Origin of the sequence: Nocardia sp. NPDC056952 (genome assembly GCF_042674185.1) — a bacterium.
In the GTDB taxonomy this organism is placed as follows: Bacteria; Actinomycetota; Actinomycetes; order Mycobacteriales; family Mycobacteriaceae; genus Nocardia.
In genome coordinates this window covers 1-57,671 of sequence record NZ_JBHURA010000016.1, presented here as the reverse complement: position 1 = coordinate 57,671, position 57,671 = coordinate 1, and the positions used below count along the sequence as shown (strand labels likewise).

Genomic DNA, 57,671 nt, shown 5'->3' with positions numbered 1-57,671 from the left:
GGGTGGGGTCAGACGGTCCAGATCACCCCAGATCGCGAGGACCGGCTGGGTGATCCGCTCCAGCACCGGGATCGGGTCGTAATCGGCTTGCGCGACCTGACCGGCGGCGACCAGCTGACGAATACCGTTGCGGGCCAGCACATCGACCATCGAACCGCGCACGCCCGCCGCGCCGAACCGAGTCTCGTTCGCCCAGTTCTGCTGCGCGGCGGGTGCGGCCGAATTCGCGCCGATCGTGATCAAGAACGCCGCGTCGGCGGATCGCGACGCGGCGAGGGGCGCGACCCATCCGCCTTCCGACAGACCCCACAGTCCTACTCGCGCCGGGTCGACCTCGGGCCGATTCCGCAGTGCGGCAACGCCTGCCAGCGCGTCGTCGGCCAGGAGGGAGTAGTCACGGTGCGACGGCGTGTAATCCTCGGTGCGCTTGTCGTAGCGCAATGCGACGATGCCCGCGCGGGCGAACGCCTCGGCGACATGGTCGTAGTGCTCGCCGCTGCCGTCGCCCGATCCGTGGACGAGCACAACGCCCGGCCTGCCGGACGCCCCCGTCGGGGCATGCACGGTGCCAGCGGTGGTCGTGCCGTCCGAGCGGGTGACGGTGATGTCGACGGTGGTGGTGTTCTGCGCGTGCGCCGCCGGGAATCCGGCGACGACGGTGATCATGAAGGTGAGCAGGATGATTCGCCGGAAGATCGAGAGCACGCCAAGTCCTAGTCTGCGGTGTTCGTGCGAGGTGCGGGAAAGGCGAGGAAGCGCGTCAGCACACGACGGGCGCCCGGGCGATCCTGCGGGTGAGACTGCTGAAAACGCTTGAGCAGGGTCATGTAGTCCTCGAAGAATTCTTCGAGTTCGGCCGGCGTCGCGTAGATCGCGCCACGCGAGAAGGGCATCATGTCGGCCCACTCACCCAGCTCGGCACGCTCGGCCTGGAAGCGCTGGAACATCTCGATGTCTTCGGCGATGTGCTGCGCGACAAGACCTTCCATCAGCTCGCGGAGCTCCGGTGACTGCTCGCGGTCCATCCGGTAGCGCAGGTCCTTCGGCGGCGAACGCCACCACCGCTCCTTGCCCTTGGCCAGTTCGGGCGCCTCTTCGATGAAGCCGTGTTCGGCGAGCTGGCGCAGGTGGTAACTGGTCGCGCCGGTGTTCTCGCCCAGCCGAGCGCCCAACGCTGTCGCGGTGGCCGGTCCGTTCTCGGCGAGCGCGCGCAGGATGCGCTGACGCAGGGGATGCGCGAGCGCTCGCAGCGCCGCGGGGTCGGTGATCTCTCTGGGCGGTACCTCGTCGGCCATAGTTACAAAGTACTCTTTGCACAAATATGTGTGCAAAGAACTTTATGCAACATGGGGTCGCGGCCCGTGGCACTATCGACAGCACGCTCATCTCTGGAAACGGAGGGTCCGTGTACGTCTACACCAATCTGTCCGCGGCACTGCGCGACAAGACCTCACCGCTGCGCGAATACCTGCACGAACGGTTTCCCCACACCAGGGGCGTGCAGGCCCAGTACCGGCGAGAAGCCGGACCGCTACTTGTCGACACCGGCGGCGCGAACCCGGCCACGCTCGGCGCCGCGTTCGACTTCGAGATCAGGTTCCTGCTGGTACCCGAACACGCGCCGGTCCTGCCACTACTCGGATTCTTCGGCCATCCGCGAGAGTCGGCCGTCATCGAGTCGGTGATCGAGACAGCTCAGGCCGCGGTCGCCCCGACCGCCACCGACGTCGACCGACTCAGCCGAGCCTGCTGGGCCCTTGCCCTGTGCACCGACGTCTACCGGCGGGGCCTGCTCCGCGAGTCAGCCCTGGACAACCTGCTCAGAACCGGCCGCTTCACCCCCGAGCACCTCCTCGCCCTCGCACCCCCCGACGCCATCCGCCAACTCTGGGAACTCCGCGGCCTCGCCGAAGAACACCTCCTCCCCCACCTGCACCCCCCGACCTTCCCCGGCCCCACCTTCGACGCCTCGGTCCTGTGCAACGCCGACGCCGACCTCATCAGCGCAGGCCTGCTCCTCGACCTCAAAACCCACCTCGGCCCGAAGAACCAGCGCACCGGCATCCGCGCCGACTCCCTGACCTCCAACGACCTCTACCAGGTCATCGCCTACGCCCTCTTCGACCACACCAACACCTACGCCCTCACCCACCTCGGCCTCTACTCGGCCCGCTACGCCCACCTGTCCACCTGGCCCCTCCCCGACCTCCTCACCACCCTCGCAGGCACCCCCATCGACATCACCCACGAGCGCGCAACAGTCTGGAACCTCCTCGGCGGCCACTAGATACAGCAAAAGACTTTCCCCGGTATCCCGGAAATCCTGCTCGGTGAGGTCATGGCTCACGGCGCTCGCAGGCGCGAGCAGCCGACACGCATACTGGCCGATTTCTCCGTGCTGCCGCACGGCCACCTCCGCAATGTCGAAGACACTGCCGCCTTCGATGTCATCCTGGCGTTCCGCCACCAACACTCGGGCCACCCGCCGCAACGTCGCCGGCTGCTGACCTGAGCAAGTTCTCCTGGGCCGGTCAACGACGCCCGGCTCGGGAGAAACGCGAGGCAACGCCCGCTGTCCTGTCGCTACAACGCCGGAACTTCGCTTGTGCGATCTTTCGGAATGCCGGCCACGCGGAGATGCGCGTCGATTCGGTCCGCGGTTCATCCGGACCCGCGAGCAGGTGGGTGACATCGACCTCGGCACCCTCGAAGGCCGCCGCCGGCGCCGTCAGCATGAGGTTCGGCCGCGCGATGATCTTCTCGGCCACATTCTCGAACAGCGCGCGATATGCGATGTCGTCGCGACCGTCGACGAACTGCCATATCGGTGTGCCGTGTTCGTCGAACATCAGCCCGATCAGGTAGGGACCGTCGGGCGACAATGGGGGCAACGCGTGCGTGGCGAGCCGCAGCGAGCCCGCGAGCACCATCAGACGGCGTCCCAGTTCGTCGGTCTCGACCGGAGGGAACACGAACAGGCATTTCGCGAGCGCTCCCTCGCGGCAAGCGGCGCGGAACTCCCAGGCCAGTCCGGGCGAACGGCCCACGATGAACACGACGAGCGCGGAGTGCCGCGAATGCGATCGGACCGCCTGCTTCCACGTATCGTCATCGCCGGGAAAGTACGCGCGCGCGGCACCCAACGTCGGCAGGTCCTCGCCCGGCTGGCCGATCGCGACGACCGGTCCGATCCGCCACAGGCTCCACGCGAGCAGCTCCTCGAAGCGCTCGAACGCTTGTCCGGCAACCACTTCGACCGGACTGTGCCGGGCTGACCGATGCATCCGCATCCGCAGCCCGTCGTCCTGGAACGACCGCAGTAGCAGCACCTGACGTCGCTTGTCGGCCGCGAGTGCCTCGTCGGCATGCAGCGCGGCCATCCGGCGCGCATGAACGAACGGCCGCGTAGCCTTTCGCAGCACTACCACGCCGACTACAGCGAGGACCAGCGCGCCAAGGAACTGTTCGCTGGTCGACCCGCTGAGCACCCACACCGCGACCCCGCTCATGATGAAGAAGAAGCCGCCGAACACGAAGAAGATCGAGCCACCGATTCCGATCGCGGCCGGGAGCAGCGGTTCACGGCCGAACGCCGGCTGTACCCGGTTCCGCGCGCGGATCGCGATGTCGATCACCGCGACCGCGGCGACGAGAACCGGGGCTACGGCGGCATCGACGAGGAAGTGAAACCTGGTCGAGGCTTCGATGAACATCGACAGAGCCACCAGCGCCGTCGCGCACGCGACGACGATGGCCACACGTACTCGGCTGGATCGGCGAATGCGCCGGACCTGCGCGGTGAGGTCATGGACCACGACGCTCGCAGGCGCGGGCAGCCGACGCGCGCCGCCGCCGACCAGGTACTCGACGCTGCCGCGGTCACGCAGGTTCGCCCCGACCCCGCCCACCAAAGCGGCAACCGGCACCAGCACGACCGGGATCGTGAGAAGCAGCAGACGTAGATCCGACACGTCCACACCGCCCGGCTCCGCGATATCCGCCAGCTCGGGCAACACCTCGAGCTGTGTCACCAGCAGGTGCCGGACGAGGGGCTCGGCGGCGCTCCTGTCGAGGTGCCCGTCCGTCGGTTCGCGCGCATAGGCGATGACTTGGATCCGCCCCTTCGCAGCCGAGGCCCACATCGCTGCCCATTCGGTCTCCGGTGCCCCCGATTGCCGCACGAACACCCGGGCGCCCTCCGGATATCCCTCGCCCACTTCCACATTGCCCCGGCTGCGCATGGCGGCTGCCCAATAGTTGGTCGTGAACTCGATGAGGCGGACCTCCACCTCGACGCCGTCCGGCGAGACGAATCTCCGTATCCATCCGGCGACGAGATTCGCACCGGCGCGTTCTTCGGGGATCATCCGAGCACCGAGAGCGGTGTGCACATCATAGGCTTCGTCGTCGGTCACCTCGAGGCGTATCCCGTTGCCGGACAACCGCTCCGGTGTCACCGCCAGCAGGCGCAGATCCGCCGGGCCGTCCTGCGCCGACACCTGCCCGAACCACACCGGCGCGAACAGCGCCAGCAGCACGAACCCCACAGACAGCCGAGATATCCACCGTCGAAAAGACATTTCCTCGATCCTGTCGAATTCGTGCGGCTCACCGCAGATTGATTCAGTCCAGCCTGCGTTGCACGAGCTCACCCGCCGCACTCCTGAGCGCGGGCAGATCAACACCCAACGCCACCAGCGCGGCCGTCGCCTCGTGATCGGCGGCGAGGAGCTCTACGAGCAGGTGCTCTGCCGCCACTTCGTCGGCGTCGAGCCGTTCGATGGCCCGGGTGACGGCGCGGCGCGAGTCCGCACTCAGGTTCTCCAGCGCCAGCGGGTCAACAGTTCGGGATGCGACCGGTGTCAGCACCGAGTCCCGCACGTCCAGCCCGACGAACTCCGCGATCGAACCGTGCTCCGGGGGCAGCATGGTCCCCCGGACGATCTTCTGGCTCATCAGGATCGTCGCCCCGAACGACACCCAGTCCCGCCGATCGGAGACGTAGAAGCACGGTTGCCCTTCGTCGTCGACGCCGATCGCGGTCACCGTCCGCAGTAGCACGCCGAGCCAGGACCCGGTCTCCTTCTCCTGCTCCACCTCGTCGAAGTCGATCCCGAGTTGGCTCAGCACGCGGTGCAGACGATTCCAGGCCTGCGACTCGTCGACCGGAGGCAGGAGGACGGTCGCCTTCTGCGCGAGCCCCCACTTGCGCAGATGCGTGAGCTCCCATTTCAATCCGTCGGTAACACCGGCGACCAGCATGATGCTGTCGACCCGTTTCGCGGTTTCCTCGACCGCCGACTGCCATTCATCGTCGGCGACGTAGGTGCGCACGGCCCCGAGCTCGGGCAGCGACTCACCGGGTTTGCCGATCGCGACCAGCGGCGACTCGCTCGCCACGAGGGTCGCCATGAGCTCCTCGAACCTGACGGTCAGGCCATCGAACACGCCGAGGATTCCCACCGTCGGGTTCGGCCCGCGGAACCTCATCGCGTCATCGTTGAACGAGCGGAGGAACAGGGTGTCGTCGTAGGTGATATTGCGACCGAACCGCGAGGGTGCGGCCGAGGCCAGCGTGCGTTTGGCGAAACCGGTCGCAAGCCCCGCCGCCATGAGCAGCGCGAGACCCGACAGCAGCTGTAAAGCCCACCGCCACAGGCTGGTACCGGCGTCGGCGAGCCGCGCGGCCCACCAGATCGTCGCAACGCCCGCGAACAGCAGCCCCCAACCGAACGCCGCGTAGACGCCACCCCGAACGGCGGCACCGGCTTTGCCAGATCGTGTGCCACGCACGACCTGCTCGACCACGAGATGGGGACTCAGCTGCGGCAACAGCATCGCCCACAGCACCAGCGAACTCAGCCACCACGATGTCGCCTCGCTCAGCAGGAACACTGCCACCACGACCAGCAGCACGGGCACGACCGCCGACTGGACTACCGCCAGTCGGCGGAGCTTGCCCATGGACAGTTGGTCGACCGGCCAGATCCGAACGCCCGCGGCCTCGGCATGGGCGAACGCGACATAGTGCTGTATACCCCACTTGTGCGTCCAGCGTCGCAGCCTGAAATCCGGCGAGCGCAGATACGACACCGCGTGGACCAGTACCGCGAGCAGGGCGAGCGTCACGACAACCAGCAATGTGTCACCTTCACATCGATCCCCGAGCCGGCCTTCTCAGGATCGAATTGTAGATCGCCGCCTCTTGCGCCGACCCCGATACACTGATACTCGTCGAGCATGAAGATCTCGGAATCGTTTGCGCTGCTAGGGATCTCAACTGCCGGGGACACCGACAGCAAGTACGACCGGCACCTTCCCCGGCTGCGCCGAGACGGTTCCATCGCCTTCGGCGACGTCGACGGGAGCCGCATCGAATCGGTGCGGGTCCGCGAAGTCGCGCAATGGGTGAGCACTTTCGAGGACAACGACGACCTCACCCACGCCCTGCTCTCCGCGGGCAAGCGGGATCTGCGCGCGATCTGCGCTAAGTCGACGATGTACGTCACCGACGCCCGAGTCGTATTCGTCCAGGACAAGGTGAAGAAACCCGATGAACGCGTCGTCGGCCACATCCGGTACCCGTGGATCGACGCGATCCTGTGGCGGCCGCGGCTCGGCCGTTCCAAGCGACCGATGCTCCAGATCTGGATGCACGAGGACTTCCCGGTCACGCATCTCGGCTCCTGGCACCACTACATCGAACTCGAATTCGACGACTCTGTAGACCCGGCCGCGATCGCCCTCGACCTCGCGCGGCGCGTGAGCGCGCACAACCTCGCACACGGTGCTCCCGCCTGGATCCACGACCAGCTACGCGAACAATCTCAGATCACGCAGCTGCCCGAACCGGACGACACCGGCGAGGGCCTGTGGGCGTGTCCGGCGAGCGTCGGATGCCTCCAGGGTGCCGATTACATCGGCGACTCGCCGCATCCGGCGGAATGGATCGGCCGTGGCGCGCAACCACCCGAGGCCGAGCCGGTGGCCGAGCCGCAGCCGCGCGCGCCCTCCACGATCATTCTCAAACGCATGCTCGCCCGCGGGAAGTCGATCGCGCGGGAGCGGGGTCACGACGTGATCGGAACCGATGATCTGCTCCTCGCGTTGCTGATCGATGCCGAGACACCCGTCGGTCAGCTCATGGAACGACACGGCGCCGACTACGAGTCGGTGAAACGCCAACTCGACGCGGGCCCAACACGATACGAGCCGCACGCCGGTCAACCCCGCTGGCCGGACCGCGCACGGATCAGGGTGGGCAAACGGAAGCTGGGCGTCGCCAACGCGATCGGGCTGATCAACACGCTGCGCGACATCGGCCGCAAGGAAGACGCCGATGATCACGAGGGCGCCCTGGAAGACGGGCAACGACTCGTCGCACTGGCCGAAAAGGCCCGTATCTCGACCCTGCGCGCCTTCGCGCAGGGCCAGCTCGGCGATTCGTACTTGGCACTCGGGCGGCTCGACGAGGCGCACCACGCCTTCGCGGCCGCGGCGGCACTACGCTCCGCACCAACGGTCACCGTGGGGGCGTTCATGCCGAAACTGGATCCCGTCGAAGTCGTCGACGATGCGCTCTACGGCCTGTGGGCGGTGACCGACAAGCGGAACAACAAGGACACGACGGCCGAGATCGCCGCGCTGGAACACCTCCGCGAGTTCCGCACGAGGTTCGGGTCCGACGACGAGACCACGGCGTGGACAGCCGCTCAGCTCGCGCGCGTCCACGGTCGAAACAAGGACCTCGCCGCCGCGGCCAAGTGGGGTGAAACCGCACGCGAAGAGTACGGGCGCGCGGGCAATATCGAGTCCGCTGCCGACGCGGCCGGGGTCGTCGCGCGAGCCCGCAACGATGCGGGGGAACCCGAGCACGCGCTCTCCGCCGCGGAGCAAGCGGTCGAGGGCGCGGTTCGCGTTGGCAACAAGGAGCTCGAAGTGTTCGCGCGCTTCCAGCGAGCGCGGGCGAACAGAGCGCTGGGGAACAACGCGGTCGCCTGGGACGAGTTGCTCGTCCTCCTACCGGACGAGCGCCTGCGCAACGCATCGATGGCGATCGCGATCGTCATTCAGATGGCGGAGATCGACGTCGTTACGACCGCTGCTCATGCGATCGAGCTCGCGGACACGGACACGGTGTTCTATGGTCCGCGATCCGCCGAGATCACCCTGGCCGCCGCGCGCTCGCTCCTCACCGACGATATCGACGAAGCCCGGCGGCTCCTGATTCACTCGGTCCGGCTCGCCGCCGGTGTGCTGAGTCATCCCGACACGGTCGATGGGAACGTCGACCGTGGCTTCACCACGCTCGGCGCTGCGCTCACCGCGTCCGATGACCCGCAGTTCACCCAGCAGACACTGCGGATGCTCGTCGACTCGCTCCGGTCTCTCGACCCGGCGCGCCTGTTCGGGCTCTACTGCCTCGAGTTCCTGAAGGCACTCGACGAAGCGGAACGGTTCGACGTACTGGCCGCGCTGGCCAGACCGATCGTCGACCGGCTCGCTGCCATCGTCGCCGGCGAACCGCATCCGACCGTCCGCGACATGGTGGCTCTCGTGCGTCGGCAATGGAAGCTGAGCCGCGGACTGAAGTTCTCCGGTCAGCGGGAAGCGGCACTGCGCGTGCACGAAGACCTGCTCGGCTGGGTACGAAAGGCAGCCGACATTTCATCGTCCGAGCGGTCACGCCTCGGGCTTCACCTCGCCGGCTACGGTCTCGACCTCATGGAGGCGGGCCGGTACGCCGAAGCAGACAAACACTACGTCGAAGCCATCGACCTACTGCGGTCGCTGACGTCCGAGGGCGAGGATTGCGCGTGGATCCTCGCCGAGGCGATACGATCCCACGCCCGCCTCGCCGCCCTGACCGAAGACCGTGTCACGCAGCGATCGAGGCTGCGGGAAGCACTGGCCGTGCTCGACAACGCCGGGACCGAAGACTGGGTCGATCAGGCGCGAGCGAAGATCCAGGCCGATCTCGCCGACGAGAACCAGCGTGACGCACCACAGTGAATTCGACCGACAGGTCTCTCGCCGTGGGTAACACACCGAAACGAGAGAAACCCTCCCCGGCGAACCGGAAAGGGCCTCTGATCTGGAGCCGCCTGGGGGAATCGAACCCCCGACCTTTTCATTACGAGTGAAGCGCTCTACCGACTGAGCTAAGGCGGCGTGCCATTTCGGCGACGCGAGTCTATCGCGGGAAGGGGTAGAACGCGAAAACGGGTGGTCAGGTGGTGCGGGCGGTGATGAGGGTGGCGGTCATGGCGGCGATGGCGAAACGAGGTTTCACGTTGAGGTCGAGGGCTTCGCGGCAGGCCAGGACGGCGTCGATGCTGCGGAGCAGGCCTTCGGGGCGGACGTTGGTGGCGAGGTCGGTGATCTCGTCGGCCATGTCGGGGTGGGTGAGGGTGATGGGGGTGCCGCGGCCGGCGAATCGCATGGCCAGGGCGTCGCGGTACATGCCGGCGATGTCGATGAGGGCGCGATCGAGTGCGTCGCGGCCGGTGCGGGTGGCACGGGACTTCTGGCGGCGTTCGAGGTCTTTGAGGACGCCCGCCGAACCGCGGGTGGCGGAGGCGGAACCCTTGCCGGTGCCGCCCGCGCCGAGAGCGGTGGCGAGTTCGTCGCGTTCGCGGTCGTCGCGATCGGCGCTCATCAGTTTGGCTTCGTCGCCGGCTGACTTCACCAGTTCGTCGGCGGCGGCGTAGGCGGCGCCGGGGCGCTCGGTCGCGGTGACCAGAGCGAGGGCGCGCTTGCGTCGTTGGCGGGAGTCCTCGTCGGTGGCGAGGCGGCGGGCTCGACCGACGTGGCCGCCGCTGACCGAAGCCGCCCAGTCGGCGGTCTTCGCGTCGAGTTGGTCGCGCTCGCGCAGAACCTGGGCGATCGCGGGAACGGTCGGCGTCACGAGGTGGACGTGCCTGCAACGCGAGCGCAGGGTGACGGAGATGTCCTCGGGGTCGACGGTGGGAGCGCACAGCAGGAAGACAGTGCGGTCCGGCGGTTCCTCGACCACCTTGAGCAGGGCGTTGGCGGCTCCCTCGGTGAGGCGGTCGGCATCTTCGACAACCACGACCTGCCAACGACCGGTGCTCGGGCGACGTGCCGCGATCTGCACGATCGCCCGCATCTCCTTGGTGCTGATGCTCAGCCCCTCGGGGATGATGCGCCGCACGTCGCCATGGGTACCGGCCATCGTGGTGGTGCAGGCATGGCACCGCCCGCACCCGACGGTATCGGGATCGGTGCACTGCAGCGCCGCCGCGAAACACAGCGCCGCGACGGACCTCCCCGAACCGGGCGGCCCGGTGAACAACCACGAATGCGTCATCGCCCCGGTGACCACACCGGCCCGCGCCGCCTTCGCGGCAGCGGCCAGCTCGGTCTCGACCACGTCCTGGCCGACCAGTCGATCGAAGACACCTGCCACGCGCTACACCCTAGCCGCGGGGTCCGACAGGATTCACCGAGGCCGGGCGGGACGCGGGCGAGCGATCAAGCCTCGTCTGTCCCCGCGGATTTCGCGGCAGCCTTCTTGGCCGGAGCCTTCTTCGCTGCCGTCTTCTTCGCGGTGGTCTTCTTCGCCGCGGTCTTGGTCGCCGTCTTCGTCGCCGTCGACTTCGCCGCCGCCTTCTTCGCGGGCGCCTTCTTGGCCGCCTTCTTCGCGGTGGTCTTCTTCGCCGCCTTCTTCACCGGCCCACGCGCCCGGCGATCGGCCAGCAGTTCGGACGCGCGTTCGTCGGTGATCGACTCGACCTCGTCGCCCTTGCGCAGGCTCGCGTTGGTCTCGCCGTCGGTGACGTACGGGCCGAAGCGACCGTCCTTGATCACCATCGGCTTGTCGGTGGCCGAGTCCTTGCCCAGCTCACGCAGCGGCGCCGCGGCCGCGGCCTGACGCCCGCGACGCTTGGGCTCGGCGTAGAGCTTCAGCGCCTCCTCGAGGGTGACCGAGAACAACTGATCCTCGGTCGCCAGCGAACGGGAATCCGTGCCCTTCTTCAGGTACGGGCCGTAGCGGCCGTTCTGCGCGGTGATCTCCTCGCCCGAGGTGGGATCGTTGCCGACCACGCGGGGCAGCGAGAGCAACATCAGCGCGTCGTCGAGGGTGATCTCGGCCAGGTCCATCGACTTGAACAGCGAACCGGTGCGCGGCTTGACCTCCGCGGCCTTCTTGGTCTTCTTCGCGGGCGCCGCGTCCGGTTCGGGTGCGGGCGGTTCCGGCAGCACCTCGGTGACGTACGGGCCGAAACGTCCTTCCTTGGCGACGATTTCGTTCCCCGACACCGGGTCGACGCCGAGCGAGCGACCCTCCTGCGGCGTCGAGAACAGCTTCTCGGCGACCTCGGGCGTCAGCTCGTCGGGCGGCAGATCATCGGGCAGGTTCGCCCGCTGCGAGATCCGATCCCCTTCGGGGTCATCGGGATTGATGATCATCCGCTCCAGGTACGGACCGAAGCGGCCGACGCGGACCACGACATCACGGCCCTCTTCGTCGACGAACATCTTGATCGAGTTCACTTCGCGCGCGTCGATGTCGTCGAGCTGCACGGAAACCATCTTCTTGAGGCCACCGGACCGCGCGACCGAACCCTCGGCACCGGATTCGCCACCGAAGTAGAAGCTGGACAACCAGTTTCCGCGTTGCTCGCGTCCACCGGCGATGGCGTCGAGGTCGTCCTCCATCGCGGCGGTGAAGTCGAAGTCGACGAGTCGACCGAAGTAGGCCTCGAGCAGGCCGACCACCGCGAACGCCACCCACGCCGGGGCCAACGCGCTACCGCGCTTGTAGACGTACCCGCGATCGAGGATCGTCTTGATGATCGAGGAGTAGGTAGACGGGCGGCCGATGCCGAGGTCTTCCAACGTCTTGATCAGCGAGGCTTCGGTGTAGCGCGCGGGCGGGTTGGTGCTGTGTCCGTCGGGAGTGAGCTCGACGGCCGTGACGCTCTGGCCCTCTTCCAGTGCGGGCAAACGGGATTCGGCGTCGTCGGACTGACCGCCCGCCTCCTCGTCCACGCTCTCGACATAGGCCTTGAGGAACCCGGCGAAGGTGATGGTGCGACCCGAGGACGAGAACACACACTCCTCGCCGGTCCGCGCCGTGCCGGTGATGCGCAGGGTCAGCGTGGTGCCGCGCGCGTCGACCATCTGCGAGGCGACCGTGCGCTGCCAGATCATCTCGTAGAGCTTGAACTCGTCGTTGTCGACCTTCGAGGCCAGCTGACCGGGCGTCATGAAGGTGTCACCCGAGGGACGGATCGCCTCGTGTGCCTCCTGCGCGTTCTTGACCTTGCGGGTGTACTGGCGTGGCGACGGCGAGACGTACTCCGCGCCGTAGAGCTGGGTCGCCTGCGAGCGCGCCGCCGCGATCGCCGACTCCGACAGCGTCGTGGAGTCGGTACGCATATAGGTGATGTAGCCGTTTTCGTACAACCGCTGCGCGACCCGCATCGTGCGCTCGGAGGTGAACCGCAGCTTGCGGCCCGCTTCCTGCTGCAACGTGGAAGTCATGAACGGCGGGTACGGCTTGCGCGTGTACGGCTTGGCCTCGGCCGAGCTGACCTCGAGCGCGGCGCCGTCGAGCGCCTCGGCCAGCCTGCGGGCATAGGCCTCGTCGAGCACGACGACACCGGTGGCCGACTTGAGCTGACCGTCGGAACCGAAATCGCGACCGGAGGCGACACGGTCGCCGGAGACCTGCACCAGGCGAGCGCCGAACGTGCGCGGGTTGGTCGAATCGGACTTCTCGTCAGGACCCGCGTCGAGCTTGGCGGCGATGTCCCAGTACCCGGCGGAGCGGAACGCGATGCGCTCACGCTCACGCTGCACGATCACCCGGGTGGCGACGGACTGCACACGACCGGCGGACAGCCGCGGCATGACCTTCTTCCACAGCACCGGGGAGACCTCGTAGCCGTAGAGGCGGTCCAGAATGCGACGGGTTTCCTGCGCGTCGACCAAATCGTTGTCGAGCTCGCGCGTGTCGGCGGCGGCCGCGAGGATGGCGGGCTCGGTGATCTCGTGGAAGACCATCCGGCGAACCGGGACCTTCGGCTTGAGCGTTTCGAGCAGGTGCCAGGCGATGGCCTCGCCCTCGCGGTCGGGGTCGGTGGCGAGGTAGAGCTCGTCGGCGTCGGCCAGCAAGCTCTTGAGCTCGGCGACCTTGGCCTTCTTATCCGGGTTCACCACATAGATCGGCTCGAAGTCGTGATCGACGTCGACACCGAGGCGTGCCCACGGCTGCCCCTTGTATTTGGCGGGCACGTCGGCGGCACCGCGCGGCAAGTCGCGGATATGGCCCACCGAGGCCTCGACCGTGTAGTTGCGACCCAGGTAGGGCGCGATCTTGCGGGCCTTGGTCGGCGACTCGACGATCACGAGACGACGCAGGGGTCGGCCCTGGTCGGCTGAACTGCGGTCTCGTGTTGCCACCGGCGAACACCTTCCTTCTAGATCCGCGCGTCGGGAGGTCCGCTCGGTGCGCGGCTGGGGCAGACGGCGACGTTCGGACATCACCACCAGTGACGTTTATACCCTGCGCACTTGGGGTAGAGGCATTTGCGGCGTTTCACGACGCGGGCGCTGTCCTGGGCGATGGTACCCGGAAATGACTCGTCCCCCTCCTCCGCATGCGGAGGAGGGGGACGAGGCGTTGTTGTGTTTCGCAGCTCAGGAGAGCGCGCGAACGCCGGTGGCCTGCGGGCCCTTGGTGCCCTGGCCTACCTCGAACTCGACCTTCTGGTTTTCCTCGAGGGTACGGAAGCCCGTGCCCTGGATCTCCGAGTAGTGGACGAAGACGTCAGCGGAGCCGTCCTCGGGCGCGATGAAGCCGAACCCCTTCTCCGCGTTGAACCACTTCACAGTTCCCTGTGCCATTCTGTTTCCTTCTCTTTCTACCGGAAACGGCGGACAACTGGGTTCGTCCACCGGGCCCGTTCCGACCGCTGTACTGTTGGTCCCCCTGCAAGGAAATCCTGAGCACGGCGTTCGCAACAACGATCCTGCTGATGGTTTGGACCTTGGATCCGTCCCTCGAACACAGAAGCTTGCGACCGAGACCCAGTGAACCATGTCTCTGCGCAATTCGACAGTCGAGTTACCGACTATTTGCAAAATTCATGATCTTGCGAATGTGCAGGTAAGGGACAGATTGGGTGTATCCGTACTTTCGGTCTGTTTGCTTCTTGATAACCGAGTGAGCTTCCAGCAAACATGCTGTGACCCAGATCGCTACTGGGTTACGAAATCCCAGGTAGTGGTTGTCGCACACACACGTTTCACACTTCGCGTGTCGCGTGAGAGAAGGACTGGATGAATCCGACAGACCGGACCGAGGTCCGAGAGCACGATACGGGCGAGAGCTATGGGCGATCGTTGCTGAATCGTGTCCTGACCGAGGCGGCTGCCGGCGGCAACCCGCTGACCCACATCGCCGAGCTGCCCGCACGGCGCGCGCGCACCACCGGGTGGCCGGAATGGGTGCCATCGGACCTGGTCACAGCTCTGGACGCGCAGGAGATCACGCTGCCGTGGGAACACCAGACCCGCACGGCCGATCTCGCGGCGACCGGGAACCACGTCGTGGTGAGCACGGGAACCGCGTCCGGGAAATCGCTCGGTTACCAGCTACCGGTGCTCACGGCGTTGCACGACGACCCACGCGCCACCGCGCTGTACCTCTCCCCCACCAAGGCGCTGGGCGCCGATCAACTCCGCGCCGTCGGCAGCCTGATCCATGACAATCCGCTGCGAGAGGCGCATCCGGCGAGCTATGACGGCGACACTCCCGCCGAGGTCAGACAGTGGGTGCGGGCCAACGCCCGCTGGATCTTCACCAATCCCGACATGCTGCACGTCGGGATTCTCCGTTCGCATCAGCGCTGGGCACGGGTACTGCGCAACCTGCGATATGTGGTGGTCGACGAATGCCACGCATATAGAGGAGTGTTCGGTTCGCACGTGGCGCTGGTGTTGCGAAGGCTGCGTCGGCTCGCCCGGTTCTACGGCGCCGACCCGGTGTTCATCCTGTGCTCGGCGACCAGTGCCGATCCGGCCGCGTCGGCGAGCAGGCTGATCGGGGCGCCGGTGGCCGCTGTCACCGAGGACGGATCGCCGCGCGGCGCCCGGACCGTCGCCCTGTGGGAACCGCCGCTGAGCGCGATGCGCGCCGGTGAGAACGGAGCACCGGTGCGGCGGACCGCGACCAGCGAGGCGGCCAAGATCATGGCCGCGCTGGTGGCCGAGGGCGCCAGGACCCTGACCTTCGTTCGCTCGCGGCGCGGTGCCGAACTGATCGCGCTCGATACCCGTCGCGTCCTCGCGGAAACCGCCCCCGAGCTGCAGGAACGGGTTGCCGCCTACCGGGCGGGCTATCTGGCCGAGGACCGGCGGGAGCTCGAGCAGTCGCTGTCGCAGGGGACATTGCTCGGTGCGGCGAGTACCAACGCACTCGAGCTGGGCGTCGACATCGCGGGCCTCGACGCCGTGGTCATCGCCGGTTTTCCCGGAACGGTGGCCTCGTTCTGGCAGCAGGCCGGGCGGGCGGGCAGACGGACGCAGGGTTCGCTGGTAGTGCTCGTGGCTACCGACGACCCGCTCGACACCTACCTGGTGCACCACCCGCAAGCGCTGCTCGACCGGCCGATCGAGGCCACCATCACCGACCCGTACAACCCTTACATCCTCGGCCCCCAACTGCTGTGCGCCGCGATGGAACTGCCGCTCACCGACGAAGAGGCGAGCGAGTTCAGAGCCGACGAAGTGCTCGCCGACCTCGCTGAGCAGGGCCTGATCCGGCGCAGGCCGGGCACCCGCGGCGCGGGTGCCCGCTGGCACATCACCGCGCACACCCACCCGCACGACGACGTGGATGTGCGCGGTGGACTCGGCGCGCCGATCGCGATCGTCGACGCCGAGACCGGGCGCCTGCTCGGCACCGCCGACGCAGGCCGGGCACCCGCCACGCTGCACACGGGGGCTGTCCATCTGCACCAGGGCGAGACCTATCTGGTCGACGAACTGGACCTCGAGGGTGGTGTCGCGTTCGTCAACGAGGTGGATCCCGGCTTCACCACCAGTTCCCGGCAGATCACCTCGATCACCGTCGAGGGGGTGATCGAGGAGCGCGTGCTCGGTGCGGTCACGGCGGCATCCGCGCAGGTCGCGGTCACCAACCAGGTCATCGGCTACCTGCGGACCCTGGTGACCGGCGAGGTGCTCGACCAGGTGGAGCTCGATCTGCCCGCGCACACCCTGCACACCAAGGCCGTTCTGTATACCGTCACGCCCCGGCTACTCGCCGGCGCGGACATCTCCGACGAGCAGCTTCCCGGCGCGTTGCACGCCGCCGAGCACGCCGCCATCGGCATGTTGCCGCTGGTCGCGGGCTGCGACCGGTGGGACATCGGCGGTGTCTCCATCGCCGAACATCCCGATACCGGTGCGCCGACGGTGTTCGTCTACGACGGCCAGCCCGGTGGCGCCGGCTTCGCCGAGCGCGGATTCGCCCAGCTCACGGACTGGTTATCCGCCACGCTGAGCGTGATCCACAGCTGCGCGTGCCAGGACGGCTGCCCCTCGTGCGTGCAGTCGCCCAAGTGCGGAAACGGCAACAACCCCCTGGACAAGGACGCCGCCGCGCGCTTGCTGGCCGCCGTCCTCGGCGAGCTGCGGGCTCATGGGGAGCTACCTGCGGATTCATGATGTACGCACGCTCGCGGCGTGACCGGCGAGACACCGCACTCGAAGAATGCTGGTCACTCGTCCGAATTACTGCTGACCAGCAGCGATATGTCGGCCAGCACCCAGCGCCCGAATAAAAAGGACCACTCTTCTATTAACTGGCACATAGCCAACTGGAGCCACGGGCGCGATTACATCGTTTTTTTCATTTTTTTCTCGCCCAGATCAAAGAATGCGCATGAAATAGCGCAAACGCACTTCCGGTTAATTCGAATTGGTTCGGTGCGGAACAACCACCGGCCAGTGATAACACTTGCGCGTCACTCATTCTCTTCCACCGGACCCGCCCGTGCCGAAGCCCGCACAGTGCGCATACCGAACACTCCCGCTGACACATTCGCCTCGACATCTACAACAACATCCCACTGCGCGACCGAGCACCGCCGTACTCGAACCCCCATCCGCCGGGCGATCTCCCCGGCCTCCCCACATCCCGCCTCCGCGCTCTGTGCCAAAAGACCCGCTGCGGCCAGCGCGCCCAGATCAGCGGCCCCCTCCGCCCGATGCCGAGCCACCACCGCTACACCCACCTGGCCCACCAACAACGTCAGGCAGATCAACCCCGCCAACGCCACACACACGAACGCCGTTGCCCCACCTCCGTCCGCCTTCGACCTCGACCACGACGACCTACGATCCTTCGATTCGCACGGTTTCACCTCGAGAGCCGCTCCCCTTCGCCGGCACAGGCGCATCGCCGTCACGGATCCACTCCCGGCTCGGTGACGGCTACCGCTTCGGCTCGAAGGCGCAGACCGGGAAGGAGCGGGGTGTTCGCGGCGACGGTGGCGACCACCCGATCGCCTTCGGTGCGGAGTTCGACGGTCGCGCCCGATGGGGCGACAGATCGGCCCGCGGTGATCGCGCGCGAGGTGTCACCCCGGGCAGCGAGGCGGGCGGTCTCGCGGGCAGCGTCGGTACAGCGGACCTGGGTGGATCCGGCGAGCAGTGCGCCGACGCACAGGGCTACGGCGCACACCAGGGCCGCGAGGGCGATGGCGGCCTCGACCGTCACCGCACCCGCATCGGCCCCGAGAGTGCTGGTGTCGCGGCGGTTTACACGCTCGTGTTGAGTGCCTTGTCGATGATGCCGGTCAGCGCGTTGACGATGCTGTCCCCGGTGACGACCCCGTAGAGCACGGCCCCGAAGGCCGCCGCGGCGATGGTGCCGATCGCGTACTCCGCCGTGGACATGCCGTCGTCCTCGAGCAGCAGACGCGTGATTCGAGTGTGAGCCCCCAGGTATACCGCGTGCGCGAACGTCATCGTGATCCCCTCTCTGGTTGCACCGCGCGGCTGATCCGCACGGTGAAGTTTCGGTGGCCCCGTCGCAACCGGTCACAGCAGCCCACCGCCGCCGAGCACGCGGTCGGCGAGGCCGATAACGACCGGGACGATGCCGAGGCAGACGAAAGCGGGCAGGAAGCACAGGCCGAGCGGGCCACCGATCAGCACACCCGCGCGTTCGGCGCGCGCGACGGCAGCGTCCTCCACGGCTTCGCGGCGTTGCGTGGCGAGTTCGCCGACTGCCGCGGCCAGCGAGGCGCCGGAGCGCGCCGAACGACGTGCCATCCTGGCCAGCGACTCCACGTCATCGGCGCCCGCCGACCCCACCGCATCCGCGGCCGCCCGCTCCCATGCCGTCGCCGCGTCGGCGCCCAGCGCGAGAAGGTCTGCGGCCCTGAGCAATGCCGCCCGAAGAACCGGCGGCGCTGTGGGCGCACTGGCTCGCGCAGCCGCGGCCATCGGCAGTCCTGCTCGGAGGCACGCGGCCAGGAGATCGAACGCGGATGCCGACCCGAGCGGGTCGACCTTCGCGGTGTCACCTGTCGCCCCGGAGACGCCGACCGTCGTCGCATCGAGCGCACGCACCCGTCGACTGACGGCCACTCGCCCTGGTAGCACCACAATCGCCACCGCCGCGAGCAGCAACGCCCCCGGCGGAACAGCACCAGCCATCCCCTGCACAGCAAATCCCCCTCCTCGAAGTTCTGTCCACACCCATCCACACCCCGATTCGAACTGCCCCACGCGGGGCACCGCGGTGTGCGCGTGGTCTTTTCGGTGATCACATCTGTCCACAGGAATTCGGATCGGCGACTACTCCCGCCCTGCCCGTTCGGCGGTGCCGCACGCCGAGTGACGCTGTGCTCTTGCAGCAGCACACATCTGTCCACAGGGCATCCACACGAGTTGTCCACTACCGCCGTCCGTTCGACACCGTCCGGTGCGGATCAGGCTGTGCTCTTGCGGGTGATGACATCTGTCCACAGCAGTCCACAGCAGGCGAGGGCGGCACCCAGTGGGAGAAGTAGTTCCCCGGCTGGGGCAGCGAACAGGATGGTGAGCGGGGCAGCTCCCATCAGTTGTCCTAGGCCGATACCTACCAGAGGAAGGCCGGCCAGGACGGTGGCCGAAGCTCGGGCGCCGGCCAGTGCGGCTTCGGTGCGGTCGCGGAAGCGGATGCGGCCGAGTAGGTCGGACCTGGCGGCGGCGAGTAGTTCCGCGAGCGCCAAGCCGTGCTCTTCGGCCACCCGCCAGGCGGCGGCGACTCGCGACAGTTCCTCGGCGACAATCGAACCCGGCTGGACCCAACCGTCGGCTCCGGACCCACCGAGGCGGCTGCGGCCGGCACTGATCGCCAGTACGCGCGCCGCTTCGCCGCGCGACTCGCCTGCGGCGGACTCGGCCGCCGCGCTCGGGTGGGCGCCGACGCGGAGCTCCCCGACCACAGCTTCGAGGCCGGCCAGGAGGTAGCCACATTCGCGTCGCCGTTCGCGGTCACCTCGACCACGCCGTTGCCGGACCGCCACCGTGGTTCCCAGCATGAGAGCGGCCAACCCGACGCCGGGTCCGAACAGGAATGCCGCGCACCCCAGCGCGATTCCTGCACACCACTCCACAGGCACGCGTTTTCGCGCACTGCCCCCGTTCGGGGCGAACAGCCGGGTGAATCGCCGTTGACCGCCTGCCACGGGCAGCACCAGCACCGCGATCGCGCAACAGAGCAACGCACTACCCATGAGCCCGCCTCCTCCACACCGAAACCCGCATCTCGTTCGACACTCTCGGCGGCGGCTCCGAGCTCCACCCGCAGCGATCGCCGCTCCGCATCGTCGACCACCGGCCGTCGCCCGGAATGGCATCTAGACCTGTGAAGCCACTTGCCCGCCCATGGAATTCGCGCGTGACGACACGAATCCCGCACAGCCACCACCGCATACGCGACCGGGTTACTCATCCGAGACGCACCTCGAGTAGTCGGTGCAGTTCACCGGCCGCGGGAGTCGGATGCTTGTCCGACCGCCAGGCCGGGGTGATGTGAACTCCCTCGACATCACGGTGCAGGACACCGATTTCGTGGAGGGTACGGGTTCCGTCGGAGCGGCGTCGAACGTGCAGGACCACCTGGACGGCGGCAGCGAGCTGGCTGTGCAGGGCCGCCCGGTCCATCCCACCTAGCGCGGCCAGTGCCTCCAGGCGCGCGGGAACTTCCTGGGGCGAGTTGGCGTGGACGGTCCCCGCACCGCCGTCGTGGCCGGTGTTGAGGGCCGTCAAGAGATCGACGACTTCGGCACCACGGACCTCCCCGACGACAATGCGATCCGGGCGCATCCGCAAGGCCTGACGGACCAAGTCGCGCACCGTAACAGCTCCTACCCCCTCAACATTGGCCGTCCTGGCAACGAGGCGAACAACATGCGGATGGACCGGAGCGAGCTCGGCGGCGTCCTCCACGCAGACGATTCGTTCGGCAGGGTCGACGGCGGCGAGCAGGGCTGAGAGCAAAGTAGTCTTTCCCGCTCCGGTACCTCCGACAACCAGGAACGCGAGGCGGGCGCGGACGATGTCACCGAGCAGACGGCGGGCGTCCGGGGGAATCGAACCGGCGGCCGCCAGCGCGTCGAGGCCCTGGGTCGCCGGGCGGAGGATGCGAAGGGACAGGCATGTGCCGTCGTGGGCGACGGGGGCCAGTACCGCGTGGAGTCGAACGCCGAACGCATCGCCGAGCGTGGCTTCGGTTCCGGCGAGTTTGCCGTCGACCCAGGGTTGAGCGTCGTCGAGGCGGCGGCCCGCGGCCAAGGCCAAGCGCTGGGCGAGGCGGCGAACAGCGGCTTCGTCGGCGAAGCGGACATCGGTCAACTCCAGGCCGCGGCCACGGTCGACCCACACCGCATCCGGCCCGGTGACGAGTACATCGGCGACCCGGGGATCGTGCAGCAACGGCTCCAGCAGCCCCGCACCGGTCATCTCGGTCTGCAACAGGCGCAGGGCCCGGAGCAGATCGGTGTCGGCGAGCACGCCGCCCGCCTCCGTACGGATCGCGGCCGCCAGCTGCGCGGCATCTGGGACGCCCGGATGCTCGGCGAGGCGCTCACGGACGCGTTCGAGGAGGTCGACGGTCACAAAGGAGGTCATGTCGCGTCGGCTCCGTCCATCCGAGGGGCCGCACGAGGGATGCAGCGTCCGGCGCCGGCGGGGGTAGTCATCCCTCGGCTCCGACCATGGCGAGGACGGCGTCGGCGGCGTCGCGCAGGGGGCCGCGCCGGCGGACGCTCAGGCCACCGCGTTCGAGGCGGGAGGCGAGGCCGGCTTGCCCGCGCACTGCGGCGAGAAGGGGCAATCCGAGAAGTTCGGCGACTTCCGCGCCGCGCAATCCGCCGGGCGCGGGACCACGGACCACCAAGCCGCGGTTGGTGTTTCGCTCTCCGAGATAGGCGGAGACGACTTCGGCCGCGGCGATGGAGCGCAGACGGGCCGGTACGACGAGGACGACCAGATCGGCGGCGTCGAGCATCGCGTCGGCTGCCGGGCCACGCTCACACGACACATCGCAGACCACGAGATCTCCCGCGTCCCTCCCTGATTCGATGACCGCACGGACCGCCGCCGGTGCCAGTCCGACGAACGCGTGCCCCACGGAAACCGAGTCGGACCGTGATCGCCCGGGACCCACCCCGGTGGCGGGTCGCGCTCGGCCACAGGACAACACCGCCAAGCCGGGAGCCCCGACAGGCAACGCGTTGTGCAGCGCCGCAGCCGACACCCGGCCGTCCTCGATGATCAGGTCCGGCCAGCGCAGCCCCGGCACGTTCTCCATGCCCAGCACCAGATCTATCCCACCGTCGAGCGGGGCACCGTCGATCAGCACCGTGTCGCGACGCACCCGCCGGGCGGCCCCGCGCAGCGCGATCGCCGCGGCGAGCGTGGATGCGCCGGCACCCCCACCCGCGCCGACCACCGCGACGACTATCCCTTCGCCCGTGCGGGATTCGGCGTGTTCGGCGAACTGTTCGACCAGTGCGACAGCCGCCGAGGGCAACGCGACAACTCGTTCGGCACCCACCGCCGTCGCCGCTTGCCAGTCGGGCACGGCAGGCTCTCCCTCGGTGACCAAGACGACGCCCGCCCGCCTCGGGAATCCGCCCGCGGCGGCGGCAACAGCGGCGGCGGTATCGAGGATGACCATGCCCGCCCCGGCCCACGCGTGCCTGCCGACCGGCATCACCCGTTCCTCGGTGACGCGCTCGGCGGCCGCCGCGACTCGACGCACCTCCGCGCGCAGCCGTTCATCACGCACGAGCACGAGAGCGGGCGCGATCTGTGGCGGGCCACCGCGCATCGGGACTGGGTTCATACGACTCAGCGTTGCCGAGCGAGGAGTTCATCAACACCCCGAAAACACCGATTGTGGATAACTCGGGGGTGTGGAGAACTTTGACGATCGTCCCGGAAATAGAGGACGGCCCCAGCCGGGGGGGAGGAGGCTGGGGCCGTCGGGTTCAGCCCCGGGGGGTCGGGCTGAACGCGCCTGGACTAAGTCCAGGTGCCAGCAATACTACACCCACCCCCTGCTGCGGGCGCAAGTAGCATTCGCCGACATTCTTCGGCGATTCGCGCCGTCCGGCGTCCCCGGGGCAAACCCTTTTCCACGGTGCGGACAGTCGATCCTGCGGTGCGCGCAGGTCGTGCCTATTCTGTTGACGTGACGCCAGAACGCGACCAGACCCCGCCTACGGACACAAGTCTCGGCAAAACGGGCCGAGCCCCGGTGCCGGGCGGGCGCGTCGCCGCGTTCTTCGATCTCGATAAAACGGTGATCGCGAAGTCGAGCGCGTTCGTCTTCAGCAAACCGTTCTACGCGCAGGGTCTGCTCAACCGCAGAGCCGTGTTGGAGAGCAGCTACGCACACTTTTTGTTCCTGCTTTCCGGTGCAGATCACGACCAGATGGAACGGATGCGGGCAAACCTCGCCAACATGTGCGCGGGCTGGGATGTGGAGCAGGTGAAAACCATTGTGGCCGAGACTCTTCACGATCTGGTCGACCCGCTGATCTACGCCGAGGCCGCCGATCTGATCGCCGACCACAAGATCCGCGGCCACGATGTGGTGATCGTCTCGGCCTCCGGCGAGGAGATCGTCGGACCGATAGCTGAGGTGCTCGGCGCCTCGCACACCGAGGCGACCCGGATGGTCGTCGAGGACGGCAAGTACACCGGCGATATCGAGTTCTACTGCTACGGCGAGGGCAAGGTCGCCGCCATCGAGAAGCTCGCCGCCGAGCAGGGCTACGACCTGTCGCGGTGCTACGCCTACTCCGACTCGGTGACCGACGTGCCGATGCTGAGCGCCGTGGGCCATCCGACCGCGGTGAACCCCGACCGCGCGCTGCGCAAGGAGGCGGCGAGCCGCGGCTGGCCGGTACTCACGTTCTCCAACCCGGTGTCGCTGTGGTCACGATTCCAGGCACCGTCGACCACCACCGTCGCCGCGACGGCCGCCGTCGGACTGAGCGCGATCATCGCCGGCGCGATCAGCTACCGACTGCTCCGCAAACGACGCTGACCGGCCGCTGTGCAGCACGAATCTCCGAGCGACACGCCGAATTCCTCGGGATTCGGTAATGCCTTAGAAACTCTTGATGTGAGTGCCATCACAGTGTAAGAATGGAGTCACGGAAGGACGGAAGGCCAAGACGGAGCCGGAAGAGAAGGTTTCGCCTCCCATCCCACCCTTCCCAGCACGGACACCAGGCACCCACGCGGAGCGCGCCGCGACAAGGCCGAAAGAGTTGTGGGCCTGCGAAATTCGAGCCAACGTCGGCGAACGCCTCGCACAGGTTGCGGGGATGAACCGGCGGGGTTGGGATGATCGCCGAGGCCACCGAACACAACCCACCCTGCACGCTTGGTAACCGGGTGTTCCGTGCTAGCGGGCGGTGAGGTCGAGCAATCGACAACGCCGCCCGTTTCGACGTGTACGGCCGGGTTCAGCCGGCCGCCGCGTCGGCGATCGAGTTCGCCTCGCGGGCTCCGTCTTCCAACGCTCCCGCACAGAACAGCACCCAGCCACCCACGCCCTCCGCGGTGCCCATGCCGAATCCGGCGGCCGCGTCGAGGTAGGCCTGACGGCGGCGCAGCCAGAACACTTCGGGCACGCCGAGGCTGTGCGGGTCGAGTCCGCTGGATACCGCGACCAGCCGCGAGGCAGCACGCGCGACGACACCGTCACCGGTGCCGAACGGACGCAGCGACAGCAGCTCGCCGTGCACGATCGCCGCGATCACCGGGGCGGGCGCCTTGCTCGACTGGACGGTTTGCGTGAGCATGTCGAGCCGCTCGGCGACGCCGGGAGTCGAGCGCGGGCGACCGAGTTCCCGCTCGTCGGTCACCAGGTCGGCGGCGGCCAGCAGGTGCAGCCGGGCCAGCGCCTGCAGGGGCGCGCGCCGCCAGGTGCCGACGAGATTGGTGAGCGCGTCGCCGTCGAGCGCCTGGCCCACCCGCAACGCGCCGGCCAGCACCGGGTCACTGACCTGGCCGTCGGCGGGCAGGTCGGTGCTCGCGCCTTCGATGGCCGCCGAGGAACGGGCGGCCCGCACGGCGGCTTCGGCGGCGGTCGTCGCCCAGCCACGCCGGTTCGACTTGTGCCGATGCACGGCCGCGAGCGCGTCGCGCGCCTTGTCGGCGGCCTCGCGCACGCCGGGCAGGTCGACCAGGGGCTGGAGCGGATCAGTCACGGCATGGAGGTTACCGCTCGTACAGTGCGACCCCCACGGTCACATACAACCCGCGCACCGTCGGCCAGCTGCGATCCGGCCACGGCACCTCGGCGAGCCGCTTGGCCGCCGGGGTCACCGCCCTGCGCCGCCGCGCTTCCCGCTCGGCCAGCCGTTCAGCATCGATTCGATCCACCGGCGTCTCCAACCCCGCGATCCACACCGCACCACCTCGGACGAATCCACGCTACGCCGATGAGCTGGGCTCTCGAAGTGGTTTCGAGAGCCCAGCTGACACCCTTACCCCGTGAGCAGCTCGCGACCAGGAATCGCCTCGAGCAATGCCCGCGTGTAGTCCTCGCGCGCAGACGCGAACACCTCGTCGGTCGTGGCCGCCTCCACCACCTTGCCCTCGCGCATGACCAGCACGTTGTCCGCGATCTGCCGAACAACCGCCAGGTCGTGGGTGATGAACAGATACGTCAGCCCCAGCTCGGCCTGGAGGTCGTTGAGCAAGGTGAGGATCTGCGCCTGGACCAGCACGTCCAGCGCCGAGACCGCCTCGTCGCAGACCACCATCTCAGGCGAGAGGGCCAGCGCGCGGGCGATCGCCACCCGCTGACGTTGCCCGCCCGACAACTCGTTGGGATAACGCCGCAGCACCGACGCGGGCAGCGACACCTTGTCGAGCAGGTCACGCACCACCGCTTCGCGCTCGGCGGGCGTACCGATCTTGTGCACCCGTAGCGGTTCCTCGATCGTGCGGAAGATCGAGTACATCGGATCGAGCGAGCCGTAGGGATTCTGGAAGATCGGCTGCACCCGGCGCCGGAAGGCGAACGCGCCCTTGCTGTCGAGCTTCGCGACGTCCTTGCCGTCGAACTCCACGGTGCCCGACGTCGGTTCGAGCAGGCCGAGCACCATCTGCGCGATGGTCGACTTGCCGGATCCCGACTCACCGACGATCGCGGTGGTGGTGCCGCGACAGACCGTGAAACTCACATCGTCGACGGCCACGAAGTCGGTGGACAGCCACGGCCGCTTGCCGCGAATCTTGAACGCCTTGGACAGGTTTCGCACATCGAGCACGGCGTCGGGCAGTGCGTCGGCGTCCTTCTCGGCGACAGCTACTTCGACAGCCTGCGCGCGCACTTCGGCCCGCTGCCGCGACGACGACATCCGCGATGCCGCCAGCGACGGCGCCGAGTTCACCAGCTTCTTGGTGTACGCGTGCTGCGGATCGCGCAGAATCTGCAGTGCGGGCCCGGATTCCACCACCTTGCCGCGATACATCACCACCAGGTGCTCGGCCCGTTCCGCGGCGAGGCCGAGGTCGTGGGTGATCAGCAGCACCGCGGTCCCCAGCTCGGTGGTGAGCTGTTCGAGATGGCCGAGGATCTGGCGTTGCACCGTGACGTCGAGCGCCGAGGTCGGCTCGTCGGCGATCAGCAGTTTCGGCCTGCACGACAGGCCGATCGCGATGAGCGCGCGCTGCCGCATCCCGCCGGAGAACTCGTGCGGGTACTGGTTCACGCGGCGTTCGGCATCGGACATACCTGCCTCGGCCAGCAGTTCCACCGCGCGTTCGCGGGCCGCGGCGCCGGTGGCGATACCGTTGGCCACCAGGGTTTCCCGAATCTGGAAGCCGATCTTCCACACCGGGTTCAGGTTGGACATCGGGTCCTGTGGAACCAGGCCGATGCCGTTGCCACGGATGGCGACGATCTCCTTCTCCGACGCTTTCGTCAGGTCCTTGCCGTCGAACAGGATCGAACCGCCGGTGACCTTGCCGGTGCCGGGCAGCAGGTTGATGATGGCGTGCGCGGTCGTCGACTTACCCGAGCCGGATTCGCCGACGATGGCGACGGTTTGCCCGGGGTAGACGGTGAGGCTCACGCCGCGAACGGCGGGGATCTCCTTGCCGTCGGAGGTGAAACCGACGTCCAGGTCCCGGATTTCGAGCAGTGGCTCCGGTGCGGATTTATCGAGGCTCATCGGGTGCGCTCCTTCGGATCGAGCGCGTCGCGCACCGCGTCGCCGAGCATGATGAAGCTCAGCACTGTGATGGCCAGCGCGGTCGCCGGATAGAACAGGATCGGCGAGGTACGGATCTCGGTCTTGGCGCGGTCGATATCGGCGCCCCAGGACACGATGCTCGGCGGCAGACCGACGCCGAGATAGGACAGCGTCGCCTCGGTGACGATGAAGACGCCGAGCCAGATGGTGGCGACCACGATCAGCGGACTCGCCGAGTTGGGCAGCACGTGTTTCATCAGCGTGCCGAGACGCGACACCCCCAGCGCCTTCGCGGCGGTGACATATTCGCTGTTCTTGGCCTCGATCACCGCGCCACGCGTGATGCGCGCGGCCTGCGGCCAGGTGAAGGCCACCAGGATCGCGACGACCGTCATGATCCCGGCGGGCCGCAGCAGCTGCAGCAGCACGATCGCGGCCAGCACCATCGGAATGGCGTAGAAGATCTCGGCGATGCGCGAGACGATCGTGTCGAGCAGCCCACCGTAGAAACCGGAGAGCGCGCCGAGGATGCCGCCTACCAGCAGGAACAGCATCGCCGATGCGATGCCGACGCTCACCGACGCACGCGCCCCGTAGATGGTGCGCGCATAGATGTCACAGCCCTGCTTGTCGAATCCGAACGGATGACCCTCGCGCGGGCCGTCCATGCCGAACTCCCCCAGGCACAACCGCGGGTCCTGGCTGGTGAACAGCGACGGCCACAGCACCACGAGCATGACGAACACGATCAACACCACCGAGACCAGGAACACGGGGTTTCGGCGCAGTCGCCGCCACGCGTCGCCCCAGATGCTGGTCGGGGTGCCCTGGTCCAGGACGCGGTCGGTGGCGAGCACCTCCACCTCGTCGGCGGGGGCCACGAAATGCTGTTGCTTGTCATGCATAGCGGATCCTCGGGTCCAGTGCGGCGTAGAGCAGGTCGATCACGAGGTTGACGATCAGGAACACCACCACCAGCACCGTCACGAACGACACCACAGTGGGCGGCTCGCCGCGGATGATCGCCTGGTACATGGTGCCGCCGACGCCGGGAATGTTGAAGATGCCCTCGGTGACGATCGCGCCTGCCATCAGCGCGCCGAAATCGGCGCCGAGAAAGGTGACGACCGGGATCATCGAATTCCGCAGAATGTGCACGCTCACCACGCGTCGGCGCCCGAGCCCTTTGGCCGTCGCCGTGCGAACGAAGTCGGCGGATTTGTTCTCCGCCACCGAGTTTCGGGTCAGCCGCAGCACATAGGCGAACGACAGCGAGCCGAGCACGAACGCGGGAACGATCAACTCGCCCAGGCTCGCTTTACCCGTGACAGTAACCGGGGCGATCCCCCATTTAACACCGAGAAAGAATTGCGCGAGATAACCGACGACGAACACCGGCAGCGCGATGATCACCAGGCTAGCGATGAGCATGGTCGAATCGAAGAGTTTGCCCTTTCGCAGCCCGGCGATCATGCCGAACAAGATGCCGAACAAACCCTCGATGAACACGGCGAGAAACGCCAGCCTGATGGTGATCGGAAAGGCGCGTTCGAGTTCTTCACGGACCGGTCTGCCCGAGAACGAGGTGCCGAAATCTAAAGTGAGAATCCCCTTCAAGTAATGCAGATACTGCACGATGAAAGGCTGATCGAGGTGATATCGGGCGCGCAGTACCGCCTCGGCGGCCGGCGTCAGCTGTTTCTCGCCGGCCAACGCCTTGATCGGGTCACCCGGAATCAGAAAGACCATTGCATAGATGAGCAGCGTCGCGCCCAGGAATACCGGGATCATCTGGAGCAGACGCCGAACTACGTACCAAGCCATCGTTTCCTCCGAAAACGACCGGGGCCGAGCCACTTCGCAGTGACCCGGCCCAGCTGTCGAGTTCTATTTCTCGATGTTCTCGAAGTCGAACAGGCCGTTCCAGGTGAGCTCGGCCTTGGTGACCTTGTCCGAGCGGCCCGCGTTGGCGACGTAGTCGAACACTGGGATGTCTGCCATCTCCTTGATCATGATCGCCTGCGCTTGCGCGATCAGCTTGTAGGACTCCGCCTGCGTCGGGGCGGCGAGGGCGGCGTTGAACAGCCGGTCCACCTCGGGATTGTTGTAGTTGACGTTGTTGGTCTCGGAGAAGCTGTAGTACTGCGAACCGAGGAACTGCATCATCGTGGGGTAGTCGCCCTGCCAGCCATAGCGGAACGCGGTACCGATCGTCTTGGCGTTCACCGCGTCGCGAATGTTCTTGAACGTCGGCATCGGGTTGGCGACCGCGTCGATACCGAGGGTGTTCTTCACGCTGTTGGCGACAGCTTCGATCCAGGCCTGGTGGCCGCCGTCGCTGTTGTAGGTGATCTGGTACTGACCCGACCACGGCGAGATCGCATCAGCCTGCGCCCACAGTTTCTTGGCCTGGTCGGGGTTGTAATCGAACACTTCCGCACCCGGCAGGTTCGCGTCGTAGCCGGGCAGGGTCGCGGCGGTGAAGTCGCGCGACGGCGTGCGCGTGCCGTTGAAGATCTTGTCGATGATCTGCGGGCGGTTGATCGCCATCGAGATGGCCTTGCGACGCAGAATGCCTTCCTCGCCACCGAAATGCGGCACGGTGGTCTGGATGCCGATGTGCTGGTTCTGCGCGGTCGGCTTGGTGATCGCACGGTCGCCGAGGTCGCTCTCGTACGTGGTGATCGCGCTGTCGGGAATGGTGTCGAGGGTGTCGAGATTTCCGGCCTGCAGATCCGCGTACGCGGTGTCGTAGGACTGGTACATCACGAATCGGAGGCCCTTGTTCTTGGCCGGACGGCCACCGGGATAGTCCGGGTTGGGCGTGAGATCGATCTTGACGTTGTGTTCCCAGGAACCGAACGCGTAGGGACCGTTGCCGATCGGCTTCTCACCGAACGCCTTCATATCCTTGAAAGCGGCATCGGGCAGCGGATAGAACGGCGCGTAGCCGAGCGCGCTCTCGAAGTCGATCGAGGGCGACTTCAACTCGACGGTGAAGGTGCGGTCGTCGACAACCTTCAAGCCCGACATCGTCTTGACGGTGGGATTCTCGGCGCTCACCTCGTCGAACCCGGCGATCGGGCTGTACACGTAGCTCTGCAGCTGCGCGTTGTCGGCGAGTGCGCCGTAGTTCCACGCGTCGACGAACGATTTCGCGGTGACCGTGGTGCCGTCGGTGAACTTCCAATTCGGCTTGATGGTGATCTTGTACGACTTCCGATCAGCCGTCTCGATCTTCTCGGCCACCTCGTCGTGGGCCTCACCGTTGGCGTCGTAGTACTTCAGCCCGGCGAACAAACGGTCGACGACGCGGCCGCCCATGTTCTCGTTGGTATTGCTGGGCACCAACGGATTCTGCGGCTCGCCCGCATTGGTGGTGACGATGCTCGAATCAGCACTGTCGTCGGACGAGCACGCGGTGAGACCGAGGCTTGTGGCCGCCAGTCCCGCCGCGACCAGCGCGGTCGCTCTGATGAATCTCAACGCTCTCTCCCGGTTCAATTCCGTGGCTAACGGTCGGAGGTTAGCGGCTCCGGCTGGATTTTTCAGCGATCCGAGCCATTTTCAGTTCACATGTATCAGTACGGTTACTCGCTGGAAACGCAGGAAAAATTGCCGAGCCCCTCGCCCTCGGCAGAAAAATATGAACAAATATCGGGAACGCTCAGCTGAACCGTTGAGTAAAAACGATAGCTCGCGACCGTCCGGTCTGTCCGGCGAAGTCATCGGATGAACTAGCCCTATTGACCGCCGCGAAACATCGTCACGACAACGGGACACGCCGTCGCGGGTCCGTTGGCTACTGTCTAGACAGCTGGGCCGCACCCCGGCGACCGACCCGACCGCACCAGGCATGTGAGGCTGAACCGACGTGACCGAAACTGCTGCAGGACACCAGGACTCGTTTCCGCCCAGTGCGGAATTCGCCGCCGCCGCCAACGCGGACGCCACGCTCTACGACCGTGGCGAGACCGACCGCGACGGCTTCTGGGCCGAACAGGCCAACCGGCTGCACTGGCACAAACCCTTCACCGAGGTACTCGACTGGACCGACGCGCCGGTCGCGCGCTGGTTCGGCGACGGCGAGCTCAATGTCGCCTACAACTGCGTCGACCGCCACGTCATCGACGGGCACGGCGATCAGGTCGCCATCCACTGGGAAGGCGAACCCGGCGACTCGCGCGACATCACCTACCGCGAACTGCTGGAAGAGGTCTCGCGAGCGGCGAACTACCTGACCGAGCTCGGCCTGGAGGCAGGCGATCGCGTCGCGATCTACATGCCGATGGTGCCCGAGGCGATCGTGTCGATGCTGGCGTGCGCGCGACTGGGACTCACGCACTCGGTGGTGTTCGCGGGATTCTCGCCGAGCGCGCTGCGCCAGCGGGTCGACGACGCCGAGGCCCGATTGATCATCACCACCGACGGTCAGTGGCGGCGCGGCAAGCCCGCACCGCTCAAGGAGGCCGTCGACGAGGCGCTGGCAGCCAAGGGCGACGTGCCGTCGTCGGTGGAGCACGTGCTCGTGGTGCGCCGGGTCGGCACGGAGGTGCCGTGGACCGACGGTCGCGATCTGTGGTGGCACGAAACCGTCGCCGCCGCTTCGCCTTCGCACGAAGCCCAGCCCTTCCCCGCCGAGCACCCGCTGTTCATCCTCTACACCTCCGGCACCACCGGAAAGCCCAAGGGCATCCTGCACACCACCGGCGGCTACCTCACCCAGACCGCCTACACCCACCACAACGTCTTCGACCACAAAGCCGGAGACGACGTCTACTGGTGCACCGCCGATATCGGCTGGGTCACCGGACACAGCTACATCGTCTACGGCCCCCTCGCCAACCGCGCCACCCAGGTCGTCTACGAAGGCACCCCCAATTCCCCCGACGAACACCGCCACTTCCAGATCATCGAGAAGTACGGCGTCACCATCTATTACACCGCACCCACCCTCATCCGCACCTTCATGAAATGGGGTCGTGAGATCCCCGACGCCCACGATCTGAGCACGCTGCGACTGCTGGGCTCCGTCGGCGAACCGATCAACCCCGAAGCCTGGCGCTGGTACCGGGAAGTCTTCGGCGCGAACAAGACTCCGATCGTCGACACCTGGTGGCAGACCGAGACCGGCGCCATCATGATCGCGCCGCTGCCCGGCGTCACCGCGGCCAAACCGGGCGCCGCGATGGGCCCGCTGCCCGGCATCTCCGCGACGGTCGTCGACGAAGAGGGCAAACCGGTGCAGCTCGGCGAAACCGAGGCCAACGGATACCTCGTGCTGGACAAGCCGTGGCCGTCGATGCTGCGCGGCATCTGGGGCGATATGGATCGCTACCGCGCCACCTACTGGGAGCGCTACGCCGAGCAGGGATGGTACTTCGCGGGCGACGGCGCCAAGCTCGACGCCGACGGCGACCTGTGGGTGCTCGGCCGGGTCGACGACGTCATGAACGTCTCCGGACACCGCATCTCCACCGCCGAGGTCGAGTCCGCGCTGGTCGGGCATCCAGCCGTCGCCGAGGCGGCGGTGGTCGGCGCCACCGACACGACCACCGGGCAGGGGATCGTCGCGTTCACGATCCTCACCGGCGAAGCCGCGGCGTCGGCGGGCCCCGAGCTCGTCGCCGAACTGAAGGCGCAGGTGTCCAAGGAGATCAGCCCGATCGCGCGGCCACGCGAGATCCACATCGTGCCGGAACTGCCCAAGACCCGCAGCGGCAAGATCATGCGCAGGCTGCTGCGCGATGTCGCCGAGGGACGCGAGCTCGGCGACACCTCCACGCTGGTCGATCCGGGCGTTTTCGAGGCCATTCGCACCGGGAGCAACTGACGCGCACCGGCCGGTGACATCGGATGTCACCGGCCGGGTCCGTTAGGATCGCGTAAAGGTGTGCCGGGAAGTCTGGTCGGCATGCGGTCGTGAATCCGAGTCGATGAGCGCCCGCAGTTCCGTCGACCCCTGCCGGAAGGCTTGCCCTTGATCACGCGCGTCCGCTCCGAGCTCACCCGCTATCTCCGCACCGAAACCGTCGGCGGTGCGCTGCTGCTCGTGGCCGCCGCGGTAGCCCTGATCTGGGTGAACTCGCCGTGGGGCGCGAGCTACCAGACGATGGTCGACACCCACCTCGACATTCCCGCACTGCACCTCGACCTCACCCTGGCCGATTGGTCCAAGGACGGGCTGCTCGCGATCTTCTTCTTCGTCGCCGGGCTCGAGCTCAAACGCGAGTTCGCCGTCGGCGAGCTCCGCGACCCGAAACGGGCCGCGCTGCCGGTCATCGCCGCGGTGGGCGGTGTGATCACCCCGGCCGTGATCGCGCTGGTGGTGGGCCACGGCGTGCCCGGCATGGACAAGGGCTGGGCCATTCCCGTCGCCACCGATATCGCCTTCGCGCTCGCGATCCTCGCGATGACCGGTTCGCGGATCCCCACCAGCGCGCGGGTGTTCCTGCTGAGCCTGGCCGTGGTCGACGATCTGCTCGCCATCGTTCTCATCGCGGTGCTGTTCACCGCCTCGCTGTCGCTGCTGTGGCTGGCCGCCGCCTTCGCCTGCTGCGGGGTGTGGGCACTGGCCCAGAAGCTGCGCCTGCACACGCCGCTGTTCTACATTCCGGTCGCGCTGGTGTGCTGGTACGCGCTGCACGAGGCGGGCATCCATCCGACGCTGGCCGGCGTCGCACTCGGGTTGCTCACCAGGGTCCGCAAAGATCCCGGCGAGGCGATCGCGCCCGCGACGCACCTCGAGCATGTGGTGCAGCCGATCTCGGCCGGGTTCTGCGTACCGGTGTTCGCGCTGTTCGCCTCCGGTGTGCCGCTCAACGGCGCAGTGTTCGGATCATTGTTCACCGACCGGCTCGCGCTGGCGATCATCCTCGGGCTCCTGCTCGGCAAAACCATCGGAATCTTCGGTGTGAGCTGGGTCGTTATCAAGCTCGGCTGGGCGAAACGCCCAGCCGGACTGGAGTATCGCGACATGTTCGCCCTGTCGGTACTCGGCGCGATCGGGTTCACCGTTAGCCTTCTCGTGGCGGAACTCGCGCTCGCCGACGTCGGCGACGATGCCATCGATCTTGCCAAGGCCGCCGTTCTGGTGACCTCGATGGCAGCATCGCTGATCGGATCGGCGCTACTGTTGCGCCGAGGACGTGTGCACCAGGCGCGCCGCGATGCAGACCAGTTACCACAGGGAGAAGGGTCGACGAAGTGAGTTACACCCAAGGCGGAAATGACGGTCGGACGGTCACTTCGATCCCGTTGACCGACGCCAATCCGCCCGGATCGGCGAGCATCGGCAGCCTCGTGCGCGATGCCACCGAGCAGATGTCGACACTGGTGCGCGCCGAGGTGGCGCTGGCCAAGGCCGAGGTCACCGGTGAGATCAAGAAGGGCCTCACCGGCAGCGTCTTCTTCATCCTCGCGCTGACAGTGCTGCTGTTCAGCTCGTTCTTTTTCTTCTTCTTCCTCGCCGAGCTGCTCGACATGTGGCTGTGGCGCTGGGCCGCTTTCCTGATCGTGTTCTTGCTGATGGTGCTCACCACTGTCCTGCTGGCCTTGCTCGGCTGGCTCAAGGTACGGAAGGTGCGCGCGCCGGAGAAGACGATCGGTTCGCTCAAGCAGGCCGCCGAGGTGCTGCCCGCCGCGTTCACCCACCGCGACGCGGCCGACGCGCACGCGGCCATCGGATCCAGTGGTGCGGGCGCCACTTCGCTGGAGAAGTCGAGCAACCGATGACGCGCCGGGCGGGCCCGGTCGCAACAGCCGGACCCGCCCACTAGGCTCGATCGGCGTGTCGTCCAATTCATTCCCGGATCCCTCCAGCGTCCGTTTCGACGGACCGTGGACCCACCGGGACGTGCACGCCAACGGAATCCGCTTCCACGTCGTCGAAGCAGTCGCCGCCGAAACCGACGGCACGGACCGCCCCGAGGCGCCCCTGGTGCTGCTGCTGCACGGTTTCGCCGATTTCTGGTGGTCGTGGCGGCATCAGCTGACCGCGCTCGCCGGCCACGGGTATCGCACCGTCGCCGTCGACCTGCGCGGCTACGGCGACACCGACAAACCACCGCGTGGCTACGACGGCTGGACCCTCGCAGGCGACATCGCCGGTCTGATCCGGGCGCTCGGGCACACCGAGGCCACGCTCGTCGGCCACGCCGAAGGCGGCCTGGTCTGCTGGGCCACCGCGGTGCTGCATCCGCGACTGGTCCGCTCGATCGCGCTGGTGAGCTCGCCGCATCCCGCCGCGCTCAAGAGCGCCGTGCTGCGCGATCCGGCCCAGCGGGCGACCTGGCTGCCCGATTTCCTGCGGTATCAGCTACCGCGCTATCCCGAAAACCTGCTCACCCGACGTGGTGGCGCCGAGGTAGAGCGCCTGCTGCACGATCGGGTCGGTGAATCCTGGTCGCGCAGTGCGGAATTCGTCGAGACCGCGTCGCGGATGCGCCATGCCATCCGGATTCCGGGGGCCGCGCACAGTGCGCTGGAGTATCAGCGCTGGGCATTTCGCAGCCAGTGGCGACCGGACGGCAAGCGGTTCATGGCCACGATGCGCACCCCGGTCGACATCCCGGTGTTGATGCTGCGTGGCGAACAGGATTCGTATCTGCTGGATGCGACGTACCAGCGGGGGGAGTCGCTGTCGCCTCGTCGGACGCTGGTCTCGATACCGCGAGCGGGGCATTACGCGCATCAGGAGAACCCCAGCAAGGTCAACGAGGCGCTGACCGCGCACTGGCGCGAGCAGAACGGTGTCAACGGGTCACCGCCCCACGACGACTTGGTTTCGCCGTGATCTTGGAGCGCTGGCGTGCTCGAGCGGGGCCCCTGAGGCCCCTTTGGGTACAGACATACAGGGACTACTGGAGCCGAGCTGTATGTGGGGGCGACGACATCGGGGTTACCTGCTCCGGGCTGGGTGATCAGCTCAGTACGCAGGCGCCCGTGTTGACCGGTGTGCTGCTCGGGGCGGCCGCGGCCAGTTCGGACGCGACCTCGTGCAGGGTGAGCACGTAGCCGGTGTCGTCGTCGGTAACTGCCGCGCCGAAGACCACGCCGAGGAGCTGGCCCTCGGCGTCGACCAGCGGGCCGCCGGAGTTGCCCGCGCGGACCTGACCGCGCACCGTGTAGACCTCACGTTCGACGGTGCCGTCGCGGTGGATGGTCGGGCCGGTGAGGTCGAGAGTCTCGCGGACACGGGCCGCGCTGGCGGTGTACGGGCCGCCACCGGGGTAACCGAGCACGATCGCGCTCTCGCCCGAACTCGCGGGCTCAGGGGCCTGGGGCAGCACGGGAGCGGTCAGACCGGGGACGGCGAGGACCGCGATGTCCTTGGACGGGTCGAACAGGACCACGGTGGCGTCGAGCGCACCGCGCGCGGTGTCGACCGACACGGTGTTGGTGCCCGCCACGACGTGCGCGTTGGTCATCACGCGTTCCGGCGCGACGATGAAGCCGGAACCTTCGAGCGCCCGCTGGCAACTGGGTGCGGTGCCGCGGATGCGCAGCACGCTCTGCTGCAGCGACGCCGCAACCGGGCTGGCCAGCACCGAGGGATCCGGCGGTTCGACGGCGGCGATCGGAGCTCGGCCGAACGGGCCGATCACATCGGGCAGGCCCGACGTGTCGAGCAGCTTGGAGAATTCGTTGGGAACCTTGCGCAACCAGTCCGGCGCGACCGAATTGACGTCGGCGAGCACCTTCGACCCGTTGATCGCGGCGGCGACAGCGGGCTGGGACGCGGTGGCCAGCGGCAACGCGAGCAGCCACGCCGCGACCAGCACGGTCACCGCCTGCAAGACCGCGCCGACAACGCTGTCCACGCTGCGCGCGACCGGCTGGCGGATGCTGGTGCGCGCGGCCCGGCCGAGCACCATGCCCGCCACCTCACCGACGATCACCAGCAGCACGATCAGCAGGATGCCGCCGAGTACCCGGCTGCGACCCTCACTGAGGTGCTTGAGGATGTGCGGTGCGATCAGAATGCCCGCGACCGCGCCCAGCGCGACACCGAAGAACGCCAGCGCCGACGCCACCGCGCCCTGCCGCCAGCCGGTGGACGCCGCGACCAGCGCGATCAGTACCACCGCGATGTCGAGCCATACCGAGGCGGTCACAGGGTCATTCCGACCGCAGCCAGCGAGCTCTCCAGGTCACGCACGTCGCCCCGATCCCAGTTTCGTTCCCACCCAGCGGATTTGATGATGCCGGCGAGGATACCGCCGGTGAGTCCCCACACCAGCATGCCGTCGACCTGGAACGCGGGGCTCTGGTAGCCGAGACTGCCACGCACCATGAATCTGTGTGCCGGATCGAGCAATTCGGTGAGCGGCACACGCACGACACGCTCGGTTTCGCCCTGATCGACGACGCGGACCGCGCTGGGTGCCCGCCAGTAGCCGAGCACCGGGGTCACGTCGAATTTCGACGGCGGAACGAACAGTTTCGGCAGCAGGGCGAACGGCTGAACACCGGCCGGATCGAGTCCGGTCTCCTCCGCGGCTTCGCGCAGGGCAGTGCCGACCGGGCCGTCGTCGCCGGGATCCTCGGCACCGCCGGGGAATGCGATCTGGCCGCGGTGCTGGCGCATGGTCGAAGCACGCTGAGTGAGCAGGACGTCGGCGTCGGCGGGCAGGCCCCCGGGCACCGACTCGTCGGCGTCGGGCGAGCCGCCGAACAGCACGAGGACAGCGGCCTGGCGTGGCCTGCCGGTGATCGACATGGCCCGGCGCAGGGCGCGGGAAGTAGCGAGCGTGTCGTCGGCGTCGGGACCGCCGGATCTGATCGCGGTGCGCAACCACGAGGGAACGCCGGAATCGTCGAGCCTCGCTACATCGTTCACGCCATCGCCTTCGATCCACACGCCACTGTTACGTCCTCTGTCATACCGTGACCCCGAGCTTCGCGGATACCGTATCCGCGATGTCGGCCACGTCGGCAAACGTACGCACCTCCACGCTCGCGATGGTGCCGTCGGCCCGCACGAGCACCGAGACGGGCAGCACCGCGGGCGCACCGACCGCACTGCGCACGGCGGCCTGCGGATCCTCGACGCCGGGCAGGGTGATGCCGAGTCCGGTCAGCCGAGACAGTGCCTTCGCCTCGTCGGGATCGCTGTGCACGGTCATGACCGTAAGTGCCGAGCCCGCCCGCTGCGCGAACTCCTGCAGATGCGGCAACTCGGTGGCGCAGGGCCCACACCAGTAGGCCCACAGGTTGAGCAGCGCGGGCTTTCCGGCGAGCGCCGCGGCGAGATCGACAGGCTTGCCATCCGCCAGACAGCTCATCTGGAGACCGGCCAGCGGCCCCGATCCGGTCGCGGATGCGGACGCGGGCGACGGGCAGGGTTGCGACCCCGCCGCCGCTCGTTCCTCGGCCGACACGCCCGACGTCTGCTGCGATGTCTGCGCAACGATGCCGGTGGTCTCGGAACCCTCACGCGGCCACAGCGCCACTGTGGCCGCGACGACCAAGATCACCGCGGCGAGCACCCAGCGCACAGCGGGCCGCCGCAGCAGCGAGGCTTCGCTCACAGGCCGACCATGTTCAGCAGGTGATCGCGCTCCGGGCCCTTCACCAGCTCCGCGGCCACCGCCGGGTCGGTGGGGCCGAGCCCGAACGACGGGCAATCGTCGGCGAGCACGCACGCGCCGCAGGCCGGCTTGCGCGCATGGCACACCCGACGGCCCTCGAAGATCACCCGGTGCGAGAGCATCGTCCAGTCCTTGCGCTCGAACAGCGCGCCGACCGCGTGCTCGACCTTGACCGGATCCTCCTCGTCGGTCCACTTCCAGCGACGCACCAACCGGCCGAAATGGGTGTCGACGGTGATACCGGGCACATCGAACGCGTTGCCGAGGATGACGTTGGCCGTCTTGCGCCCGATCCCGGGCAATTTCACCAATTCGTCCAGAGTGTGAGGCAATTCACCGTCGTATTTTTCGACCAGCGCCTGGCCGAGGCCGATCAGCGAACTGGTCTTGTTCCGGTAGAAGCCGGTGGGCCTGATGTATTCCTCCAGCTCCACCCGGTTGGCCTGCGCGTAGTCGTAGGCACTGCGGTACTTCGCGAACAGGGCGGGAGTGGTGAGGTTCACCCGGACGTCGGTGCACTGGGCGGACAGGATCGTCGCGACGGCCAGTTCCAGCGGAGTGGTGAAGTCGAGCTCGCAGTGCGCGTCGGGGAACGCCGCGGCGAGCGTGCGGTTCATCCGGCGGGCGCGCCGGACCAGTCCGATCCGCGTTTCCGCAGCTATCGCACGGTTCTTGCGCTTGCGGGCGGCCGAGATGCCGGTGGGTACGGCGGCCGAATCCGCTGCCAGATCGGCATCGCCTGCGGCGGCGGGGACGGGGGAAACGGGCACCGCTTCACCATACGGAACCACTACGACAACATTGCCCGGCCAGTTTGCCCGCTGTGTTCCATCTGAGACCTGGACCGTGTTTACTGCCAGTCATGCAAGGACTCGCTGTGGTGCTCTTCCCAGTGCTGTTGATGCTGTTCGCGCTGGGGATGGAGCGGGTCGAGAATCGGCTCCGAAAGCTTCTCGAACCCGACGAAGAGGTTCAGCAGTACCTGGACAACGCAAGCAACGCCGAAGTGAAAGAGCTGACGAAGCTCGGCCTGCCCGCCGCCGTGGCGCGCGTGCGCAAGCGCCGTTCCCGCACCTCCGAATTGGATGTGGCCAGGGCAAGCTGACCGATAGATAAACGATCGATTCTCAACGCGCAATCCACTCTTTACGTGGTGTCTGTCACTGCGGTGCCGGAATGCCGCGTAGACTGCGCGGTTGGTCGATTCGCTCGACCAGGTTCGCAAGCCATATCCCATAAGGAGCACATTCGTGGACGAGGCCCTCGCCAGAGCAGGCATCTTCCAAGGCGTCGAGCCCACCGCGGTGGCCGCGCTCGCCAAGCAGCTGCAGCCGGTAGATTTTCCGCGCGGCCACGTCATCTTCAACGAGGGCGAACCCGGCGATCGGTTGTACATCATCACGACGGGCAAGGTGAAGATCGGCCGACGGTCCCCGGACGGCAGGGAGAACCTGCTGACCATCATGGGTCCGTCCGACATGTTCGGTGAACTGTCGATCTTCGACCCGGGCCCGCGTACCTCGACCGCAACCACGGTCACCGAGGTCCGCGCCGTGACGATGGACCGCGACGCACTCAAGTCGTGGATCGATCAGCGCCCTGAGATCGCTGAGCAGCTGCTGCGCGTGCTGGCACGACGCCTTCGCCGCACCAACAACAACCTCGCCGACCTGATCTTCACCGACGTGCCAGGTCGCGTCGCCAAAGCGCTGCTGCAGCTCGCACAGCGTTTCGGCACCCAGGAAGCGGGCGCGCTGCGCGTGACCCACGACCTGACCCAGGAAGAGATCGCGCAGCTGGTCGGCGCTTCCCGGGAAACCGTCAACAAGGCGCTCGCCGACTTCGCTCATCGCGGATGGCTGCGCCTCGAGGGCAAGAGCGTGCTGATCTCGGATTCCGAGCGTCTGGCACGTCGCGCTCGCTGACGTTCGAACACCTGCCGTCCCGGCACGACGGGACCGTTGATGCGTGTGGGCTCACGAGGAGAGGGCCTCGTCCACACCACCGCGGTTTCGTTGTGCCGGGACATCGGCCGTTGTATGCCGGACAGCACTCGATCGCCGACACGGCGAGCGCGTCGGCGATCGAGCGGTGTTCAGTTCTGTTCGGCCCGCAGGTATTCCAGCTGCGCCTGCACGGAACTGCGCGCCGCGGGCCACAGCCGTTTGTCCACGTCGGCGTACACCTTGCGGACCACCGCGAGAGCGCCCGCGCCGGGACCCAGTTCGACCAGCGCGGCCCGCACTTGGTCGAGCCGCTCACGCCGGTGGTCGAGGTAATACTGCGCCACCGGCGCCGCATCGGGATGGTCGGGCCCGTGCGCGGGCAGCAACGCCTTACCCGCGCCCACCTCACGCAGCTTTTCCAGCGACGCGAGGAAGTTCGCCAGCGCGCCCGGCGCGGATTCGAGCACCGTGGTGCCGCGGCCGAGGACCGTGTCACCGGTGAGCACCGCGTCGTCGAGCAGCAGGCTCACCGAATCGGTCGTGTGTCCCGGCGTACCGAGCACCGTGATCCGCAGGCCCGCGGCCTCGATCACCTCGCCGTCCACCAGCGGCACGACCGCGCCACGCAGATACGCCGGATCCACCGATCGCACCGGCGTCCCGGTGGCTTTCACCAGGTGATCGATGCCGCCGGTGTGATCGTGATGGTGGTGGGTGATCAGCGTCAACGCGATCCGGCCGCCGGTGGCCTCGACGATGTCGGCGGTGTGTTTCTTGTCCTTCGGTCCCGGATCGACGACCACATAGGAATCGCTGTCCGGGCCACGCAGCAGCCAGGTGTTGGTGCCGTCGAGCGTCATTTGATTGGGGTTGTCGGCCAGCAGGACCGATGCCGTCGGGGTGACCGGCCTGACCTGGCTGTACGCGGGATGTTCCAGTGCCATGACGGCTGCCTATCCGACCTCGACGATCAATTCCACCTCGACGGGCGTGTTCTTGGGCAGTTCCGAGACGCCGACGGCCGAGCGCGCGTGCACGCCCGCCTCGCCGAACACCTCACCGAGGAACTCCGACGCACCGTTGATCACGATCGGCTGATCGCTGAATCCGGGCGCCGAGGCGACGAATCCGACGACCTTCACGATCCGCACCACCTGGTCGAGCCCGACCAGATCGTGCACGGCCGCGAGCGCGTTCAGCGCGCACAGCCGGGCGGCCTCCTTGGCCTGCTCGACATCCACCTCGGCCCCGACCTTGCCGACCGCCGACAATTCACCGTCGACGAAGGGCAGCTGGCCGGAGGTGTACACCAGCGAACCGGTGCGCACGGCGGGGATGTAGGCCGCGACGGGAGCGGCGACCGGCGGCAGCGTGACACCGAGCCGGTCGAGCGCGTCCTTCCACGCGGTGGCCACGCTATTTCTTCCGCTTCAGGTAGGCGACGTGCTGTTCGCCGGTCGGTCCGGGCAGCACCGAGACCAGCTCCCAGCCGTCGGACCCCCACTGGTCGAGGATCTGCTTGGTCGCGTGCGTCAACAGCGGCACGGTCGCGTACTCCCACAGGGTGACTTCACTCATGGTGTGAGTTTAGGGCTCACCCCGAACGCCTGGGCGAAACGGGTTATAGGCTCGGCGGCGTGGGAGCACCAACAGCAGAGCCGGTTTCGTCGGTTCCCGAACCGTCGACCGGATGGCCACAGCGCGCGGCCAAGGCCCGCTTGCACTACGTGACCGGCAAGGGAGGCACCGGCAAGTCGACCGTTTCGGCCGCACTCGCACTCGCGCTCGCCGCAGGGGGACGCAAAGTGCTGCTGGTCGAGGTCGAGAGTCGCCAGTCCATCGCGCAATTGTTCGATCGGCCACCGTTGCCGCCCACCGAGACCCATATCGCCAGCGCCGACGGCGGTGGCGAGGTGACGGCGCTGGCACTGGACATCGAGTACGCGTTCCTCGAATACCTCGACATGTTCTACAACCTCGGCTTCGCGGGACGGGCGATGCGCCGGATGGGCGCCATCGAGTTCGTCACCACGATCGCGCCCGGTCTGCGCGACGTGATCCTCACCGGCAAGATCAAAGAGTGTGTGGTCCGGGTCGGCAAGGACGGCAGGCCCGCCTATGACGACATCGTCGTCGACGCGCCGCCGACCGGCCGGATCGCCGGCTTCCTCGACGTCACCACGGCCATGGCCGAGATCGCCAAGGGCGGTCCGATCGCCTCGCAGGCCGAGGGCGTGTCCAACCTGCTGCATTCCGACCAGACGATGATCCACCTGGTGACCCTGCTCGAGGCGCTGCCGGTGCAGGAGACCGCCGACGCGATCGCCGAGCTCACCGCCGACGATCTGCGGATCGGCACGGTGATCGTCAACCGGGCGGCCACCGCCGAACTCACCCCGGCTCAGCGCGACACGGCCGTGGCGGGCGAGCTCGACACTGCCGCGGTCGCCGCCGACCTGGCGAAGGCCGGCATCACCCTGTCCGAGTCGGACTTCGACGGCCTGATCGCCGAAACGGTCGACCATGCGATCGTGCTGACCGCGCAGAACGCGAGTGCCGCCGAACTGGCGCAGATCGACGTCCCCCAGCTGTCCCTGCCCGCCCTCGGCGACGGCATCGACCTGGGTGGCCTCTACGAACTGGCCGAACAGCTATCCGCGCAGGGAGTCCGATGAGCGAGCACGTTTCCACCCCGCCCGCGCTGGATGTCTCGCAGATCATCGCCGACCCGACGGCCCGCGTGATCGTGTGCTGCGGGTCCGGCGGCGTCGGCAAGACCACCACCGCGGCCTCGATCGCGCTGCGAGCGGCCGAATCGGGTCGCAAGGTGGTGGTGCTGACCATCGATCCGGCGCGCAGGCTGGCGCAGTCGCTGGGCGTGGCCGAACTGGACAACACCCCGCAGCGTGTGGAGCTCGGTGCCGAGGTCCCCGGTGAGCTGCACGCGATGATGCTGAACATGCGCCGCACCTTCGACGACATGGTGCTCGAGCACACCAGCGCGGACAAGGCCGAGCAGATCTTCGCCAATCCGATCTATCAGACGGTGGCGTCGTCGTTCGGTGGCACGCAGGAGTACATGGCGATGGAGAAGCTCGGCCAGCTGGCCGCGCGCAAGGAGTGGGACCTGATCGTGGTCGACACTCCCCCCTCTCGTAACGCGCTCGATTTCCTCGACGCGCCCAAGCGGCTGGGCACCTTCCTCAACGGCAAGATGATCCGGTTGATCATGGCGCCGGGACGCGGTGTCGGCCGGATCGTCACGGGGGCGATGAGCCTGGCCATGCGCGGGGTGTCGACGATTGTCGGCGGGCAGATGCTCAAGGACGCCTCGACGTTCCTGCAATCGCTGGAATCGCTGTTCGGTGGGTTCCAGGACCGGGCCGAGCGCACCTTCGCGATGCTGTCCAAGCCCGGTACGCACTTCCTGGTGGTCGCCGCGCCCGAGCCGGACGCGTTGCGCGAGGCGTCGTTCTTCGTCGACCGGCTCTCGACCGAGAAGATGCCGCTGGCCGGTCTGGTGCTGAACCGGACCCATCCGGCGTTGTCGGAGCTGTCGGGCGACCACGCGCTGACTGCCGCCGACCAGCTGGCCGATTCGAACCCGCTGACCGCGTCGGTGCTGCGCATCCACGCCGATCGGGTGTCGACGGCGGCGCGGGAGCGGCGGCTGCTGCACCGCTTCACCGGTGCGCATCCGCGGGTGAAGATCGTCTCGGTGACCGCGCTGCCCTTCGAGGTCTCGGATCTCGAAGCACTGCGCGCCGTCGGCGATCAGCTGACCGGCACCCCGGCTTCGGCCTGATCGATTCAGACAAATCCGCTATAGCTCACAATCCGGTAACACTCACCAACGGCGCCGATTCCGCAAACCACGCGGTCTCGGCGCCGTTTGTGATAACGGTCCGGTCTCGTCTGCTAGATAGCCACCTGGTGCTGCCGCTGGGCGTTGAAGAATTCAGCCCACGACGTCACGTCGGGATGCTGTTTGAGCAGCGCACGCCGCTGCCGCTCGGTCATCCCGCCCCACACACCGAACTCGACACGATTGTCGAGGGCGTCGGCACCACACTGCATCAGCACTGGGCAGTGACGGCAGATCGTTGCCGCCTTGCGCTGCGCCGCACCGCGAACGAACAGCTGATCAGGGTCCACTTCCTTGCATCGCGCCTGGGCAACCCAAGCGATCCTTGCCTCGGCCTGCTCTACATCCAGTCGAGCGATGGGGGTTGTGATGTGCATTTGATGTGCCCCTTTGCAGTCCGAACACCGTTGTGCGGCGCTCCAGAATCGCGAGCGCGGATCACAGCAACCCAACTACCGCTGCGTCCCGCACCACATTCCACTTTGAGTGTTAGCTCTATCACACTGGGTTCTCAATCTAGGTAAAGGTATGGCGGTTACGCAAGACCGCCCCCCGATTTTTTGGTACGGGCGTCCATTCAAATCGGGCCAGAACCGCGCAGTAGTGCTGATCACCGGCGTGGCCGGTCGCGACACGCCGATGTGATCATTTTGTTGACACGCCCGAGCAACCCCCCTGGCACCGCCCGGACATTCCCCGTCGAGCAGCACAGCCGTGAACCTCACCACCCCACCCTCTAGTCTGGGATCGTGCCGATCACTCAAACGCTCGCGAGGCTGGCCGGCAGCTGCGCGCTGGCCGCCGTGCTTGTCGCTGGGCTGTTGTTCCCCTTGGCCGGTGGATTCGGATTCATCTCCAACCGCGCCGCCGACGCCGTCGACAATGTCTCCGCCGAACTGGTGGAGGGCACGGTCCCCGCCGTGTCGACGATGGTCGACGCGAACGGGTCGCCGCTGGCGTGGCTCTACGAGCAACGCCGCTTCGAAGTGCCGAGCGACAAGATCTCCAACAACATGAAGCTGGCGATCGTGTCCATCGAGGACAAGCGCTTCTCCGACCACAAGGGTGTGGACTGGCAGGGCACGCTGCGCGCGTTCCTCACCAACACCTCCTCGGGTGCCGTGCAGCAGGGCGCGTCGACCCTGGACCAGCAGTACGTGAAGAACTTCAACCTGCTCGTGGTCGCCAAGACCGACGCCGAACGCCGCGCCGCGATCGAGACGACACCGGCGCGCAAGCTGCGCGAGATCCGGATGGCGCTCACGCTGGACCGCGAACTGTCCAAGGACGAGATCCTCACCCGCTACCTGAACCTGGTGCCCTTCGGCAACGGTTCCTACGGCATCCAGGACGCCGCGCAGACCTACTTCGGCATCGACGCGTCCCAGCTCAGCATCACCCAGTCGGCGATGCTGGCGGGCATGGTGCAGTCCAGCTCCAAGCTGAACCCCTACACCAACGTCGCCGGTGTCACCGACCGCCGCAACACCGTGCTCGACACGCTGATCCAGAACATCCCGCACCGCGCCGAGGAGTTCCGCAAGGCCAAGGCCGAACCGCTCGGTGTGCTGCCCGAACCCAAGGGCCTGCCGCGCGGGTGCATCTCCGCCAACGACAAGGGCTTCTTCTGCGACTACGCGCTGCAGTACCTGGCCGAGGCCGGGATCAGCCGCGAGCAGATCGACAAGGGCGGCTACCTGATCAAGACCACACTCGATCCGGTGCTGCAGGAATCGGTGAAGCGTTCGGTGAACGAGCAGGCCGACCCCAACCTCGACAACATCGCCGAGGTGATGTCGGTGGTCGCGCCCGGTCAGGATTCGCACCCCGTCCTCGCGATGGCGTCGAGCCGCACGTACGGCCTCAACCGCGACGCCAACGAGACGCTGCTCGGCCAGCCGTACTCGATGGCCGGTGACGGCGCGGGCTCGATCTTCAAGCTCTTCACCACTGCCGCCGCGATGGAGAAGGGCCTCGGCATCGCCGCCCAGGTGGATGTCCCCGGCACCTACGCCGCCAGGGGCATGGGCTACTCGAACTCGCCGGGCTGCCCGGCCGACTCCTGGTGTGTCAAGAACGCGGGCAACTACCCGGGGTCGATGTCGGTGACCGACGCGCTCGCGACCTCGCCCAACACCACCTTCGTGAAGATGATCCAGGACGTCGGCGTCTCGGCCGCGGTGGACATGGCCGTGCGCCTCGGCATGCGGTCCTACACCAACCCCGGCACCTCCGGGCACGGCAACTCGAGCCTGGCCGACCACATCAAGAACAACAACATGGGCTCGTTCACCCTCGGCCCGTTCGCGATCAACCCGCTCGAACTGACGAACGTGGCCGCCACGCTCGGCTCGGGCGGCAAGTGGTGCCCGCCCTCGCCGATCAAGGAGGTCGTCGACCGCAGCGGCAAGACCGTTCCGCTCACCCAGCAAGCCTGTGAGCAGGTGGTCGACCCGGGTCTGGCCAACACCCTCGCCAACGCGATGAGCAAGGACGACGTCAGCGGTACCGCCGCGGGCGCCGCGCGTGCGGCCGGGTGGTCGGCACCGATGTCGGGTAAGACGGGCACCACCGAGAGCCACCGCTCCTCGGCGTTCCTCGGCTTCACCAACGCGCTGGCTTCGTCGGTCTACGTCTACGGCGACAGCCCGACCCCCGGCGAGATCTGCTCGTTCCCGCTGCGCAACTGCGGCGCCAGCGATGCCTCCGGCCTGTTCGGTGGTAACGAACCGGCCCGCACCTGGTTCAACGCCATCAAGCCGTTGATGGACCGGTTCCCACCGCCGGGCCTGCCGCCGGTGGACGACAAGTACGTCCGCGGCGCGAACAATTCCCAGGTCCCCGATGTGGCGGGCAAGTCGCAGGGCGAGGCCACCTCGATCCTGTCCGGCGCCGGCTTCCAGGTCTCCGCGGTGACGGGCGCCGGTTCGCAGGCCAAGGGCACGGTGATGGGCAGTTCGCCGAACGGGTCGGCCATTCCGGGCTCGGTGGTCACGATCTACATCAGTGACGGCACCGTCCGGGTCCCCGCGCCGACGACTCCCCCGCCCGCCGCGCCCGCACCGGTGATTCCGGGGCTGCCGCAGATTCCGCGCCTGCCACCGATCCCCATCCCCGTGCCACGCTAGTCACACGACGAAGGCCGCCGTCCGATTCGGACGGCGGCCTTCGTTCGTTCTACAGCCGGGCCTTGACCGCGGCGGAGAGCCGCGACCCGTCGGCCTTGCCGTCGGCCAGCGCGGTGGCGGCCTTCATGACCTGCCCCATCTGCTTCATTCCCGGGCGCTCACCGAGCTGCTCGGCGACCTGGGCGATCGCGGTATCGGCGACCTGCGCCACCTCCGCGTCGTCGAGCTGGGTCGGCAGGTACTCCTCGATGATCTGTTCCTCGGCGCGCTCGTTCGCGGCCAGTTCACCGCGACCGTTCTGCTCGTAGATCACGGCCGCCTCGTTGCGCTTCTTGGCTTCCTTCTGCAGCAGCGACACGACATCGGCATCGGAGAGTTCGTGCGCCTCCGTACCGGAGACCTCGGAAGTCTGGATAGCGGCGAGCAGCATCCGCAGGGTCGCGAGACGCAGTTTGTCCTTGGCTTTCATCGCGGTGGTCATATCCGCGCGCAGCTTGGCTTTCAGTTCCGACATGCGGTTTACCGTAGTCGTTCGCTCAGTGGAGTCCCATCACATTTCCGTCGCGACGGAAATTCCAGACCGTTTGTGCGGAAACACACGCGCCGATCCGGGAGGGGGTCGCCTATGCTGGGCAAATGCCCGTTATCTCGACGTCCGCTGTCCGCCGAACCGCGTTGGGAGCCGCCGGGGCCGCCGTCGCAGGCATCGGCTACGCCACGCTGATCGAACGGAACGCGTTCGTCCTGCGCGAAGCCACGATGCCGGTGCTCGCGCCCGGTTCGCCGACGTTGCGCATTCTGCACGTCAGCGACCTGCACATGATGCCGGGCCAGCAGCTCAAACAGCAGTGGCTGCGCGAACTCGACCGCCTCGAACCCGACCTGGTCGTGAATACCGGCGACAATCTTTCCCATCCCAAGGCCGTGCCCGCGGTGGTGCAATCCCTCGGTGCGCTGCTGGCTCGACCCGGCTTGTTCGTGTTCGGTTCGAATGACTATTTCGCGCCGGTGCCGAAGAATCCGCTGAAGTATTTCAAGAAAGATCACCGTCGCGTCTACGGCGATCCGCTGCCGTGGAAGGACCTGCGCGCGGCATTCACCGAGCGCGGCTGGCTCGATCTGACCCACACCCGGCGCGACCTCGAGGTGGCGGGCATCCGCATCGCCAGTGCCGGCGTCGACGACCCGCACCTGCAGCGCGACCGCTACGACACGGTCGCGGGCGCACCGAACCAGCTGGCCCAGCTCAGCATCGGTGTCACGCACTCGCCCGAGCCGCGCGTGCTCGATCGCTTCGCCGAGGACGGCTACGACCTGGTGCTGGCCGGTCACACCCACGGCGGGCAGCTGGTCGTTCCCGGTTACGGCGCGCTGGTCACCAATTGCGGTATCGACAAGTCCCGGGTGAAGGGCGCCTCGCAGTGGGGCGAGCACACCCAGCTGCACGTCTCGGCCGGCATCGGCACCTCGCCGTGGGCGCCCTACCGCTTCTGCTGCCGCCCCGAGGCCACGCTGCTGACCTTGGTCGGCGCCCAGCCCAAGCGGCCGTCCGCCGACACCGGCTTCGGCATTTCGACCTCGGAGGCCGTCGCCCGCTAGGGTCTGGCTCCGAACGACATTGTCATTGAGGTGTCATCAGGAGACGACCGTGAGCAGTGGATCCGACGACAGGCGCGACGACCCGACCGTATTCGGCGGGTCCGGCGCACCGGACCAGCCCGACCAGCAGTGGCAGCGGCCCGGTTCGCCGGATTCGGCTGCGGAACAGCCGAATCCGGGCGCACCTGATCCCACCGCGGTGTGGACGCCGGGCAGCACCGGCCTCCCGCCGACCCTGCGCTGGGACGGATCCGGTCCACCACCCGGGCTTCCAGAACCCACGCAGTGGGCACCGGCGGGTCCGCAGGATTGGCAGGATTCCGGTAACCCTCCTGCGGGACAGCAGGTTCCGCAGCCAGGGCAGGCAGACCCCACCCAGCTGCGCCAGCCGACACCCTGGCCAGGGGCGAATCCGTCTGTGGGTCAGCCGGGTTCGAATCAGCCTTGGCAACATGCGCCTGCCGGGCAACCTGGCCAGCAGTGGCACCCTGGGGCCCCGCAGCCGGGCGGACCGGTAGCTCCCGGCGCCAATTTTCCTGGCGGACAACCTGGTTCGAATCAGCAGTGGCAGCCGGGCACGAATCCGCCTGCCGGACAACAGCCTCCGGGCCAGTGGGGCGCGCCGGTGCCTCCCGGTCAGCAGTGGGGCGGCCCCTCGGCCGGTGCGCAGCAACAGTGGGGCGGTCCGGCGAATCCGCCCGGTCAGCAGCAGTGGGGCGCGCCGGCCGGGCAGGCAGATCCGACCAGGGTCGGCGCACCGGGCTGGCAGCAGCAGGCACCGCAGCAATACGGCGAAATCCCCCCGCTGGATCACCAAGGCATCCAGCCGTACGGCCAGCCCCTCCCGCCCAACCAGAAATCCGGGAACAAGGCGGCGATCTGGGCCGCGGCAGGTGTGGCGGCGCTACTTCTGGTCGGCGGCACGATCACCGCGGTCGCGCTCACCCGCGGCGACGACGCGCCGACCACCACCGCGGGCGGCACTCCTTCGATGGTCAGCGCCCTGTCCACCACCCCGGCGCCGGCCTCGTCGAGCAAGCCCAAACCCAGCACCACCACCCCCGCCCCCTCGGGCGCCGCGTCGAACCGCAAACCCCTGATCGAGGGCTACCAGGTGGTCGCCTCCCCTGACCGTGGCGCCGCCTACGACGTCCCGGCAGGATGGAAGGTCGCCACCGAAACCACCATCGGCGGCGTCGGTGAACCCCCCGGCGACTCGGTGATCGGCAAGGGTTACGCCTCCGACGGCCGCGACTACTGCCCGAACTCCACCCGCACCATGTCGCTGCTCACCGGCTCGAAGAACGCCGACAACGCCGCGGCGGGCGCCGAACTCGGCACCAAGGCCGCCCCCCTCGCCTACCAGGGCTCGAAGGGCACCCCCGGCCCGGCCCAGCCACTGAAATCGATCGACGGCAAAACCGAGGGCATGTTCACCGAGACCACCGGCACCGTCCCCGCCCCCAAACCCGGCTGCGCCGGCACCTACTCCGTCTACACCTACGCCTTCAAAGGCGCCAAGGACGGCAGCTTCGTCATGGTCATGATCGCCGACACCGGCGTTCCCGGCGCCATCGACGCCGCCGAGGCCAAGCGCATCTTCAGCTCCATCAGATCCCTCGACTAACCCCCATCTGACCAGCCAATTTAACGTTTCACGACCCCACGTTGTAAGCTACTTCAGGTTCGCCTCACGGGGTGTGGCGCAGCTTGGTAGCGCGCTTCGTTCGGGACGAAGAGGTCGCAGGTTCAAATCCTGTCACCCCGACGTGTTGGTTGAGACACAGAAGAGCCCCTGATCAGTTCACTGGTCAGGGGCTCTTCGCTTGTCTGTGGGGGTTCGCGGTCGAGGGGGTTCGGCCAGCAGATGGTGATGGCCGTGAGGAAGATCAGGCCGAGGATGAGGGCCAGGATGATGGGGCTCATGGGGGTCGCCCTTCCGGGGTGAGCGGAGGTGGGAGCGCGACGGTGGGCTCGTGGTTCGAGTGTGGGCGTGTCCGTGGCGGGTGGGGTTGCCTGCGTGTTCGGGGTTGGTTGAGAAGTTCTCCCTTCGCGAGGCTCTGGATGGTGAGGGTTTCGGTGTGAGCAAGGGATAACGTGGCGCTTACTTTCTGTCACTTGATAGAAATTCGCGGTCGATAGCGTATACACCCATGTCGACAAGGGTGGATGCACCGGCCGAGGGCTCGGGAAGGCCGTTGCGCGACGTCGTGTACTCGACGTTGCGGGGGGAGTTGATGAACGGGGACATCCGGTTCGGGGAACGGCTCACCGAACCCAAACTGTCGACCAGATTCGGCATCTCCCGCACGCCGGTTCGGGAGGCACTCACCATGCTCTGCTCGGACGGGCTGTTGCAGCGCGAGGAGTTCGGGTTCAGTCCGGTGCGGCCGAGTGTGGCGCGGATTCGCGATCTCTACGAGTTGCGGCTGACCCTGGAACTGGGCGGGATGACGCGGGTGCGGGCAGATCCGCGGATCATCCACGACACCGCCCTGCTCCGCGCCGAGCGGCAGAAGTGGCTGGTTCTGCAAGCCGACCCGCCCGCCCAGGAGCCGGGTTTCGTCGTCGTCGACGAGGAATTCCATGTCGCCCTGCTGTCCGCGGCGGGCAATGCCGAGATGGTGCGCGCCCTGGTGGCGGTGAACTCCCGGATCCGGCATGTCCGCATGTACGACTTCATGATCAACAACCGCATCGAGACCACGATCAGCGAGCACCTCGGCATTCTCGACGCCGTCCTCGCCGGTGATCTCACACTGGCCCAGCAGCTCTTGCACACCCACATCGGCGATTCGCTGGATGTGGTGCTCGAGCGGATCTCGCGTGCTGTCGCCGCCATGTCGCTGAGTGAATAGAGGAGCGTTTATGTCTGCCACCCCGACCGCACGGGTCGCCGCCGCCTACGCACGAATCGCCGAGGTGGATCGGCCCGAGGTCTGGATCACGCTGCGCTCCCAGGAGGTGCTGACGGCCGAAGCCGTCGATCTGGAACGCCGTGTCGCCGCGGGCGAGCAGCTGCCGCTGGCGGGGTTGCTCCTCGCGGTGAAGGACAACGTCGACGTGGCCGGATTGCCCACCACCGCCGCCTGTCCTGAATTCGCTTACGAGGCAACGGAAACTGCGTCTTCGGTGCAGCGGCTGGTCGCGGCGGGCGCGCTGGTGCTGGGCAAGACCAACCTCGACCAGTTCGCCACCGGGCTCGTCGGCACGCGCAGCCCCTACGGCGCCGTCCGCAATGCCCTTCATCCCGAATTGATCTCCGGCGGTTCGAGTTCCGGCTCCGCGGCGGCGGTCGCGCTCGGCATCGCCGACCTCGCCATCGGCACCGACACGGCGGGTTCGGGACGTGTACCTGCCGCACTGCACGGAATCGTCGGAATCAAGGCCACGCTCGGTGTGATCCCCGCCCATGGCGTCGTCCCCGCCTGCGCCGACTATGACGCGGTCACCATTTTCGCCGCCGACCTGGACCTGGCGGTCACCGCCGCGAAGACGATGGCGGGCAAGGACTCTCGCGACCCACGCAGCCGCGAATGGCCCGCCGACGTCCGCCTCGCGGCATCCGCCGAGCCCGCGATCGCCATCCCCCGACCCGAAGACCTCGAGCCGCTGAGCCCGGCCTATCGAACGGCGTTCACGGAAACTGTCGCGGCCCTGCGTGATCAAGGCTTGCGCCTCACCGAAATCGACATCTCGCCACTTCTCGACGCAGCCCGCCTGCTCTACGACGGCGCGATAGTCGCCGAGCGGTACGCGGCGGTCGGCGAGTTCGTCGACAAGGGCGCACCGGGTCTCGACCGCACTGTCGCCGGAATAATCAGTGCCGCACGAGAACTCGACGCGCATGCGTTCGCGCAGGACCTGGACGCCCTGGCCCGAGCCCGCACCACCGCGACTACGCTGCTCACCGGCTTCGACGGACTCCTACTCCCCACCACCACCGAACACCCGTCGATCGCCGAAGTCGAAGCCGACCCGCTCGCGATCAACCGCCGGCTCGGCACCTACACGAACTTCTGCAACCTCCTCGACCTCGCCGCCGTCGCGATCCCCGGCAAGCCGACCGCCGATGGCCTGCCGTTCGGCGTGACAGTCGTGGTCCCCGCGTTCGCCGACCAGTCGGCGGTCGACCTCGCCGCGCGCGTCATCGGCACCCCGGCGCCGCTTCTCGTGGAAACCGGTGTGCCCCTTGCCGTGTTCGGCGCCCACCTGCGCGGCCAACCGCTGCACTGGCAGCTCGAACAGCTCGGCGCCCGGTTCGCAGGCGAGATCACCACCTCCGACGCCTATCGCCTGACCGCCCTCGACACCACCCCGGCCAAACCCGGGCTGGTCCGCCACGGTGCGGGACAGGGCGCACCGATCCTCGGCGAACTGTTCCTCGTCTCCCCCGCGGGCCTCGGCCGATTCCTCGCCGAACTACCGCCGCCGATGGCCCTGACCAGTATCGAGCTCTCCGACGGACGCGCGGTGGTCGGCTTCGCGTGCAGCTACGACGCCGCCGTCGCCGCCACCGACATCACGCGGTACGGGAGCTGGGTGGCGTATCTACGGGATCGGTGACGTCGATGCCGAGCTCGGTGAGCAGGCCCGTCACGCGATGGCCGATGTCGTCGCGGATGGGCCGCACCTGCTCGGTCTCGAGGCCGGCCGGATCGTCGATGATCCACTCCACGTAACGCACCCCGGGCACCAACGGACAGGTATCGCCGCAGCCCATCGTGACGATCACGTCGGCGGCACGGATGATTTCGTCGGTCCACGGTTTCGGGTACTCGCGCGAGATGTCGATGTCGACCTCCGCCATCACCGCCACCGCGGCCGGATTGAGCTGCCCACTAGGCACCGACCCGCCCGACCAGGCCACCGCTCGCCCCAGCGCCAGCTCTTCGAAGAAGCCGAGCGCCATCTGCGACCGGCCCGCGTTGTGTGTACACAGGAACAGCACCGTCGGACGCGGCCGGGCCACTTTGCCCTCGATCTTGGCCAGCGCCTGCAACCGTTGGCGCCCGAACCGCTCGGCCAGCAGCGGTAGGTACATGGTCACCGTCGCCCGAGCAGCGAAATTCTCGTAGGAGGAATGCAGGAAACGATGGATCGTCTCCAGCCCGAACATCGTCGCGAATTCTTCGCGCAGCCGCGCCTCGGCACGGTCGAGCGCGTCGGAGTGCTCCGCAATATCGACCACCCCCCAACACTTACCCGAATCCGGGCCATACGCAAACGCCCGGGCCGATCACCCCTCGATCGACCGGCCCGGCACGCGTACTCACCGACACAACGTGGAACATGTTCGGCCCAGCCCGTCGGTGTGGTTACCGTCGGCAGTGCGTCTTCAGCGTCTGGAAGAGCCACCTTCTGGTCTGCACCGCCGGGTCCGACCGATCACCCCTCGAGACCGATCGGACCCGGTTGTTCCGGTGTCTGAAGCAACAATGCGGTGTCGGTCTCTAGAGCTTCTTAAGAACAACTTGTCGGCGAAGTCGGGTTTTCGGCGATGATAGAAGTACCGACGCAAGGAGATCGACCATGGAAACCGCGATCGTCTGGTTGCTGGCAAGCCTTCTGTACTGGTTCAGCAACTTCTGATCCCCTGACACCGTCCACGAGAGAGCCCGGAATCAGGCCCTTCGCCCACCCATGAGACGAGGCAGGTACGCGTAACGCCGTACCTGCCTCGTGTCGTTGTGTGGATCACATCGAGCCGCCGGAATAGTTCACCGGCAGCAGCGGTTGGACTCACTGTCGACGTCCGAACAGCCCCGGGCCTCACCCCATTTGTCGCTACGAGCGACCACCCGCCGAGAGGCGCTTGTGGGGCGTCGGCACCCTGACGGGCCGTCCTCGAGGCGGCCCATCGACTCGAACGCCGCCAGGTCACCCTCATCGACCTGGCGGCGTTTGCCGTATCCGGGTCGCGGGCCACGCGCGCGTGCTCGAGGATGGGTCCATGACTTCGGATGGGCAGTTGCGGCGGGGACTGGGGCTGGGGGATTCAGTAGTGGTGGGATTGGGGGCGATGGTGGGGGCCGGGGTGTTCGCGGCGTTGGGCCCTGCGGCGGGGGTGGGTGGGTCCTGGTTGCTGGTCGCCCTGGGGTGGCCGCGGTAATCGCCTATTGCAATGCGATGTCGTCGGCGCGGTTGGCTGCGCTGTATCCGGTGTCCGGCGGGACGTATGTGTTCGGGCGGGAACGGTTGGGGCCGTTCTGGGGGTACCTGGCGGGGTGGGGGTTCGTGGTCGGGAAGACGGCGTCGTGCGCGGCGATGGCGTTGACGGTGGGGAGTTACGCGTGGCCTGAGCAGGCGCACGCGGTCGCGGTGGGGGCCGTGGTGGTGGTGACGGCGATCAACTATGTGGGAGTGCAGAAGTCAGCGCTGGCTTCGCGGGTGATCGTGGGCGTGGTGCTGGCGGTGCTGGCGGCGGTTGTCGTGGTGGGGGTCGGTGGGAGTCATTCGGAGGCAACGGTTCTCGACAAGGAGATCGGGCCGTACGGGGTGTTGCAGGCGGCGGGGCTGTTGTTCTTCGCGTTCGCCGGGTACGCGCGGATCGCCACGCTCGGCGAGGAGGTGCGTGCGCCGGAGCGGACCATTCCGCGGGCGATCATGCTGGCGCTGGCAGTGGCGTTGGCGGTGTACGCGCTGGTGGCGGTGGCCGCGTTGCTGACGTTGGGGTCGGGTGGGCTGGCGGCCGCGCGTGATCCGCTCGCGCGGGTGGTCGAGGCGGCGGGGGCGGGATGGCTGGCGCCGGTGGTTCGGGTGGGGGCGGTGCTGGCGGCGGCGGGTTCGCTGATGGCGTTGATCCTGGGGGTCTCGCGAACCTCACTGGCGATGGCGCGCGACGGGCATCTGCCGCGGGCACTGGCGATGATCCATCCGAAATACGCAGTGCCGCATCGGGCCGAGCTCGCGGTGGGTGTGGTGGTCGCGGTGCTCGCGGCGACGGTGGATCTGCGCGCGGCGATCGGGTTCTCCTCGTTCGCGGTGCTCGCGTACTACCTGATCGCCAACCTGTCGGCGGCCACGCTGACCGCCGCCGAGGGCAGGCCGCGGCGCTGGGTTCCGGTGCTCGGGGCGGCGGGTTGTGTGGTGGTCGGGTTCGCGTTGCCGATCGAGTCGGTGCTGGCCGGGCTCGGAGTGCTCGCGGCCGGCGCGGGGGTGTACGGGATTCGCAGTGTTGCGGGGAAGTGAACATGCCTGTGATTAGGGGGTTCAGCGGCCACGCTATACGGGTTACGGTGCGCGGCACGGGCTACTCTCGCCCGCATGCGGCACATCACGGGCGTTTTCGCGGGAACGATCGCTGCGGTGCTGGCCTCGGCGTGCCTATTCGCCGTTCCGGCCCACGCCGCGCCGAGTACGACCTGCGAGGTGACCTCAGGTCGCGACCTGGAGCGCGCCGAGCCCGAACAGGTGGGGCTGGATTCGGCGAAACTCGAAGCGGCACTCCAGTTCGCGGCCACCCGCAACCGGCTCAACGTCCAGATCTTCCGGCACAACTGCCTCGTCGGTGAGGGCCTGCGCAACGACGAGACCGGCAATACGCCGTGGAACATCTGGAGCGTCACCAAGTCGGTGGTGTCGTTGCTGGCCGGAATCGCTTCCGACGAAGGCAAAATCGATATCGCCGCCCCCATCGACCGCTACCTGCCGCCCGGTCTCGGCGACGCGGCGCACCGGTCGATCACCGTCGAGAACCTGCTCACCGAGACTTCCGGCATGCAGGTGGGAGTGCTGTCCGAGGGCATCACCGCGGTGATCCCCATCGACCCGCACTCGGCGGTGCAGGCGCTGTCGGTGCAGCTGACCAATCCGCCCGGCACCACGTTCAGCTACAGCCAGCGCAATGTCGACCTGCTGTCCTACGTGATCGAGCTGGCCGTCGGCGAACCGCTACAGCAGTTCGCGCAGCGGGAATTGTTCGATCCGCTCGGCATCCCGCGCAGCGACTACTACTGGGCAAGTGACCGATCCGGCCATACCTACGGCTACGCCCATCTCCTGCTGCCGCCCAACGACCTGGCCAAGATCGGCCTGCTCGTCTCGAACGACGGCCGCTGGGGCGCCGACCGGGTGATCTCCTCGGATTATCTGCGCGAAGCCCGCACACCGTCGGCGGCGAACAGCTGCTACGGCTACCTGTTCTGGCTGGGCGCCGATTGCAGCGAATCCCCCGACTTCCTGCCCGCCGACACGTTCTTCATGTCCGGACTGGGCCTGCAGAACGTCTTCTTCCTGCCGAGCCTGGACATGACGGTGATGTGGACGGGCCCGTTCGGCAACCAGACCGCCTACGGCCCGAGCGGCATCCTCGCCCACGCCGAAGAGCTCCCCCACGAGTTCTTCCGCCGCCTGTTCGCCGCCATCACCGACACCCAGGCCCCGACCGCCGAACCGTACGTAGAGCCCCCACTGGAGTTCGACGCGGGCAAACTCATCGACGCCAACATCCTGCTGGCCGTCTTCGGCATCGGCCCCGGCGCCTACCCCGGCTGCACCGTCTTCGACTGCCTCAACCAACCCCTGGCCGCCCCGTTCGCCAGCATCCCACCCGGCTGCGCCATCCTCGCCTGCGTAGGCAACGACCCCCGAACCCCCGGCATCCGCCCGCTCCGCTGACCCCCCGGTCCGCACCCCCAGCCACACCGTGCACCCCAGATCCGCCATGACCACACAACCAGCCCCGCACCCGCGACCCCTAGGGAGCGGCGGCCACGAAGTGGCCGGTCGCGGCCGGGCCGCCGGTTAGCCGCCGGGGCGTACGCGACGAAGGAGCAAGCCCCGGTGGC

49 protein-coding genes, 2 tRNA genes and 1 pseudogene (1 of these 52 running past the window's edge) are annotated in these 57,671 nt (G+C 67.5%); 21 read left to right on the top strand and 31 right to left on the bottom strand.

Features of this window, described 5'->3' with window-relative positions; genetic code table 11:
* Positions 1–705: the 5' portion of an alpha/beta hydrolase family protein gene (locus tag ACFTS5_RS32715; RefSeq protein ID WP_378638807.1), read on the bottom strand. The gene continues 669 nt to the left of window position 1, outside the view; the window shows 705 of its 1,374 coding nt (coding positions 1–705); its start codon is at positions 703–705; its stop codon lies beyond the left edge, outside the window.
* An 8-nt stretch (positions 706–713) separates the two neighbouring features.
* Positions 714–1,295, bottom strand: a complete 582-nt coding sequence (locus ACFTS5_RS32710; protein ID WP_378638804.1) for an ArsR/SmtB family transcription factor — start codon at positions 1,293–1,295, stop codon at positions 714–716.
* Positions 1,296–1,405: 110 nt separating this feature from the next.
* Here ACFTS5_RS32710 and ACFTS5_RS32705 point away from each other — a divergent pair, with 110 nt between their 5' ends.
* Both ACFTS5_RS32705 and ACFTS5_RS32700 read left to right on the top strand, forming a co-directional pair.
* On the top strand, positions 1,406–2,287 hold the full coding sequence (locus ACFTS5_RS32705; protein WP_378638801.1) for a hypothetical protein: 882 nt from the start codon (positions 1,406–1,408) through the stop codon (positions 2,285–2,287).
* A 51-nt stretch (positions 2,288–2,338) separates the two neighbouring features.
* Positions 2,339–2,512, top strand: coding sequence for a hypothetical protein (locus ACFTS5_RS32700; protein WP_378638798.1), 174 nt, complete (start codon positions 2,339–2,341; stop codon positions 2,510–2,512).
* A 19-nt stretch (positions 2,513–2,531) separates the two neighbouring features.
* Here ACFTS5_RS32700 and ACFTS5_RS32695 read toward each other — a convergent pair whose 3' ends face one another.
* Positions 2,532–4,580, bottom strand: a complete 2,049-nt coding sequence (locus ACFTS5_RS32695) for a hypothetical protein (protein WP_378638796.1) — start codon at positions 4,578–4,580, stop codon at positions 2,532–2,534.
* 43 nt (positions 4,581–4,623) lie between these two features.
* Positions 4,624–6,141 (bottom strand): hypothetical protein, encoded by a 1,518-nt coding sequence (locus tag ACFTS5_RS32690; RefSeq protein ID WP_378638793.1) that lies wholly within the window; start codon positions 6,139–6,141, stop codon positions 4,624–4,626.
* A gap of 99 nt (positions 6,142–6,240) precedes the next feature.
* On the opposite strand from ACFTS5_RS32690, the gene ACFTS5_RS32685 reads away from it, so the two are divergent.
* Positions 6,241–9,012 (top strand): Clp protease N-terminal domain-containing protein, encoded by a 2,772-nt coding sequence (locus ACFTS5_RS32685; RefSeq protein WP_378638790.1) that lies wholly within the window; start codon positions 6,241–6,243, stop codon positions 9,010–9,012.
* An 83-nt stretch (positions 9,013–9,095) separates the two neighbouring features.
* On the opposite strand, the gene ACFTS5_RS32680 is transcribed toward ACFTS5_RS32685, so the two are convergent.
* From ACFTS5_RS32680 to ACFTS5_RS32665, 4 genes are all read right to left on the bottom strand, one after another.
* Positions 9,096–9,171 (bottom strand) — tRNA-Thr (locus tag ACFTS5_RS32680).
* A 58-nt stretch (positions 9,172–9,229) separates the two neighbouring features.
* Positions 9,230–10,429: a DNA polymerase III subunit delta' gene (locus ACFTS5_RS32675; RefSeq protein WP_378638788.1), complete on the bottom strand. Its 1,200-nt coding sequence runs from the start codon at positions 10,427–10,429 to the stop codon at positions 9,230–9,232.
* 65 nt (positions 10,430–10,494) lie between these two features.
* Positions 10,495–13,431, bottom strand: a complete 2,937-nt coding sequence (topA, locus tag ACFTS5_RS32670) for a type I DNA topoisomerase (RefSeq protein ID WP_378638787.1) — start codon at positions 13,429–13,431, stop codon at positions 10,495–10,497.
* Between the two features lie 237 nt (positions 13,432–13,668).
* On the bottom strand, positions 13,669–13,875 hold the full coding sequence (locus tag ACFTS5_RS32665; protein ID WP_019044597.1) for a cold-shock protein: 207 nt from the start codon (positions 13,873–13,875) through the stop codon (positions 13,669–13,671).
* Positions 13,876–14,310: 435 nt separating this feature from the next.
* Here ACFTS5_RS32665 and ACFTS5_RS32660 point away from each other — a divergent pair, with 435 nt between their 5' ends.
* Complete coding sequence (locus ACFTS5_RS32660) at positions 14,311–16,701, top strand: DEAD/DEAH box helicase (RefSeq protein ID WP_378638784.1); 2,391 nt, start codon at positions 14,311–14,313, stop codon at positions 16,699–16,701.
* Between the two features lie 299 nt (positions 16,702–17,000).
* Here ACFTS5_RS32660 and ACFTS5_RS32655 read toward each other — a convergent pair whose 3' ends face one another.
* The 7 genes from ACFTS5_RS32655 to ssd form a co-directional block, all read right to left on the bottom strand.
* Positions 17,001–17,435 (bottom strand): Rv3654c family TadE-like protein, encoded by a 435-nt coding sequence (locus tag ACFTS5_RS32655; protein WP_378638851.1) that lies wholly within the window; start codon positions 17,433–17,435, stop codon positions 17,001–17,003.
* A gap of 5 nt (positions 17,436–17,440) precedes the next feature.
* On the bottom strand, positions 17,441–17,755 hold the full coding sequence (locus ACFTS5_RS32650) for a TadE family type IV pilus minor pilin (RefSeq protein ID WP_378638781.1): 315 nt from the start codon (positions 17,753–17,755) through the stop codon (positions 17,441–17,443).
* 41 nt (positions 17,756–17,796) lie between these two features.
* The gene (locus tag ACFTS5_RS32645) at positions 17,797–18,006 is read right to left on the bottom strand and encodes a DUF4244 domain-containing protein (protein WP_378638779.1); all 210 of its coding nucleotides are present in this window, start codon (positions 18,004–18,006) and stop codon (positions 17,797–17,799) included.
* A 72-nt stretch (positions 18,007–18,078) separates the two neighbouring features.
* Positions 18,079–18,699 carry a type II secretion system F family protein gene (locus ACFTS5_RS32640; RefSeq protein ID WP_378638776.1) on the bottom strand — a complete coding sequence of 207 codons (621 nt, stop codon included), beginning with the start codon at positions 18,697–18,699 and terminating at the stop codon, positions 18,079–18,081.
* Positions 18,700–18,974: 275 nt separating this feature from the next.
* Complete coding sequence (locus ACFTS5_RS32635; protein ID WP_378638773.1) at positions 18,975–19,763, bottom strand: type II secretion system F family protein; 789 nt, start codon at positions 19,761–19,763, stop codon at positions 18,975–18,977.
* Positions 19,764–19,977: 214 nt separating this feature from the next.
* Positions 19,978–21,159, bottom strand: a complete 1,182-nt coding sequence (locus ACFTS5_RS32630; RefSeq protein ID WP_378638771.1) for a TadA family conjugal transfer-associated ATPase — start codon at positions 21,157–21,159, stop codon at positions 19,978–19,980.
* A 67-nt stretch (positions 21,160–21,226) separates the two neighbouring features.
* On the bottom strand, positions 21,227–22,378 hold the full coding sequence (gene ssd / locus ACFTS5_RS32625; protein WP_378638767.1) for a septum site-determining protein Ssd: 1,152 nt from the start codon (positions 22,376–22,378) through the stop codon (positions 21,227–21,229).
* A 348-nt stretch (positions 22,379–22,726) separates the two neighbouring features.
* Between ssd and ACFTS5_RS32620 the strand changes: the two genes are divergently transcribed.
* Positions 22,727–23,587: an HAD-IB family hydrolase gene (locus ACFTS5_RS32620; protein WP_378638765.1), complete on the top strand. Its 861-nt coding sequence runs from the start codon at positions 22,727–22,729 to the stop codon at positions 23,585–23,587.
* A gap of 424 nt (positions 23,588–24,011) precedes the next feature.
* Here ACFTS5_RS32620 and ACFTS5_RS32615 read toward each other — a convergent pair whose 3' ends face one another.
* The 6 genes from ACFTS5_RS32615 to ACFTS5_RS32590 form a co-directional block, all read right to left on the bottom strand.
* Complete coding sequence (locus ACFTS5_RS32615; protein ID WP_378638763.1) at positions 24,012–24,758, bottom strand: oxidoreductase; 747 nt, start codon at positions 24,756–24,758, stop codon at positions 24,012–24,014.
* Between the two features lie 10 nt (positions 24,759–24,768).
* The gene (locus tag ACFTS5_RS32610; protein WP_378638760.1) at positions 24,769–24,933 is read right to left on the bottom strand and encodes a hypothetical protein; all 165 of its coding nucleotides are present in this window, start codon (positions 24,931–24,933) and stop codon (positions 24,769–24,771) included.
* Positions 24,934–25,037: 104 nt separating this feature from the next.
* Positions 25,038–26,732: an ABC transporter ATP-binding protein gene (locus ACFTS5_RS32605; protein WP_378638758.1), complete on the bottom strand. Its 1,695-nt coding sequence runs from the start codon at positions 26,730–26,732 to the stop codon at positions 25,038–25,040.
* On the bottom strand, positions 26,729–27,658 hold the full coding sequence (locus tag ACFTS5_RS32600) for an ABC transporter permease (RefSeq protein ID WP_378638755.1): 930 nt from the start codon (positions 27,656–27,658) through the stop codon (positions 26,729–26,731). Before ACFTS5_RS32600 ends, ACFTS5_RS32605 begins: the two co-directional genes overlap by 4 nt.
* Positions 27,651–28,577: an ABC transporter permease gene (locus ACFTS5_RS32595; protein WP_378638753.1), complete on the bottom strand. Its 927-nt coding sequence runs from the start codon at positions 28,575–28,577 to the stop codon at positions 27,651–27,653. Before ACFTS5_RS32595 ends, ACFTS5_RS32600 begins: the two co-directional genes overlap by 8 nt.
* 63 nt (positions 28,578–28,640) lie before the next feature.
* Positions 28,641–30,239: an ABC transporter substrate-binding protein gene (locus ACFTS5_RS32590; protein WP_378638750.1), complete on the bottom strand. Its 1,599-nt coding sequence runs from the start codon at positions 30,237–30,239 to the stop codon at positions 28,641–28,643.
* Positions 30,240–30,627: 388 nt separating this feature from the next.
* On the opposite strand from ACFTS5_RS32590, the gene acs reads away from it, so the two are divergent.
* The 4 genes from acs (at position 30,628) to ACFTS5_RS32570 (ending at position 35,547) form a co-directional block, all read left to right on the top strand.
* Positions 30,628–32,586 carry an acetate--CoA ligase gene (gene acs, locus ACFTS5_RS32585; protein ID WP_378638748.1) on the top strand — a complete coding sequence of 653 codons (1,959 nt, stop codon included), beginning with the start codon at positions 30,628–30,630 and terminating at the stop codon, positions 32,584–32,586.
* Positions 32,587–32,733: 147 nt separating this feature from the next.
* Complete coding sequence (gene nhaA / locus ACFTS5_RS32580) at positions 32,734–33,963, top strand: Na+/H+ antiporter NhaA (protein WP_378638746.1); 1,230 nt, start codon at positions 32,734–32,736, stop codon at positions 33,961–33,963.
* Positions 33,960–34,487 carry a phage holin family protein gene (locus ACFTS5_RS32575; RefSeq protein WP_378638743.1) on the top strand — a complete coding sequence of 176 codons (528 nt, stop codon included), beginning with the start codon at positions 33,960–33,962 and terminating at the stop codon, positions 34,485–34,487. The genes nhaA and ACFTS5_RS32575 overlap by 4 nt, the downstream gene beginning before the upstream one ends.
* Before the next feature lie 55 nt (positions 34,488–34,542).
* Positions 34,543–35,547 (top strand): alpha/beta fold hydrolase, encoded by a 1,005-nt coding sequence (locus ACFTS5_RS32570; RefSeq protein WP_378638741.1) that lies wholly within the window; start codon positions 34,543–34,545, stop codon positions 35,545–35,547.
* A 127-nt stretch (positions 35,548–35,674) separates the two neighbouring features.
* Here ACFTS5_RS32570 and ACFTS5_RS32565 read toward each other — a convergent pair whose 3' ends face one another.
* The 4 genes from ACFTS5_RS32565 to nth are packed head-to-tail and all read right to left on the bottom strand — an operon-like array spanning position 35,675 to position 38,961.
* Positions 35,675–36,868 (bottom strand): MarP family serine protease, encoded by a 1,194-nt coding sequence (locus ACFTS5_RS32565; protein WP_378638738.1) that lies wholly within the window; start codon positions 36,866–36,868, stop codon positions 35,675–35,677.
* Positions 36,865–37,593 (bottom strand): NUDIX hydrolase, encoded by a 729-nt coding sequence (locus tag ACFTS5_RS32560; RefSeq protein WP_378638735.1) that lies wholly within the window; start codon positions 37,591–37,593, stop codon positions 36,865–36,867. The genes ACFTS5_RS32565 and ACFTS5_RS32560 overlap by 4 nt, the downstream gene beginning before the upstream one ends.
* A 40-nt stretch (positions 37,594–37,633) precedes the next feature.
* Complete coding sequence (locus ACFTS5_RS32555; protein ID WP_378638733.1) at positions 37,634–38,284, bottom strand: TlpA family protein disulfide reductase; 651 nt, start codon at positions 38,282–38,284, stop codon at positions 37,634–37,636.
* Positions 38,281–38,961, bottom strand: coding sequence for an endonuclease III (gene nth, locus ACFTS5_RS32550; protein WP_378638849.1), 681 nt, complete (start codon positions 38,959–38,961; stop codon positions 38,281–38,283). The genes ACFTS5_RS32555 and nth overlap by 4 nt, the downstream gene beginning before the upstream one ends.
* A gap of 245 nt (positions 38,962–39,206) precedes the next feature.
* Between nth and ACFTS5_RS32545 the strand changes: the two genes are divergently transcribed.
* Together ACFTS5_RS32545 and ACFTS5_RS32540 are read left to right on the top strand one after the other, a co-directional pair.
* Entirely contained in the window at positions 39,207–39,449 is a 243-nt protein-coding gene (locus ACFTS5_RS32545; RefSeq protein WP_056821920.1) for a hypothetical protein, read from the top strand.
* 145 nt (positions 39,450–39,594) lie between these two features.
* A complete protein-coding gene (locus ACFTS5_RS32540; RefSeq protein ID WP_040703546.1) occupies positions 39,595–40,269 on the top strand; it encodes a Crp/Fnr family transcriptional regulator in 675 nt (224 codons plus the stop codon).
* A gap of 170 nt (positions 40,270–40,439) precedes the next feature.
* Here ACFTS5_RS32540 and ACFTS5_RS32535 read toward each other — a convergent pair whose 3' ends face one another.
* The 3 genes from ACFTS5_RS32535 to ACFTS5_RS32525 are packed head-to-tail and all read right to left on the bottom strand — an operon-like array spanning position 40,440 to position 41,868.
* Positions 40,440–41,234, bottom strand: coding sequence for an MBL fold metallo-hydrolase (locus ACFTS5_RS32535; RefSeq protein ID WP_378638730.1), 795 nt, complete (start codon positions 41,232–41,234; stop codon positions 40,440–40,442).
* Between the two features lie 9 nt (positions 41,235–41,243).
* Positions 41,244–41,705 (bottom strand): RidA family protein, encoded by a 462-nt coding sequence (locus ACFTS5_RS32530; RefSeq protein WP_211300352.1) that lies wholly within the window; start codon positions 41,703–41,705, stop codon positions 41,244–41,246.
* Between the two features lies 1 nt (position 41,706).
* Entirely contained in the window at positions 41,707–41,868 is a 162-nt protein-coding gene (locus ACFTS5_RS32525; RefSeq protein WP_378638727.1) for a hypothetical protein, read from the bottom strand.
* Positions 41,869–41,927: 59 nt separating this feature from the next.
* Here ACFTS5_RS32525 and ACFTS5_RS32520 point away from each other — a divergent pair, with 59 nt between their 5' ends.
* Together ACFTS5_RS32520 and ACFTS5_RS32515 are read left to right on the top strand one after the other, a co-directional pair.
* A complete protein-coding gene (locus ACFTS5_RS32520; RefSeq protein ID WP_378638725.1) occupies positions 41,928–42,965 on the top strand; it encodes an ArsA family ATPase in 1,038 nt (345 codons plus the stop codon).
* Positions 42,962–44,095 (top strand): ArsA family ATPase, encoded by a 1,134-nt coding sequence (locus ACFTS5_RS32515; RefSeq protein ID WP_378638722.1) that lies wholly within the window; start codon positions 42,962–42,964, stop codon positions 44,093–44,095. The genes ACFTS5_RS32520 and ACFTS5_RS32515 overlap by 4 nt, the downstream gene beginning before the upstream one ends.
* A 113-nt stretch (positions 44,096–44,208) precedes the next feature.
* On the opposite strand, the gene ACFTS5_RS32510 is transcribed toward ACFTS5_RS32515, so the two are convergent.
* Complete coding sequence (locus ACFTS5_RS32510; protein WP_056821932.1) at positions 44,209–44,532, bottom strand: WhiB family transcriptional regulator; 324 nt, start codon at positions 44,530–44,532, stop codon at positions 44,209–44,211.
* A gap of 372 nt (positions 44,533–44,904) precedes the next feature.
* Between ACFTS5_RS32510 and ACFTS5_RS32505 the strand changes: the two genes are divergently transcribed.
* Positions 44,905–47,283 (top strand): penicillin-binding protein, encoded by a 2,379-nt coding sequence (locus ACFTS5_RS32505; RefSeq protein WP_378638719.1) that lies wholly within the window; start codon positions 44,905–44,907, stop codon positions 47,281–47,283.
* Between the two features lie 49 nt (positions 47,284–47,332).
* Here ACFTS5_RS32505 and ACFTS5_RS32500 read toward each other — a convergent pair whose 3' ends face one another.
* Positions 47,333–47,797 (bottom strand): GatB/YqeY domain-containing protein, encoded by a 465-nt coding sequence (locus tag ACFTS5_RS32500; protein WP_378638716.1) that lies wholly within the window; start codon positions 47,795–47,797, stop codon positions 47,333–47,335.
* A 122-nt stretch (positions 47,798–47,919) separates the two neighbouring features.
* Between ACFTS5_RS32500 and ACFTS5_RS32495 the strand changes: the two genes are divergently transcribed.
* The 5 genes from ACFTS5_RS32495 to atzF all read left to right on the top strand — a co-directional run bounded on the left by ACFTS5_RS32495 (position 47,920) and on the right by atzF (position 53,448).
* Positions 47,920–48,882 (top strand): metallophosphoesterase, encoded by a 963-nt coding sequence (locus ACFTS5_RS32495; protein WP_101464816.1) that lies wholly within the window; start codon positions 47,920–47,922, stop codon positions 48,880–48,882.
* A 49-nt stretch (positions 48,883–48,931) separates the two neighbouring features.
* Positions 48,932–50,509 (top strand): hypothetical protein, encoded by a 1,578-nt coding sequence (locus ACFTS5_RS32490; RefSeq protein WP_378638714.1) that lies wholly within the window; start codon positions 48,932–48,934, stop codon positions 50,507–50,509.
* Between the two features lie 67 nt (positions 50,510–50,576).
* Positions 50,577–50,650 (top strand) — tRNA-Pro (locus ACFTS5_RS32485).
* Positions 50,651–51,035: 385 nt separating this feature from the next.
* Complete coding sequence (locus tag ACFTS5_RS32480) at positions 51,036–51,740, top strand: GntR family transcriptional regulator (RefSeq protein ID WP_378638711.1); 705 nt, start codon at positions 51,036–51,038, stop codon at positions 51,738–51,740.
* Positions 51,741–51,750: 10 nt separating this feature from the next.
* On the top strand, positions 51,751–53,448 hold the full coding sequence (gene atzF, locus ACFTS5_RS32475) for an allophanate hydrolase (RefSeq protein WP_378638708.1): 1,698 nt from the start codon (positions 51,751–51,753) through the stop codon (positions 53,446–53,448).
* Here atzF and ACFTS5_RS32470 read toward each other — a convergent pair.
* The gene (locus tag ACFTS5_RS32470) at positions 53,405–54,073 is read right to left on the bottom strand and encodes an arsenate reductase ArsC (protein WP_378638705.1); all 669 of its coding nucleotides are present in this window, start codon (positions 54,071–54,073) and stop codon (positions 53,405–53,407) included. The two genes, atzF and ACFTS5_RS32470, sit on opposite strands and share 44 nt — an antisense overlap.
* Positions 54,074–54,835: 762 nt before the next feature.
* Between ACFTS5_RS32470 and ACFTS5_RS32465 the strand changes: the two are divergent.
* Both ACFTS5_RS32465 and ACFTS5_RS32460 read left to right on the top strand, forming a co-directional pair.
* Positions 54,836–56,073, top strand: a pseudogene (locus ACFTS5_RS32465) (APC family permease).
* A 75-nt stretch (positions 56,074–56,148) separates the two neighbouring features.
* On the top strand, positions 56,149–57,501 hold the full coding sequence (locus ACFTS5_RS32460; protein WP_378638702.1) for a serine hydrolase domain-containing protein: 1,353 nt from the start codon (positions 56,149–56,151) through the stop codon (positions 57,499–57,501).
* The last annotated feature ends 170 nt before the right edge of the window (positions 57,502–57,671 follow it).

What these genes read in the sequence shown, in the direction of transcription:
- ssd (WP_378638767.1), bottom strand. Translation starts at nt 22,378, where the DNA reads ATGAACCCAGTCCCGATGCGCGGTGGCCCGCCACAGATCGCGCCCGCT.
- atzF (WP_378638708.1), top strand. Translation starts at nt 51,751, where the DNA reads ATGTCTGCCACCCCGACCGCACGGGTCGCCGCCGCCTACGCACGAATC.
- ACFTS5_RS32630 (WP_378638771.1), bottom strand. Translation starts at nt 21,159, where the DNA reads ATGACCTCCTTTGTGACCGTCGACCTCCTCGAACGCGTCCGTGAGCGC.
- nth (WP_378638849.1), bottom strand. Translation starts at nt 38,961, where the DNA reads ATGAACCGCACGCTCGCCGCGGCGTTCCCCGACGCGCACTGCGAGCTC.
- ACFTS5_RS32700 (WP_378638798.1), top strand. Translation starts at nt 2,339, where the DNA reads ATGGCTCACGGCGCTCGCAGGCGCGAGCAGCCGACACGCATACTGGCC.
- ACFTS5_RS32695 (WP_378638796.1), bottom strand. Translation starts at nt 4,580, where the DNA reads ATGTCTTTTCGACGGTGGATATCTCGGCTGTCTGTGGGGTTCGTGCTG.
- ACFTS5_RS32635 (WP_378638773.1), bottom strand. Translation starts at nt 19,763, where the DNA reads ATGGGTAGTGCGTTGCTCTGTTGCGCGATCGCGGTGCTGGTGCTGCCC.
- ACFTS5_RS32685 (WP_378638790.1), top strand. Translation starts at nt 6,241, where the DNA reads ATGAAGATCTCGGAATCGTTTGCGCTGCTAGGGATCTCAACTGCCGGG.
- ACFTS5_RS32595 (WP_378638753.1), bottom strand. Translation starts at nt 28,577, where the DNA reads ATGGCTTGGTACGTAGTTCGGCGTCTGCTCCAGATGATCCCGGTATTC.
- ACFTS5_RS32480 (WP_378638711.1), top strand. Translation starts at nt 51,036, where the DNA reads ATGTCGACAAGGGTGGATGCACCGGCCGAGGGCTCGGGAAGGCCGTTG.
- ACFTS5_RS32525 (WP_378638727.1), bottom strand. Translation starts at nt 41,868, where the DNA reads ATGAGTGAAGTCACCCTGTGGGAGTACGCGACCGTGCCGCTGTTGACG.
- ACFTS5_RS32500 (WP_378638716.1), bottom strand. Translation starts at nt 47,797, where the DNA reads ATGTCGGAACTGAAAGCCAAGCTGCGCGCGGATATGACCACCGCGATG.
- ACFTS5_RS32515 (WP_378638722.1), top strand. Translation starts at nt 42,962, where the DNA reads ATGAGCGAGCACGTTTCCACCCCGCCCGCGCTGGATGTCTCGCAGATC.
- ACFTS5_RS32710 (WP_378638804.1), bottom strand. Translation starts at nt 1,295, where the DNA reads ATGGCCGACGAGGTACCGCCCAGAGAGATCACCGACCCCGCGGCGCTG.
- ACFTS5_RS32600 (WP_378638755.1), bottom strand. Translation starts at nt 27,658, where the DNA reads ATGCATGACAAGCAACAGCATTTCGTGGCCCCCGCCGACGAGGTGGAG.
- ACFTS5_RS32510 (WP_056821932.1), bottom strand. Translation starts at nt 44,532, where the DNA reads ATGCACATCACAACCCCCATCGCTCGACTGGATGTAGAGCAGGCCGAG.
- ACFTS5_RS32640 (WP_378638776.1), bottom strand. Translation starts at nt 18,699, where the DNA reads ATGGCTGGTGCTGTTCCGCCGGGGGCGTTGCTGCTCGCGGCGGTGGCG.
- ACFTS5_RS32645 (WP_378638779.1), bottom strand. Translation starts at nt 18,006, where the DNA reads ATGACGTTCGCGCACGCGGTATACCTGGGGGCTCACACTCGAATCACG.
- ACFTS5_RS32605 (WP_378638758.1), bottom strand. Translation starts at nt 26,732, where the DNA reads ATGAGCCTCGATAAATCCGCACCGGAGCCACTGCTCGAAATCCGGGAC.
- ACFTS5_RS32535 (WP_378638730.1), bottom strand. Translation starts at nt 41,234, where the DNA reads ATGGCACTGGAACATCCCGCGTACAGCCAGGTCAGGCCGGTCACCCCG.
- ACFTS5_RS32660 (WP_378638784.1), top strand. Translation starts at nt 14,311, where the DNA reads ATGAATCCGACAGACCGGACCGAGGTCCGAGAGCACGATACGGGCGAG.
- ACFTS5_RS32460 (WP_378638702.1), top strand. Translation starts at nt 56,149, where the DNA reads ATGCGGCACATCACGGGCGTTTTCGCGGGAACGATCGCTGCGGTGCTG.
- ACFTS5_RS32495 (WP_101464816.1), top strand. Translation starts at nt 47,920, where the DNA reads ATGCCCGTTATCTCGACGTCCGCTGTCCGCCGAACCGCGTTGGGAGCC.
- ACFTS5_RS32655 (WP_378638851.1), bottom strand. Translation starts at nt 17,435, where the DNA reads ATGCGCCTGTGCCGGCGAAGGGGAGCGGCTCTCGAGGTGAAACCGTGC.
- ACFTS5_RS32545 (WP_056821920.1), top strand. Translation starts at nt 39,207, where the DNA reads ATGCAAGGACTCGCTGTGGTGCTCTTCCCAGTGCTGTTGATGCTGTTC.
- ACFTS5_RS32665 (WP_019044597.1), bottom strand. Translation starts at nt 13,875, where the DNA reads ATGGCACAGGGAACTGTGAAGTGGTTCAACGCGGAGAAGGGGTTCGGC.